Below are 57,171 nucleotides of genomic sequence, written 5' to 3'. Positions count from 1 at the left end.
GCCGTGAACGCGGCCCGCGAGCGGTGCGCGGCCAGCCACACCAGCCGGACCGGGCTCGCGGTCTCCGGTGCGTACGACAGGTACTCGTGGATGCCGAACCCGAGCCGTCCGTTGTTCGCGACGAAACACGGGTGCCCCTCGGTCATCCCGGTCTCGATCGCCTGGAAGCCCTGGCGGGCGAGCTCGGCGGAGGTCACCTTCGGTTTGGCGAGCTTGTAGCAGGTGCCGGAGAGGGTCGAGGAGATCTCCTCCAGGTAGACCGGCAGGATCTCGTCGCTCAGGTGCAGGGAGTCCTTCAGTTCCATGAAGAAGTCCAGCGCAGCCAAGGGGAGTTCGATGGCTCCCCGGTGGCGGGTGATGGAGTCGGCGTCGATCTGCCAGTGGTCGAGGGCACGGCGGACGGCGGAGAAGCGGTACGTGGTTCCCCCGTCGTCGCTGCGGACCGCGTACCGTCCGTCGTCGAGGGCCTCCGGCGTGATCAGGCGCTCGTGCGCGAACTCCGCGAGCGCCTTGCGGACGAGCAGGCGGTTGGCACGCGCCCAGCGCTCGGGGGAGAGGTGGGCCACGGCGTCGGCGAGGCTCATGCGGCCACCCCCGTCGCGGCGGCGAACCGCTCGCGCGTGCAGAAGCTCAGCAGGGCCTTCTTCTCCGGCTTGTGGATCTCCCGCTCGGGTACGAACCCGACGGCCTCGTTCAGGGCGTGCACGGCCTTGTTGGCCACGTCCGGTTCGACCACCACGCGTTCCACGGCGGCGTCCTCGAAGAGGTGCGCCATCACGGCGGTGATGACGGCCCGCGTGAACCCGTGCACGGGCGTGTCGGTCGGTGCGACCAGGAAGTGCATGCCTACGTCACCCGGCCGGGGCTCGTACAGGCCGACCAGTTCCCGGTGCGCGGGGTCGTACTTCTCCATCAGGAACACCGGCACCCCGTCCTGCAGCCCGAGCAGCGCGTGATGGTGTTCGTCCGCCGCGATCTCCATGTACGCCCGCTCGACGTCCTCCAGCCTCGCGTCCTGCATCATCCAGAAGGCCGCCTTGGGGTGGGTGACCCAGGAGTGCAGCAGCTCGGCGTCCTGCAGCGGGTCCACGGTGCGGAAAGTGAAAGTCATACTGCGAACTCCTGGAACGCGATGGTCTTCTCGACCGGGTAGTACTCGCTGCCGAGCAGCTCGCGGATGATGTACGAGTTGCGGTACGCGCCCATGCCCAGGTCGGGGCTGGTGATGCTGTGGGTGTGGACGCCGGCGTTCTGCAGGAAGACGCCTCGGCCGGTGACGTCGATGGCGTAGTTGCGGGCGACGTCGAAGCGGCCGTGTCCGTCGAAGCGGAGCCGGTCGCGGATCGGGGCGAGGAAGGCCGGGGGCTCGTAGTGGTAGCCGGTGGCCAGCAGCAGGCCCTCGGTGCGGATCTCGAAGTCCTTGCCCTGCTCGTCCTGGTGGAAGCCGAGGGTGTAGGTGCCGTCCTCGTAACCGGCGTGCGCGAGGGTTGAGTTGGTGAGGAGGCGGGTGGGGACCGGGCGGCCGCCGCTCTCGACGTCCTTCTGGTAGAGCAGGTCGAAGATCGAGTCGATCAGATCCGAGTTGATGCCCTTGAACAGGCCCTTCTGCTGCTTCTCCAGCCGGTAGCGGGTCTCCTCCGGCAGCGCGCGGAAGTAGTCGATGTAGTCGGGGCTGGTCATCTCCAGGGTCAGCTTGGTGTATTCGAGGGGGAAGAACCGGGGGGAGCGGGTGACCCAGTTGAGCTGGTAGCCGTGGGCGTCGATCTCGGCGAGCAGCTCGTGGTAGATCTCGGCCGCGCTCTGACCGCTGCCGACGATCGTGATGGACTTCTTCCGCTGCAGCTCCGCCTTGCGGTGCATGTACTGGGAGTTGTGCAGGAAGTCACCGGCCAGCCCCTGGCAGGCCTGGGGGACGTACGGGGTCGTCCCCGTGCCCAGGACCAGGTGCCGGGCACGGAACGTCTCACCGGCCTGCGTGTGCACGACGTACAGCCCGTCCTCGTACGTCACCTCGGTGACCGTCGTGCCGAAGCGGACGCTGCCGAGTTTGCCCGCCGCCCAGCGGCAGTAGTCGTCGTACTCGGTCCGCAGCGGATAGAAGTTCTCGCGGATGTAGAACCGGTACAGTCTCCCCTTCTCCTTCAGGTAGTTGAGGAAGGAGTACGGCGAGGTCGGGTCGGCGAGGGTGACCAGGTCCGACATGAACGGGGTCTGGAGGTGGGCGCCGTTCAGGAACATCCCGGCGTGCCACTCGAAGTGCGGCTTGGAGTCCAGGAAGACCCCGTTCAGGCCGGCGATGGGTTCGGTGAGGCAGGCGAGGCCGAGGTTGAAGGGGCCGAGCCCGATCCCCACGAAGTCGTAGGCGTTTTCCGGGGCTTCAGGACGCGCGGTCAAGGGACTCTCCCAGGTACTGCTCGGCGTGGCCGGCGATCAGGTCGAGGACGGCGGCGATGTCGGCCGGCGTCGTCTCGGGGTTGAGCAGGGTGAACTTCAGGTAGTGGCGGCCGCCGACCTTGGTCCCCGCGACCACGGCGTCACCGGAGGCGAACAGGGCCTTGCGGGCGTGGAGGTTGGCGCGGTCGATCTCGGCCGGGTCGGTGACGGCCGCCGGGACGTAGCGGAAGACCAGGGTGGACAGGGCGGGCTCGACGACGACGTCGTAGCGGGGGTCGGCCGCGAGCAGCCTCCAGCCCTCCGCGGCCAGGTCGCAGACCTCGTCGAAGAGTTCGCCGACGCCGTCCGCGCCCATCACGCGCAGGGTCAGCCACAGCTTGAGGGCGTCGAAGCGGCGGGTGGTCTGCAGGGACTTGTCGACCTGGTTGGGGATGCGTTCCTGCACCATGCGGCGCGGGTTGAGGTACTCCGCGTGGTAGGTGGCGTGGCGCAGGGTGGCCGCGTCGCGGACCAGCACGGCGGACGAGCTCACCGGCTGGAAGAAGGACTTGTGGTAGTCGACGGTGACGGAGTCGGCGCGGTCGATGCCGGCGAGGAGGTGACGGCGGGTGGGCGAGGCGAGCAGTCCGCAGCCGTAGGCCGCGTCGACGTGCATCCACACGCCGTACTGGGCGCACAGCTCGGCGATCTCCGGGAGCGGGTCGATCGAACCGAAGTCGGTGGTGCCGGCGGTGGCGACGACCGCCATCGGCACCAGCCCGTCGCGCCGGCAGCGCTCCAGCTCGCGGGCGAGGGCGACGGTCTGCAGCCGCTTGTCGTGGTCGACGGGGACGGGGACGACCGCCTCCTGGCCCAGCCCGAGGAGTCTGGCGGACTTCTGCACGCTGAAGTGGCCGACCTCGGAGGCGAAGATCCGCAGTTCGGCCGGGCTGTCGGTCTTCGCCTCCTCCCGCGCCAGCAGCAGCGCCTGGAGGTTGGACTGGGTGCCGCCCGAGGTGAACACGCCGTCGGCGGCGGGCCCGAGGCCGATCCGGTGGGCCGTCCAGTCGATGAGCCTGCGCTCGATGAGAGTCCCGCCGGCCGACTGGTCCCAGGTGTCGAGGGATGAGTTGACCGCCGAGAGCACGGCCTCGCCGAGCACCGCGGGGATGACGACCGGGCAGTTGAGGTGGGCGAGGTAGCGGGGGTGGTGGAAGTAGACCGCGTCGCGCAGGTAGACGTCCTCCAGCTCGTCCAGGGCTGCGGCGGTGTCGCCGAGCGGGCGGTCCAGGTCGATGGCGTCGATCCGGGGGGAGAGGGCGTCGGCGGTGACGCCGGTGAACGGACGGTCGGTGGTGGCGAGTTTGGCCGCCACCCGCTCGACTCCTTCGGTCACGGAGCTGCGGTAGTGCTCCGTGGTGAGGCCATTGAGCAGGTGCGAGCGCATGTGGGGGTCCTCCGAGGGGACAGTCCGTGCGGGATTGAACGGAACCGCTTTAACTTAGGTTAGCCTAACCTAACTTCTTTGGATCAAGACGTGCCTCACCCGTGACCGGCGTCACGCGCAAGGGAGTTACCCGGCCGCCCGCAGCTCTTCCTCGGCCATCCCCTGCCGCCAGTACCCGACGAAGGTCACCCGCCGCCGGTCGACCCCGCGCTCAGCGACGAAGTGCCGCCGCAGCGCCTTCACCCGCCCCGACTCGCCGGCGATCCACACGTACGGCCGCCCGGCAGGGGGAAGTCGTGCGGCCCGTGCGGCGTCGACGGCCATGGGGGACCCGTCGTGCCGTACGAGCCACGTGATCTCCGCGTCCGCCTGCGTGCGCACGTCCTGGATGTCACCGGCGTGCGGCACCTCCAGCCAGGCCCGGGCACACGTGCCGGCGGGCAGGGACTCCAGGATGGCGGTCGCTGCCGGTACGGCGGTCTCGTCGCCGCACAGGACGACGAGGCCGGTGTCCTCGGGTGGGCGGAAGCGGATGGCGCGGTTGTCGGCGATCGCCGGGCCGAGCAGCAGCACCCGGTCGCCGGGGGTGGCGCGGGCGGCCCAGCGGGAGGCGGGGCCGGCGGGGGCGGGGGCGCCGGGCTCGATGCCGTGCAGCGCGAAGTCGATGTCGATCTCGACCGTGCTGCCCTCGGCGTCCCGGCGCAGCGACCGGAGCGTGTACGAGCGCATCACCGCCCGTACGTCGTCGGGCAGTTCACGCCAGGCCTGCCACCATCCTCCCCCATTCTCGGCTTCGCTCGAACGGGGGGACCCCCATCCCAGGTCCAGGGGAACGACGGGCTCCGGCTGACCCGGATGCGGCAGGAACAGGGAGAGGGACTGGTCGCGCCCGTCGGAGTGGAACGCGTGCAGATCGGCTCCGCCGAAGGTGACGCGGACGAGAGACGGCCCCAGCCGCCTCGTCCGTACGACCTGCAGGGAGAAGAAACGGAAGGGGGTGGCCACGGCCGTCGTCATCAGGGGCTCCTCAGCTGACCTTCTTGGCCTTCTCCAGGGCCTCGGCCAGGTTGTTCAGAAGCGGCACGCACTTGTCGTACGAAAGGATCGGCTCGGGTGACCGGGCGATGACCTGACCCGCCTTCACCGCGGGAAGCTTCTGCCAGGTCGCCTTGGTGATGTCGGCCGGCTGGATGGCCGACGACCGGTCGTCCATCATGATGACGTCGGCCTTGTACTTGTCGACGTTCTCCCAGCTCAGCGACTCGTACCAGCCACCGCCCTGCTTCTTGGCGCTCTCCGGGGGCTCGACGAAGTTCACGCCGAGGGCCTTGAAGTACTCCAGGTCGACGGAGAGGTTGGTGCCGGAGACGTAGAACAACTGGTCGCCGGCGCTGCCCGCCATGACCTTGAGGTCCGGCTTGGCCTTGGCGGCGGCGCGCAGCCGGGCGGCCGCGGCCTCGAACCGCTTCTTGGCGTCGGTCACCTTCGCGGCCTTCATGTCCGCCCCCAGCGATTCGGCCAGGTCCCACATGCGCTGCAGCGGCTGGGTGAGCTGGCGGTCGTAGACCGAGATGCCGATGCCGGGGGCCAGCTGGGCGATCTTCTTCTTCGACTCCTCGGGGACGTACCAGAGGGTGCCGGCGCCGTCGAACATCGTGGTGATCAGCACGTCCGGCGCGAGCGAGGCGTACTTCTCGATGTTGAACTGGCCCCAGGCGTTGCCGAGAACCGTCACCTTGCTGACGTCCATGTCGCCGGCCTGGACATCGGCCTTGCCGTCCTTGGTCGTCGTCGGACCGAAGACGCCCTTGACCTGGACGCCGTAGTCGTGGAGCGCGGCGCCGACGCCGGTGAAGGCGACGATGTTCGCGGGAACCTTGTCGAGCTTCACGGTCGTGCCGCGGTCGTCCTTGAAGGACCAGGGCCCGGACCCGCCGGCCCTCGTGCCCTTGCCCGAGCCACTGTCTTTGCCCTTGCCGTCCCCGCAGGCGGCGAGCGCGGCACCGAGTCCGACGGCGCCGCCGACGGCGAGAAGGCCGCGGCGAGTAAGGTGGGTGGCACGGGCATGCGACATGGGTATGACTGCTTTCGAACGGGGCGGAGCGCCCGCCGGACAGGTTCGAAGGTAGGTTAGCCTAACCTTCCTTGATGTCCAGGAGGGGGCGGCTCGGACGCCCCCCGCGAGGCGAGCGAATCCGGTCAACTTCCGCCGTCCGCCTCGCGACTTACCCCCTCTTCCGTGGCCGTTTGGATCATGTCTCGCTACGTTGAGTCGCGCGTCGGCTCCTGCGAGGTGTTGATCGAGCGGAGGTGTGTGTGACGACGTCGAGCGGCGGGCGGGTGGAGGCGGTGGTCCGGGAGGACGCCGCACTTCTGGAGGCGGACCTGGACCGGTTCCTCGCCGCACTGGCCCCGGTGCCGCCCGGAGCGGCGGACTCCGTCTACGGCGCTGCCCTCGGGCGCGCCCTGTACGGGCCGGTCGCCGACGCCGTCGGATCCAAGTCCGGCCAGGAGGCCCTGCGGCCCGCTCCCGGCGCGCCCGGCGGCGGACGCCCGCTGCGGCCGTCGATGGTCTACTGGGCCCACCGCAACTACCGGGGATTCGACGGGCCGGAGGCGGAGGGTGAAGGACTCGCCGCGATCCGCCGGGCCGCCGTCGCCGTCCGCGTCCTGCTGAAGGCCGCGGTCGCGCTCGACGACGTACAGGACGGCAGCGCCGTCCGCTACGGCGAACCCGCGCTGCACAGCACCCACGGTGTGCCGCTCGCCGTCAACACCGGCTCCTGGCTGATCGCGGCCGCCCTGGCGCACGCGGCCGACCCCGCCGTCGTCGGCAGCCTGCTCGGATCAGTGGCCCACGGCTTCCAGGGGCAGGCCGTCGACATCGCCACCCGATCGCCCCGCACCCGCGCCGAACTGGCCGACGCGCCGCACGCGGAGCGGGTCGCGTTCTGGGAGTCGATGGCCGCGCTGAAGACCGGCACGCTGTTCCGCATGCCGCTCGACGCGGCGCTGGCCGCCCTGCGCGTCCAAGCGGACGAGCGCGACACCCTGAACGAGGCCATGCGCCAACTCGGCCTGGCCAGCCAGCTGTTCAACGACCTGACCGACTTCGTGCCAGAGTTCGCCGGCGCCCGCACCCACGAGGACTACGCCGGGCTGAGCAACCGCGTCTTCCTGGAACTCCTCGACTCCGCGCCCCCGTCCGGCCGCGCGGCACTGTCCGGCGAGCGGCTGCGGCAGTACGTCCTCGGCCACCCGGACCTCGACCGCACGCTCCTCGCCCTGTCCGGCGAGGCCGTCGAGCGCAAACAGGCCGCCAAGGACGCCGTCCGCCGCGTGTGCCGCTCCCCGCACAGCGCCACCTACTTCGACCTCACCGTCGAACGCAAGGGCCACCTCATCGACCGCCTCCACGACACCCTCCGGCACCGGAGCGCCGCATGACGACGACCGCATCGGCCCGGCTGCGCGCCGGCACCCGGGACCGGCACGACGCCCTGGAGCGCACCGGCTTCGCCACCGCGCTGCTCGACGGCACCCTCCCCCTCGCCCGCTACACGGCCCAACTGGCCGCGCTGCGCCTGGTGCTGGGTGAGCTGGAGTCGGAACTCTCCCGAGCCGCCGCCCCGTCCGTCGCCGGTCTGTGGGCGGCGGAGGACCTGCGGAAGGCTCCGCTGATCGAGCGCGATCTGCGCCATTTCGCGAGCCATGGCACCGCCCCCGGCCGGTGGCCCGCGGCGCACGCGGCGGCGTTCACGGCGGACATCCGTACGACGGCGGTCGCGGACCCGCTCTCGCTGCTCGGCTTCCTGTACGTCCTGGAGGGCTCCACCCTCGGCGCCCTGCACCTGTGCCGGTGCGTCAGCCGCGCCTACGGCCTGCACGGCACCGACGGCATGGCCTACTACGCGAGCGGCGACCGGGCCCGCTGGATCCGGTTCACCACCCGGCTGGACGAAGCCCTGGCCGACCCGCCCGTCCAGGACCGCGCCCTGGCCGCCGCCCTGCGGGCCTACCGGCACACGGCCCGCATCACCGGCGCCCTCTCGTCGGGGCTGACGCCGGCCGGCGGGCCCGCGCAGCAGGGCGGGGCCGTTCTCGTCGGCCGCTCCACGGGCAGCAGGCCGACCGAGTGGACCTGACGAATGGGTGCTGGCATCGGTTTTGTCCGGTGGGCTAGGTTGGGCGGCGATGACTACCGGGACGGCATCGCGCCACACACGGACGGGTGACCCGGTGCTCTGCTGAGCGCCGTACGGGCCGGGGCGGGCCCGCTGTTCGACCGAGGATCCGGCGCTGCCGCGCGCGCTCCGCCTCCGTCGTGGTGACCACAGGCTCGACACGTCAACCACGACAGGAGAACTCATGCCCACCAAGATGCTGCAGATCCCCACCCCGGACGGCCGGGCCGACGCCTTCGCCGCCTTCCCCGACGGTGGCGGGCGGCACCCAGGGGTCCTGATGTACCCGGACGCCTTCGGAATCCGGCCCGTGCTGCGGGAGATGGCCTGCGAACTGGCCGGGCACGGGTACTACGTGCTCGTCCCCAACTTCTTCTACCGGCACGGCCCGGCACCGCTGTTCGAGCTTCCCGAGTACATCGGGGGAGACGTCCGGCGTGCGCTCATCGCCCGGCTGATGCCCTTGATCGAGGCGCACACCGCCGAACGTGCCCTGCGCGACGCCGACGCCTACCTCGGGTTCCTCACCAGCCGGCCCGAGGTCGCCGCCGGACCGGTCGCGGTGACCGGCTACTGCTTCGGCGGCCTCCTGGCGATGCGCACCGCCGCGGCCCACCCCGGCCAGGTGGCCGCCGTCGCCGAATTCCACGGCCCCGTGGGCGCCGACGGGCCCGAGATGCACCGCCTCGTGTCCGAGCTCACCGCCGAGGTCCACCTCGGCCATGCCGAAACCGACATGACGCCCGAGGCCCTCGGCGAGCTCAACCAGGCCCTGGACGCCGCGGGTGTCAGCTACACCTCCGAGATCTACCCCGGCACCGTCCACGGCTTCACCATGTCCGACACCGACGCCTTCGACCCCGACGCACTGCAGCGCCACTGGGACCGCCTGCTGCCCCTCCTGGGCCGCACGCTGACCGTCGGCTGAGGCTCCGGCCCGGGTGAGGGCGGGCCTGGCTCGCCCTCACCCGGGCCGCTGTCTCAGCTCACCAGCCCCAGTTCCCGCGCGATGAGCATCCGCTGGACCTCGCTCGTGCCCTCGCCGATCTCCAGGATCTTGGAGTCGCGCCACATGCGGGCCACCGGGTACTCGTTCATGAAGCCGTAGCCGCCGTGGATCTGGGTGGCGTCCCGGGCGTTGTCGACGGCGACCGTGGAGGAGTAGAGCTTGGCGAGGGCGGCCTCCTTCTTGAAGGGTTCGCCGGCCACCAGGCGGCTCGCCGCGTCGCGCCAGGCCAGGCGCGCCGTGTGGGCCTTCATCTCCATGTCGGCGATCTTGAACTGGATGGCCTGGTTGGCGCCGATCGGCCGGCCGAAGGCCTGACGTTCCTTGGCGTACTTCACCGACTCGTCGACACAGCCCTGGGCCAGGCCCGTCGCGAGGGCCGCGATGGCGATCCGGCCCTCGTCCAGGATGCGCAGGAACTGGGCGTAACCGCGGCCCTCCTCGCCGAGCAGGTTGGCGGCCGGGACGCGGACATCGGCGAAGGACAGCTCGCGCGTGTCGGAGGCGTTCCAGCCGACCTTCGAGTAGGGGGCCGCCACCGTGAAGCCCGGCGTGCCGGACGGCACGATGATCGACGAGATCTGCGGCTTGCCGTCCGGCTTGCGGCCCGTCACGGCGGTCACCGTCACCAGGCCCGTGATGTCCGTGCCCGAGTTGGTGATGAAGCACTTCGTGCCGTTGATCACCCATTCGTTGGTGTCGGGGTCGAGACGGGCCGTCGTACGGGTCGCCCCGGCGTCGCTGCCGCCGTCCGGCTCGGTCAGGCCGAACGCGCCCAGGATCTCGCCCGAACACAGGCGGGGCAGCCACGCCTGCTTCTGCTCCTGCGTACCGAAGAGGTGGAGGGGCATGGCACCCAGGGAGACGCCCGCCTCCAGGGTGATCGCCACCGAGGAGTCCACCCGGGCCAGCTCCTCCAGGGCGATTCCGAGGGCCAGGTAGTCGCCGCCCATGCCGCCGTACTCCTCCGGGAACGGCAGCCCGAACAGGCCCATGCGGCCCATCTCGCGGACGATCTCGTACGGGAACTCGTGCCGCTCGTAGAAGTCGCCGATCTTCGGCGCCACGACGTCGTGCGCGAACTCCTCCACCGTACGGCGGAGTTCCTCCAGCTCGGGGCTGAGACGGTGGTCCATGCTGATCACTGGTCCTTGTGGGAGAGAGCGCGGACGGTACGGGACGGGCTGGGCCGGTCCAGATGGGCGGCCATCCACACGCTCGTGGCGGTCAGACGGCCGAGGTCGACCCCGGTCTCGATGCCGAGTCCGTGCAGCATCCAGACGAGGTCCTCGGTGGCGAGGTTGCCGGTGGCGGACTTCGCGTACGGGCAGCCGCCGAGCCCGCCGGCCGAGGCGTCCACGGTGGTGACGCCGTGCTGGAGGGCGGCCAGGGTGTTGGCGAGCGCCTGGCCGTAGGTGTCGTGGAAGTGCACGCCGATCACGTTCGTCGGCACGCCCTTCTCGTTGAGGACGGAGAGCAGTTCGAGGACGTGGCCCGGAGTGGCGACGCCGATCGTGTCGCCCAGGCTCAGCTCGTCGCAGCCCATGTCCCTCAGGGCCGTGCAGACGCGGGCCACCTGGTGCAGCGGGACGGCACCCTCCCACGGGTCGCCGAAGCACATGGACACATAGCCGCGCACATGCACGCCCCGGTCCTTGGCCTGCCGCACCACCGGCCCGAACACCGCCAGCGACTCGTCCAGCGTGCGGTTGAGGTTGGCCTTCGCGAAGGACTCGGTGGCGCTGGCGAAGACGGCGACCCGGTCGGCGCCGAGGGCCAGCGCCCGGTCCAGACCGCGCTGGTTGGGCACCAGCACCGGCAGCTCGACCCCATCGAGCCCGCCGAGCAGCGGGAACAGCTGCTCGGCGTCGGCCAGTTGGGGCACCCACTTGGGATGCACGAAGCTCGTCGCCTCGATCGTCGTCAGGCCCGCGTCGGCGAGCCGGCGGATGAACTCCGCCTTGATCTCGGTCGGTACGGTCCGCTTCTCGTTCTGCAGCCCGTCACGCGCGCCGACCTCGTGGATCCGCACCCGCGCGGGCAGGTCCGGGGCCGGTACGACCATGGGGAGACCCTCGGCGGTCACTGCGCCACCTCCTCGTGGGGTGCGATCACGGCGAGCACCTGGTCCATGGCGACCGTCGTGCCCGGCGTCACGTCCAGCTCGGCGACCGTGCCGGCGTGCGGGGCGGAGATGACGTGCTCCATCTTCATCGCCTCCACCACCAGCAGGCTCTGCCCGGCGGCCACTTCGTCCCCGACGGCGACCTTCACCACGGTCACCGTGCCCGGCATGGGCGCGGTCAGGGAGTCGGCGCCCGCGTGCGCGGACCGGCTGAGGGACGCGGCCACCGGGTCGTGGTCCCGCACCTGCCAGGCGTCGCCGTCGCGGCCGATCCAGTCACCGGCCCGGTGGAAGGTGTGCCGGACACCGTCGAGGGTGACGGAGACCGTGGTGTCGGTGACGGTGGAGCTGCCGCGCGGGGTGTACGTCACCGGGTCCTGCACCCGGAGGTGGAAGGCGGGCGGCCTCGGGGTGCCGCCGAGCCGCCAGCCGTTCGGCACCGAGAAGGGGTCGACCCAGCCGTCCGCACGGGGCTCCAGCGCCTTCGCGCGCACGGCCGCAGCCGCCTCGTACACCTCCTCCGGTACGTCCGTGGTGACCAGCTCGTCCACCACGCGCTCCACCAGCCCGGTGTCCAAGTCCCCCTGCACGACCGACGGATGGGCCAGCAGCCGCCGCAGGAACCCCGCGTTGGTCTGCACGCCCAGCGTGACCGTCTCCCCGAGCGCCGCCCGGAGCTTCCTGAGCGCGGTCTCCCGGTCGGGGCCGTGGACGATCACCTTGGACAGCATCGGGTCGTACAGGCTGCCCACCTCGGTGCCCTCGCCGAGCCCGGAGTCGGTGCGGACGCCGTCGCCCTGCGGCTCGTTCAGCAGCAGGACGGTGCCGCCGGAGGGCAGGAAGCCGCGCGCGGGGTCTTCCGCGCAGATCCGGGCCTCGACCGCGTGCCCGGTGAGCGTCACGTCCTCCTGGGCGAAGCCCAGCTTCTCCCCGGCCGCCACCCTGAGCTGCCACTCCACCAGGTCCAGGCCGGTGACGAGCTCGGTGACGGGGTGCTCCACCTGGAGACGGGTGTTCATCTCCATGAAGTAGTACTGCGACGGGTTTCCGCCCGGCACGATGAACTCCACCGTGCCCGCGCCCCGGTACCCGCAACTGCGGGCCGCCTGCACGGCCGCCTCGCCCATCGCCGCGCGCGTGGCCTCGTCGAGGAGCACGCTCGGCGCCTCCTCGATGATCTTCTGGTGCCGCCGCTGGAGCGAGCACTCGCGCTCGCCGAGGTGGACGACGTCGCCGTGGCCGTCGGCCAGCACCTGGATCTCGATGTGCCGGGGCCGGTCGATCCACCGCTCCACCAGCAGGGTGTCGTCGCCGAAGGAGGCGCGGGCCTCGCGGCGGGCGGCGGCGATCTCCTCCTCCAGCACGGTCAGGTCCCGCACCAGCCGCATGCCCTTGCCGCCACCGCCGGCGGAGGGCTTGAGCAGCACGGGCGCGCCGAGTGCGCGGGCCGCCTCGGCGAGCTCGGGGTCACGGCCACCCGGCACCACCGGCACCCCGGCCGCCTGCACCGTCTCCTTGGCGCGGATCTTGTCGCCCATGAGCGCGATGGCGTCCGCCGACGGGCCGATGAAGACGAGCCCCGCCTCCTCGCAGGCGCGCGCGAACCCGGCGTTCTCGGCGAGGAAGCCGTACCCGGGGTGGACGGCCTGGGCGCCGGTGCGGGCGGCGGCGTCCAGGAGGCGGTCGACGGACAGATAACTCTCGGCGGCCGGCGCAGGCCCGATCCGTACCGCCGTGTCGGCCTCCCGGACGTGCCGCGCGTCGGCGTCGGCGTCGGAGAAGACCGCCACCGAGCGCACGCCCAGCGAGCGGAGCGTACGGATGACGCGTACGGCGATCTCGCCCCGGTTGGCGACCAGCACTGTGTCGAACACGGTTCCCCTCCTCACATCCGGAAGACGCCGAACTGGGGGTCTCCCAGAGGCGCGTTGGCGCAGGCCGTCAGGGCGAGTCCGAGCACCTGACGGGTCTGAAGCGGGTCGATCACGCCGTCGTCCCAGAGGCGGGCCGTGGCGTAGTAGGCGTTGCCCTGGCGCTCGTACTGGGCGCGGATCGGCGCCTTGAAGGCGTCCTCGTCCTCGGCGGGCCAGGCCTCTCCCCGGGCCTCCAGCTGGTCGCGCTTGACCGTGGCGAGGACACTGGCGGCCTGCTCGCCGCCCATCACGGAGATCTTGGCGTTGGGCCACATCCACAGGAAGCGGGGGGAGTAGGCCCGGCCGCACATCGAGTAGTTGCCCGCGCCGTACGAACCGCCGACCACCACGGTCAGCTTCGGCACGCGCGTGCACGCCACGGCCGTCACCATCTTGGCGCCGTGCTTGGCGATGCCGCCCGCCTCGTAGTCCCTGCCGACCATGAACCCGGAGATGTTCTGCAGGAACACCAGCGGGATCCCGCGCTGGTCGCACAGCTCGATGAAGTGGGCGCCCTTCTGGGCGGACTCGGAGAACAGGATGCCGTTGTTGGCGACGATCCCGACCGGGTGGCCGTGGATCCGCGCGAAGCCGGTGACGAGGGTCTGCCCGAACTCGCTCTTGAACTCGGCGAAACGGGAGCCGTCGGCGACACGGGCGATGATCTCGCGTACGTCGTAGGGGGTACGGGAGTCGACCGGGACGGCGCCGTACAGCCCGTACGGGTCCACCTTGGGTTCTACGGCCGGCTGGACCTCCCACGGCAGGGACTGCCGGGCCGGGAGGGTGGCGACGATGTTCCGCACGATCCTGAGGGCGTGCGCGTCGTCCTCGGCGAGGTGGTCGGTGACCCCGGAGGTCCGGGAGTGGACCTCGCCGCCGCCCAGCTCCTCCGCCGTGACGACCTCGCCGGTGGCGGCCTTCACCAGGGGCGGACCGCCGAGGAAGATCGTCCCCTGGTTGCGGACGATCACGGCTTCGTCACTCATCGCGGGCACATACGCCCCACCGGCCGTGCAGGACCCGAGCACGGCGGCGATCTGCGGGATCCCGGCGCCGGACATCCGGGCCTGGTTGTAGAAGATCCGCCCGAAGTGGTCCCGGTCGGGGAAGACCTCGTCCTGCATGGGCAGGAAGGCACCGCCGGAGTCCACGAGGTAGACGCACGGCAGACGGTTGTCGAGGGCGATCTCCTGGGCGCGCAGGTGCTTCTTCACCGTCATCGGGTAGTACGTGCCGCCCTTGACGGTCGCGTCATTGGCGACGATCACGCACTCGCGCCCGCTGACCCGCCCGATCCCGGCGATCACCCCGGCGGCCGGGGCCTGCCCGTCGTACATCCCGTCGGCCGCGAGGGGGGCCAGCTCCAGGAACGGCGACCCCGGGTCGAGCAGCGTGTCCACCCTGTCCCTCGGCAGCAGCTTGCCCCGCGCGGTGTGCCGGGCCCGCGCCTTCTCGCCGCCGCCGAGGGCGGCCGCGGCCAGCTTGCCGCGCAGTTCCTCGACGAGTGCGAGATGAGCCTGTTCATTGGCCCGCCAGGCCTCCGACGCGGGATCTGCCGCGCTCCGAAGCTCCGGTGCCTCCTGCATCCTGCGGTCCCCTCACCCGGTGATCGAACCTGTGATCCGCTGTTAATGAGCGTTAACCATTTCCATCAGGTTAACGACCGCTAACCTCGCTGTCTAGAATTGCCTGCATGGTCACCAGAACCGACGCCCCGACCCGCCGCGAGCAGATCCTCAAGGAGGCCGCCCGGCTCTTCGCCGAGCGCGGCTTCCACGGCGTCGGTGTCGACGAGATAGGCGCCGCGGTCGGCATCAGCGGCCCCGGCCTGTACCGGCACTTCCCGGGCAAGGACGCGATGCTTGCCGAGCTGCTGGTCGGCATCAGCGGCCAGCTGCTGACGGGCGCCAAGCGCCGCCTGGCGGAGGCCGACGGCGACACCCGTCCCTCGGCGGTCCTGGACTCCCTCATCGAGGGCCACATCGACTTCGCCCTGGACGACCGTCCTCTCATCACCCTGCACGACCGCGAGCTGGACCGCCTGCGCGACAGCGACCGCAAGCTGGTGCGCCAGCTCCAGCGGCAGTACGTCGAGCTGTGGGTGGAGGTGGTCCGCGACGTGTACCCGGGGCTGTCGGAGCCGTCCGCCCGCTCGGCGGTCCACTCGGTCTTCGGCCTGCTGAACTCCACACCGCACCTGGGGCGCGCGGGCACCCTGCCGGGGCGGGGGGCCACCGCGGCCCTGCTGCACCGGATGGCGCGGGGGGCGTTCGAGGCGGCGGGGGAGGGGTGAGTCGGCAGCCTCCGGCCGGGATCACTCCGACCCGATCAAGGGCCCGGGGCCGTGGTCAAGCTCACCCTGGACGCGTCGCCGTACTCGCCGGTATCTTCGAGTCTGAGCAAGCGCTTAGACAGGTACCTGGAGGTGGGCGGCGTGCGCCGTACGGTGTTCAACGAGGATCACGAGGCGTTCCGGGAGACCCTGCGCGCCTTCATCGAGGCCGAGGTCGTACCGGTCTACGACGAGTGGTTCGCCGCGGGCCAGGCGCCGCGCGACTTCTACTACAAGCTCGGTGAGCTGGGCATCTTCGGCATCAACGTGCCCGAGGAGTTCGGTGGCGCGGGCCTGGACAGCCACAAGTTCGAGGCCGTCCTCTACGAGGAGACCGCCCGCGCGGGCGTCCAGTTCGGCGGCTCCGGCGTACACGTGCTGCTCGCCCTGCCGTACATCAAGATGCTCGCCACCGACGAGCAGAAGAAGCGCTACCTGCCGAAGTTCGTCACCGGCGAGGAGATGTGGGCCATCGCGATGACGGAGCCGGGCACCGGTTCCGACCTCGCGGGCATGAAGTCCACCGCCAAGCTGAGCGAGGACGGCACGCACTACGTCCTCAACGGCGCCAAGACCTTCATCACCGGCGGCGTCCACGCCGACAAGGTCATCGTGTGCGCCCGCACGGCCGCTCCCACCGCCGAGGACCGCCGCCACGGCATCTCCCTGTTCGCCGTGGACACCAAGTCCGAGGGCTACTCCGTCGGCCGCAAGCTCGACAAGCTGGGCCTGAAGACCTCCGACACCGCCGAGCTGGCGTTCGTCGACGTCAAGGTCCCGGTCGAGGACCTGCTCGGCGAGGAGAACAAGGGCTTCTACTACCTCGGGCACAACCTGGCCTCCGAGCGCTGGGGCATCGCCTTCGGCGCCTACGCGCAGGCCAAGGCCGCCGTCCGGTTCGCCAAGCAGTACGTGCAGGAGCGCACCGTCTTCGGCAAGCCGGTCGCCCACTTCCAGAACACCAAGTTCGAGCTGGCCGCCTGCCAGGCCGAGGTGGACGCCGCCGAGGCCGTCGCCGACCGCGCGACGGAGGCCCTGGACGCCGGCGAGCTGACCCCCGCCGAGGCCGCCTCCGCCAAGCTGTTCTGCACCGAGGTCGCCCACCGTGTGATCGACCGCTGCCTGCAGCTGCACGGCGGCTACGGCTACATGAACGAGTACCCGATCGCCCGCCTGTACGCGGACAACCGCGTCAACCGCATCTACGGCGGCACCAGCGAGATCATGAAGACGATCATTGCGAAGGACATGGGCCTGTAAGACGGACCTGTCACCGTCGCAATCACTGGCCTGTACAACTAGATGCCATGAGCCAGGCACTCCAGGATCTCCTCGATCTGCTCGACCTCGAGCAGATCGAGGAGAACATCTTCCGCGGCCAGTCCCGCTCCGCCGTCGTACCCCGCGTCTTCGGCGGGCAGGTCGCGGCGCAGGCGCTGGTCGCCGCCGGCCGCACGGTCCCCGCCGACCGTCCCGCCCACTCGCTCCACGCCTACTTCCTGCGCCCGGGCGATCCCGGCGCGCCGATCGTCTACACCGTCGACCGCATCCGCGACGGCCGGTCCTTCACCACTCGCCGCGTGGTCGCCGTCCAGCACGGCAAGCCGATCTTCCACCTCTCGGCGTCCTTCCAGACGTACGAGGAGGGCCTGGAGCACCAGGCGCCCATGCCCGCCTCGCCCGACCCGGCGACCCTGCCCACCTCGCACGAGCGGCTGCGCGGCTACGGCCACCTCGCCCCCGAGGTCGTCGAGAAGTTCCTCGAGGCCCGCGAGGCCATCGACCTCAGGTACGTGGAGGAGCCGCCGTACGGGCAGTTCGGCGCGCCGCGCGAGCCGCACTCGCAGGTGTGGTTCCGCACCAACGGCAAGCTGGACGACGACCCGTTGCTGCACGTCGTCCTCGCCACCTACGTCTCCGACATGACCCTCCTCGACTCCGTGCTGCTCGCGCACGGCCGCGGCGGCTGGGCGGTCGGGGACGTCGTCGGGGCCTCCCTGGACCACGCGATGTGGTTCCACCGCCCCTTCCGCGCCGACGAATGGCTGCTGTACGACCAGGAGTCGCCGTCCGCGCACGGCGGCCGCGGTCTCGGCCAGGCGCGCATCTACACACAGGACGGACGACTCGCCATCACCGTCATCCAGGAGGGTGTCGTCCGCGTTCCGCGTGACTGATGTTGCCTCGAGGTGCCGAGTGGCCGAAGTGGCACTAGTCTCGATGAGTGAGCGCCGCAGTACACGGTGTGACCGTCCGACGGTTTCCGGGTCCCTGGAACGGCAGACGTCGGCGGCGACGTCCGTGCAGTCAATCCTCTGCGGTGACACCTGAAGAGCGCGCCGTGACGTCCCCCTCAGTGAGCACGGCGCCGACCATCCGCCCCGTGTCTTCCTCGTGGAGCCGCGGGAAATGATGGAAACAGAAGGGTAGCTTCCCATGCGAGCACAGCGCATCAAGCGTTACGTCGTGATGTCCACAGCAGGCTTCCTGCTGGCGGGCGGAGCCGCGATCGGCACGGCGGGTACCGCCTCGGCGGCCCCCGCACAGCACAACCTCAGTGTCCACAGCCGGCTCGTTGACTGTGGTTGTGGCTGGGGTTGGGGTTGGCACCACCGTCGCCACCACCGCGGCGGCTGGGGCTGGGGCTGGGGCGGCCGCTGGGGTGGCTGGGGCTGGGGCTGGGGCAACGGCAACTGGGGCAACGGCAACTGGGGCAACGGCAACTGGGGCAACGGCAACGGTGGCTGGAGCAACAGCAGCAGCAACAGCGGCAAGAGCAGCACCAGCAGCAGCGGCAACACCAGCAGTAACAACACCAGCCGAAGCAGCAGCAGTAGCAGCGGCAACAGCAGTACCAGCGGCATGAGCAACAGCAGCGGCAGCAGCAGCTGATCCGGTGCTGATCGCGCCCACACTGTGCGGCTCCGCGTGCGGGGCCGCACAGTGCCGCGTCGGCGGACGGCGTTCAGGAGCAGGTCAGGAAAGGCCCGCCTCCGCCAGCAAATACGCCGTCATCGGGTCGTAGTGACGGGGGCTCACCACGTGGTCGTCGAGCGGTACGACGACCTGGAGGGTGCCCTCGGACTCGGCGAGGAACAGCGCCGGGTCGTTGCAGTCGGCGTATCCCATCGAGTCCAGGCCGTGCTGCCCCGCGTAGCCGGCCCACCCGTGGTCGGCGACGACCAGGTCCGGCAGGGGCCGTCCCTCGCGCTCAAGTCCCGTCAGAACGGCCCGCATCGGCTCCCCGGAGTGGGTGTGCCAGAGCGTCGCCCCGTGCTCCAGCACCGCGACGTCCGCGAACTGCATGACGTACCCCTCGTCCGTCTGCAGCCCGTCCGGGATGACCACGATCTCGCAGCCGGCCGTGCGCAGCGCGGCGGCCGTGGCCCGGTGCACGTCCAGCAGACCGCCCGGGTGGCCGGTCGCGAACAGCACCCGCTGCCGGTCCTCGGCCGCCTTGCGCAGCCGCGCCGCCATCCGCTCCAGCGCGTCCACGGTCAGCTCGGGGTCGATGGTGTCCTGTCCGTACCGGTACTCGGGATCGTCGTTGACGCCGACTCTTTCGGCCATCACCGCGAGCACGTCCTGCTCGTCCGTCCAGCGGTCGCCCAGCTCCAGGCCGAGCCAGAAGTTGCGGACACCGTTGGCGAGCTGACGGTAGTGGGAGAGGTTGTTCTCGCGGGGTGTGGCGACGTCCCCCGCGATACGGGTCCTCACCAGGTGGTCGACGAGCTGGGCGCGGCTGGGTGTCCCGGGTATCGGCATGCCCCCATTGTGAGGCAGCGCGCCGCGGGCGTCCTCGGCATATCGGCCGCTGGGACGGGGCTCACGTGCCGCCGGTCAGCTCTGCCGCAGCGCGAACCACAGCTCCATGCGCACGTCCGGATCGTCCAGGTCGGTGTCCAACAGGGCGGCACAGCGGGCGATGCGCTGCCGCACGGTGTTGCGGTGCACCTCCAGCGCCACCGCCGTACGGTCCCAACTGCCGTGCAGGGAAAGCCAGTTGCGCAGGGTCTCGGTGAGCTCGGGGCGGCCGGCGAGCGGGGCGAGCAGCGCGCCGGCGTGTGCCTCGGCGTCCGCCCGCGGCACCAGGTCCCCCAGCCCCGGCCGGGCACCGTGCCGGATCAGGGGGGTGCGGGTGGCGCGGGCCCGGGCGAGCGCACGGGCCGCCTGCCCATCGGCGGCCGGCCACTCGGGCGCCTCAACGGTGGCGCTCACCCCGAGCGTCCAGCCGGCCTGCGGCTCCGGCACCCGTCCGCCCGGCACCAGCACCCGTACGACGTCCTGCCCGAGGTCGACCAGCGGCGAGCCCAGCGCGGCCCCGAGCGCTGACGCGGTGACGGCATCGGGCGACTGAGCCTCCGGCCGCGCGTGTACGACCAGCCACTTTCCGGTGCCGAGCAGCGGGGCCACCTGCTCGGGCGGGGAGCCCAGCAACAGCCGTACGAGAGCGGAGGAGCGGGCGGCACCGGCACCGCTGTGGTGCTCACCGGTCAGCAGGGACAGCAGTACGGCGGCGACGGAGGCGATGGTGTGGTCCCCGGGGTCGCGCCGAGGGGTGGCCACGCCGAGCACGAACCCCTCGCCGGCGCCGAGGGCGTAGACGGCCAGGTGGGTGTCGCCGACGGTGTCGGTGGCCGAGGTGGCCCTGGGCGCCGTACGCCCCGCGGGCCGCACCACGCCCGACAGCTCCGCGAGCGCCCCCCGCACCCCCTGGGCCGGCTCCCGGCCCGCCGCCGCGACCTCGGTGCCGTCGGGGCCGTACAGCACCACGTGCCCGGTCAGGCGCTGGGCCAGCTGGCGCAGCACCGAAGGCACCGGATCGGGGCGGGAGGCCGCCGCGGCGAGGCTCTGCTGGGCCTCCGTGACGCGGCGCAGCTCGGCCAGGCGGGCCTGGGCCATCAGCTGCCACACCGCGCGCGCCACGCCGGAGAACGTGGTCTGGGGCGGGACCTCCAGGAGGGGGAGGCCGTGGTGGTCGCAGGCCGCGACCAGGGCGCGCGGGACCGTGTCGTGCACCGGGGCCAGGCCGAAGCCGAGGGCCGCGCCGCCCGCCGCGACGATCCGGGAGACGTAGCCGTCGAAGTAGTCCCCCGGTCTCGAATCCTCCCCCGCTCTCGACTTCGCTCGAGCGGGGGAACCCCCATGACCGGGGGCGCCCCCATCCGAACCCGCCGCCTCCGGGACGTGCACCCCGGCCGTGAGCAGCAGCTCGCCGCCCAGCAGATACGGGTACGGGTCGGCCATCTCCGAGGTGTGCGCCCAGTGGATCACGATCGAGGGGTCGGACGGGCCCGCGATCTGGCGCAGGGCGAGATCCTCGCGGGCCAGCAGGGCCGAGAGCGGTACGGGTGGGGTCGGTGGGACCGCTGGGGTGATCGTCTCCGGCATGGTGTGCGTTCCCTCCATCCACGCCCATTCATATGGATGAAACGTACACTTCGCAGTCGCTTTCCGGCCACCTAGTGTCAAGGCAGGCCGACAGCCGCGGGTACGGGCGGATGTCCCCGCGATCTGCTGTCGGCGCGTCCCCACCGCATCTGCACGACACGCCACCGAATGTGCGCGAAGGAGGGCCCCACATGGCCGTCGACTACACAGTGATCGTCGTCTATCTGGCCGGCATGCTGGCCATGGGCTGGTGGGGCATGCGCCGCGCCAGGTCCAAGAGCGAGTTCCTGGTGGCGGGCCGCCGCCTGGGGCCTGCCATGTACTCCGGCACCATGGCGGCGATCGTCCTCGGCGGCGCCTCCACCATCGGCGGCGTGGGCCTCGGCTACCAGTACGGCCTCTCCGGCGCCTGGATGGTCTTCACCATCGGCCTCGGCCTGCTCGCCCTGTCGGTGTTCTTCTCCGCCCGCATCGCCCGCCTGAAGGTCTACACCGTCTCCGAGATGCTGGACCTGCGCTACGGCGGCCGGGCCGGCGTCATCTCCGGCGTGGTCATGTGGGCGTACACCCTCATGCTGGCGGTCACCTCGACCATCGCCTACGCCACGATCTTCGACGTCCTGTTCGACATGAACCGGACCGTCGCGATCATCCTCGGCGGCTCGATCGTCGTCGCCTACTCCACCCTCGGCGGCATGTGGTCCATCACGCTGACCGACATGGTCCAGTTCGTGGTGAAGACCATCGGCGTGCTGCTCCTGCTCCTGCCCATCGCCGTGGTCAAGGCAGGCGGCTTCGGCGAGATGAAGGCCAAGCTGCCGACCTCGTACTTCGACCCGCTGGGCATCGGCGGCGAGACGATCTTCACCTACGTCCTGATCTACACGTTCGGCATGCTGATCGGCCAGGACATCTGGCAGCGCGTGTTCACCGCCCGCAGCGACAAGACCGCCAAGTGGGGCGGCACGGTGGCCGGAACCTACTGCCTGGCGTACGCCCTCGCCGGCGCGGTGATCGGCACGGCCGCCAAGGTGCTCTACCCCAAGCTCGCCAGCCCCGACGACGCCTTCGCCACCATCGTCAAGGACGAACTCCCCGTCGGCGTCCGCGGCCTGGTCCTGGCCGCCGCCCTCGCCGCCGTCATGTCCACCTCCTCCGGCGCCCTGATCGCCTGCGCCACGGTCGCCAACAACGACATCTGGTCCAGGCTGCGGGGGGCCGTACGGCGCGACGGCGAGGATCATGACGAGGTCGGCGGCAACCGCCTGTTCATCCTGATCATGGGCGTGGCCGTGATCGGCACCGCGATCGCCCTGAACAACGTGGTCGAGGCGCTGACGGTCGCCTACAACCTCCTCGTCGGCGGCCTGCTCGTGCCGATCCTCGGCGGCCTGCTGTGGAAGCGCGGAACGGTGCAGGGTGCGCTGTCCTCGGTGATCGTCGGCGGCCTCGCGGTCATCGGCCTGATGGCGGGCTACGGCATCCTCGCCAACGAGCCGGTCTACTACGGCCTGCTCGCCTCCTTCGTCGCCTACGTCGCCGTCTCCCTGGCGACCAGGCCCACCGACGAGACCGTCCTCGCCGCCTGGCGTGAACGCCTCGCGGGACGGAACCCCGAACTCGCGTCCGAACCGGTCCCGGCTCACCAGTAGAGTCGTATGGAAAGCAGTACATGCGCGACGAAGCGCAAGAAAGAAGGCATTTCATCATGAGCAGCAACGAGACGCCCCGCGGCCCCGTCGACTCCTCCCGCATCCCGCGGTACGCCGGTCCCGCGACCTTCGCCCGGCTGCCCCGCCTGGACGAGGTCGGCACCGCCGACGTCGCCGTGGTGGGCGTGCCGTTCGACTCCGGCGTCTCGTACCGGCCGGGCGCCCGCTTCGGCGGCAACGCCATCCGCGAGGCGTCCCGGCTGCTGCGCCCGTACAACCCCGCGCAGGACGCGTCGCCGTTCGCGTTGGCGCAGGTGGCCGACGGTGGCGACATCGCGGTGAACCCGTTCAACATCAACGAGGCCGTCGAGACCATCGAGGCCGCGGCGGACGAGCTGCTCGGCAGCGGCGCCCGCCTGATGACCCTGGGCGGCGACCACACGATCGCGCTGCCGCTGCTGAGGAGCGTGGCCAAGAAGCACGGTCCGGTGGCCCTGCTGCACTTCGACGCCCACCTGGACACCTGGGACACGTACTTCGGCGCCGAGTACACGCACGGCACCCCGTTCCGCCGCGCGGTGGAGGAGGGCATCCTCGACACCTCGGCCCTCTCCCACGTCGGCACCCGCGGCCCGCTGTACGGCAAGCAGGACCTCACCGACGACGAGAAGATGGGCTTCGGCATCGTCACCTCCGCGGACATCTACCGCCGGGGCGCCGACGAGGTGGCCGACCAGCTGCGCCAGCGCATCGGCGACCGCCCGCTGTACATCTCCATCGACATCGACTGCCTCGACCCGGCGCACGCCCCCGGCACGGGCACGCCGGAGGCGGGCGGCATGACGTCGCGGGAGCTGCTGGAGATCCTGCGCGGCCTGGCTTCGTGCAACCTGGTCTCGGCGGACGTCGTCGAGGTCGCCCCGGCGTACGACCACGCGGAGATCACCTCGGTCGCGGCCTCGCACACGGCCTACGAACTGACCACCATCATGAGCCGCCAGATCGCGGCGGCCCGCAACGCCTGACTCTCCCTAGGGGAACGAGAGCTGTGACTCACGACCACGACCTGGTACTCCGCCCGACGCCGGCGCAGATCACCGCTGCACTGAACCCCCCTTCGGGGCGCAACGGCGGAGACCTGGTCGTGGAGACCCTGGCCGGGCTGGGCGCGACGACCGTCTTCGGCCTGCCCGGCCAGCACGCCCTCGGCATGTTCGACGCCCTGCGCAGGTCCTCTCTGCGCTATGTGGGCCTGCGGGTGGAGAACAACGCGGGCTTCGCGGCGGACGCGTACGGCCGTGTGACGGGCGAGGCGGCGCCGCTGCTGCTGTCGACCGGCCCGGGCGCGCTGACGTCACTGGCGGCGCTGCAGGAGGCGGCGGCGGCATCCGCCCCTGTCCTGGCGATCAGCAGCCAGATCCCGACGCCCGGCCTGGGCGGCGGCCGCCACGGCTACCTGCACGAACTCCCGGACCAGGCGGCCTCGTTCCGCGGCGTGGTCAAGTCCGTCCACACCGTCCGCACCCAGTCCCAGATCCCCTCCGCGATCGCGGCGGCCTGGAAGTCGGCGCTGACGGCACCGCACGGCCCGGTGTGGGTGGAGATCCCGCAGGACGTGCTGCTGGCTCCGACCGCCCTGCCGGTGGTGACGGCGCCGGACGCGACTCCCGAGGACCTGGTCCCGCGTCCCGAACTGACGGCGGTGGCGGCCGACTTGCTGTCACGGGCCGAGCGTCCGGCGATCATCGCGGGCGGCGGGGTCGTACGGTCGGACGCCTCCGGGAAGCTGAGGGCGCTGGCCGAGAGGCTGGACGCGCCGGTGGTCACGACCTTCGGCGGCAAGGGCGCGTTCCCGTGGGAGCATCCGCTGTCGATGCAGTCCTGGCTGGAGGACCGGTTCACGACGGACTTCCTGGAGGACGCGGACGTCCTGCTGGTGGTCGGCTCGGGCCTGGGCGAACTCTCCTCCAACTACCACACGTTCAAGCCACGCGGCCGAGTGATCCAGGTCGAGGCCGACCTCGGCAAGCTGGAGTCCAACCACGCGGCGCTGGGCATCCACGCCGACGCCCGGCTTGCCCTGCAGGCGCTGCTGGAGACGGTCGAGGAGCGCACGGACGAGTCGGCGCCGGGGCGGGTGCGGGAGCTGCTGTCCCGAGTCGGTGAACGCATCGCCTCCCAGGAACTCACCCTGGAACAGGAGGCGTTGGGAGCCGTCCGGCGCGCCCTGCCCGTCGGCTCCCCGTCCTTCTGGGACATGACGATCCTGGCGTACTGGGCGTGGTCGGCCTTCGACCCCCGGGGCGCGAACACCATGCACTCCGCGCAGGGCGCCGGCGGCCTCGGCTACGGCTTCCCGGCGGCACTGGGCGCGGCGGCCGCGGATCCCACGCGCCCGGTCCTGGCGGTGTCGGGCGACGGCGGCGCGCTGTACTCGATCGCGGAACTGGCCACGGCCCGCCAGTACGACCTGCCGGTCACCTGGCTGATCGTCGACGACGGCGGCTACGGCATCCTCCGCGAGTACATGACGGACGCCTTCGGCCAGCCGACCGCGACGGAACTGACGCGCCCCGACTATGTGGCGCTGGCGGAGTCCTTCGGGGTGCCGGGCGTCCGTACGACCCCGCAGACCCTGGAGGAGGACCTGGCGAAGGCGCTGGCGGCGCCGGGCCCGTCGGTGGTCGTCCTCCCGGCGGTGCTGCGGATGTTCGCGCCGACGCATCTCGGTTAGGGAGTGCTGCACGGCGCCGCCCCGGCGCGGGTGCGGATCCTGCGCCGGGGCGGACCGGCCGGGGCCGAGACGGCCTCAGTGGCAGGTGCTGGAGCTGCTGATGTAGACCTGCGTCGGGTGCGCCCCGTTGAAGGCCCAGCCCTCACCGGGCTTCATGCAGATGGCCGGGTGGTTGGAGAACCTCACGTAGGCCACGTCGTCGTGCCGGGTGTTGACCGCGCCCTTCGCGTTGCGGCTCGCGCCGAGCGACTGCCAGTACCCGGTGTCCTTGAACTTTCCCGTCATCGTGTTGCCGTTGTAGAAGCAGACGTACGGATACGGACACGTCGGGCGGGCCGCGGACGACGCGGCGTGCGTGTCGGCCGAGGCGGCCTGTGCGGAGACGGCCAGGCCGCTGCCGGCCATGGCGCACGCGGTCAGGACGGCCGCGGTCGCGATGCGGAATCGCATGGATGCTCCTTGGTGTCGGTTGCCCTGAGGCCGCCCGCCCCACCCCCGTGGGGACGGGCAGCCGGGTGCCTGGGGCGGTGCGGGGTGGACCGCACCGCCCGTCGTGCACCACCGACTGTGCGGGGCGGGCCCAGAACGGGTACAGGCCTGCCTGGCAAGTGCCGTCGGTGCGGGACGTCCCACCCGCCGACCTGCGAGAACGCCCAGTGCGCTGAGTCGCCGGCGGGACGCGCGCACGCCGGTGGCGTGGCCGGAACCGTGTGCTCGAAAGGCCGTTGACGGGAACCACGGGCGCCCGGCGGGCATCATCGTCCGGGGGAGTTGCAACAGACATGGGGTGGAACATGTCTCGTTGGAAGCAGTTGCCGGACTCGCTCGACCCGCGAGTGCGACGACTTGCCGTACAGATGCGCCGTATGAAGGACCACAGCGGTCTCGGCCTGCAGGCGTTGGCCGCCCGGACGGGGTACAGCCGTGCCTCGTGGGACCGCTACCTCAACGGCCGTTCGTTACCGCCGCAGGAGGCGGTCGCGGCACTGGCCCGCGCCTGCGACATCGACCCGGCCCGGCTGCTGGCCCTGCACGAGGTGGCGGTGGCGGCGGGGCGGGGCGCAGAGCACGGTTCCAACCACGCGGCGGAGGCGGAACCGAACGAGGAGGGACAGGACGCGGGCGGAGACGGCCGGGGACGGCGGACACGTGCCGGCGTCCTGGCGTCGGCCGTACTGGCGTCGGCCCTGCTCGTGACGGTGGTGATCGCCCTGCTGGTGGCCGCGCCCTGGGACGGCGGCGGGAAACGGACCGCCGGCCGGCCGGTCTCGGCGAGTGCCACGGAGTCGGCCCGAGGGACCGGAGCGGCGGCGGAGGGAGCGTTCGTGTTCCGGGCGGGCAAGGACTACCCCTGCAAGGTGCACCGTGCCGAGGACGGGCTGCTGTACGCGGGGTACAGCAGGACCCGCGTCGACCTGATCGGCATGGGATCGTCGCAGTGGTCCGTCGTAGAGGCGCAGTGCCTGCTGCGCCACCACGGCTTCTCACCGGGGATGGCCGACGGGGCGTTCGGCTCCCGCACCGAGCGCGCGGTGGAGCGGATGCAGGACCGGGCACACCTGCGCGTGGACGGGGTCGTCGGCGAGGACACCTGGGGGGCGCTGCGGAAATGACCTCCGGTGACCCGTCCGTCGCCCGGCCGCTGGAGTGCGAACGGCTGGCGGAGACACTGCGCGGGCTGCGGGCCCGGACCGGGCTGAGCCTCGCCGCACTGGCCGCGAAGACGCCGTACAGCAAGTCGTCCTGGGACCGCTACCTGAACGGCAGGACCGTCCCGCCCCGGCAGGCCGTCGCAAAACTGTGCGAACTGGCGGGCGAGGACCCCGGGCGGGCGCTCGCGCTGTGGGAACTGGCCGACGCGGTGGCCAGCGGGCGCGCGGCGGGTGGGCGTGCGTCTGCCGGGCGTGCGGCGGGCGGGCGCCCTCCTACGGGAGTGCCCGCGCCTGCCCCTGCCGAGTCGCTCCTGCCTTCGGTTCCGCGTCCGGCCCGGCGCGGCCTGATCGCCGCAGTCATGGGCGGTGGGCTCACGGTAGCCGCGCTCGTCCTGGCGCTGGCGGCCACCGGCGCCTTCAGCGAGTCCGGCTCGAGTGCATCCCCGTCCCCGTCTCCCTCCGCACCGGTGCAGGGATGCCACGGCACGGGCTGCACGGGCAAGGACCCCGAGACGTACGGCTGCGGAGCCGATCCCGTGCCGGTGACCCTGGGGCGGCAGAGCTTCCCCGGGCCGACGGTGGTGAAGATCCGGCACAGTACGGTCTGCGGTGCGGTGTGGGCGCGGATCGACCTCGGGAAGGTGGGGGACCGCGCGGAGATCCTCGTACCGCATCACGCGCCCTGGCGGATCGAGGTCAAGGACCGGTACGACGCCAAGGACTCCCTGTCCACCCCGATGGTCGCCGCCACCCCGTCCGACCTGGACCAGGTGCGGGCCTGCCTGGTCCGGGACGGCAAGCGGCGCTGCTTCGGCCCGGAGCAGTAGGGGCTAGTCGGAGTTCTCCCAGACGAGCACGCCGGGCCCGTCGGGGGTGACGACCGGTACCCACGCCTCGTCGATGTCGGCGAGGCGGGACTCGTCGAGGGCGAGTGGGGTGGGAAACAGGTCGTCCCGGTTCGCGGAACCGTACACGTGGAGGGCGACGGCCGCGCGCAGCCGGTCGAGCAGCGCCGGCGGCCAGCCTCCGCGGCGGGCACCGTGCCCCTTCAGCTCACCGACGAAGATGTCCTTCAGCTCCTGGTCCAGGCCCCGCCCGAACACGGGGATGAGATAGCCCTCCTGCGCGTATTGGGCACAGCGGTGGCCACCACCCTGCACCTTGTAGACGACGCCGGTCCCGGCCGCGACGATGACGAACACCCAACCGGTGCCTGTGCCGTCCGGGTCGAGGCAGACGTACCTCACCGGTGAGTGAAGCCCGCCCGCGTGGAGTCAGCCACCTTCAGGGCTTCGAGGAACGGGGCGAAGGCGGCGGCCGGGAAGGTGAGGGTGGCCCGGGCGGGGGCCTTTGAGTCGCGGACGGCTATGTGGGTGTCCAGGTGGGCGACTTCGACGCACGTGTTGCCGTCCCCTCCGCCGGAGTAGGACGACTTCTGCCAGCGGACGGCCTGGGCCATACGGGCTGCCTCACAGTTCCTTCGTCATGCGGTGGATGAAGTCCCGTGACTCCACGGGCTGCAGTGCTGCTTTCTCCAGCTTATTGAGCAGTGCCCGGAAGCGCGCCAGCTGGGATTCGGCATCGATGAAGGCGGTGCCGTGCGGAGCGTCGCGCAGCACGGTGTCGAGGCGGGGGAGTGAACCACCCACGTACATCATCTCGATGCCGGCCCCGGCGAAGCCCTCCCTGGCGAAGGGGATGACCCGGACGGTGGCGTGCCCGAGCTCGATCGCCCGCAGAATCTCGGCGAGTTGGGCGCGAGCGGCCCTGCGGTCGGAGACCAGGATGCGCAGGGCCGCCTCGTGGACGATCGTCTCGTAGGGGACGGAGGCCTCACGCTCGAGTACGGATCTGCGCCTCATCCGGTGCTCGACCCGGGGCTTCAACTCGCTCCCCGGCAGTTCGGGGACCATGTAGCCGAAGACCGCACGGGCGTAGTCGGGGGTCTGGAGCAGGCCGGGGACGTGGCTGGTGACGACCTCGCGCAGGAACGTACCGTGGTGCTCGGTCTCGGCGACGTCCAGGAACACCGGTGGAAGCACTCCGCGGTACTCCTCCCACCAGCCCTGCGTGCGCTCCGTGGCCATGGCGACCAAGGCGTCGATCAAAGCCTCGTCGGCGCAGGCGTAGTGCGCGGCCAGCCGCCGTACCCGCTCTTCGCTGACACCCGCGAGGCCCGCCTCGACCTGGCTCATCTGCGCCGACGTCGAGCTGAGCAGCCCGGCCACCTCGCGGGCTTTCAAGCCGGCGGCTTCCCGCAGCCTGCGCAACTCGGTGCCCAGACGTACCTGCCGTGCTGTGGGTTGGCTTCTCGGTGCCATCACCCTCCGCCCTCAACCGCCGTTCCGTCCTGCCTCGTTCGGGTGCCAGATTACGGGAGCCGCTTGCAGGAGGAAAAATTTTTGCTCTACCGTCGGTGATGTAGCGAACACGCACCGGAAGTGCACCGCGCCGTCCTGCCGTGGCGGCTGCGGCAGGCCACCGCGCGCGAAATGCCCCTTCACCGACTGGAGTCGATGACGCATGTCCGAAAACGAGACCTGGGACTACACGCTCTACATCCCGAACGACCTCAGAGCCGTGACGGTCTGCCGCCGCACCCTGCGCCTGATCCTCACCCTGCACGGTCTGATCGGCCTGGTGGACACTGCGGAGTTGCTGGCGACGGAGCTGGTCTCGAACGCCGTACGCCACACGAAGGGGCCGGCCGCGCTCAGGGTCCGCCGTACCCCGGAGGGGATGGTGTGGATCGGGGCGTGGGACAGCGACCCGGCGCCCCCGGACCCGCCGCGTCCGCTGGAGCAGGTGGCGGAGTTGGAGGACGGACGCGGGTTGGGGCTGGTGAAGGCGTGCGCGGAGTACTGGGGGTGGCAGCCGACGGCTCGGTTCGGGGACCGGGGGAAGTTCGTGTGGTGCGAACTTGTGGCGGCCTAGCTCGTTGATCACGCCGATGGAAAGGAAGTTGATGACGTCGATCCAGTACTTCTGGCGACACCCGCTGGCCGAGCAGGTACGCGCGGAAGGCCGGGAACAGGGCCGAATCGAGGATCGCCGGGAGATGATCCTGCGCATCCTGGAATGGCGCGAGCTTCCCGTGCCCGACGACGTCCGCGAGCGAGTGGAAGCCTGCACGGACCTCGATCAACTGGAGGTCTGGGCCCAGCGAGCCGTACACGCCACCGACGCGGGGGAGTTGTTCACCGAGGAGTGAGCAAGCGGCCGTTTGGACCGCTCGCTTCTCGGGTCAGCCCGACAGCACAGCGCGCCAAGGGAAGCCGGGCCCTTGGCGCGCTGTGGGGTTGAGTCGGTTTCAGCTCACGTCCGACGGGTCCAGACGGTAGATCGTGGACTGGTTGGCGGAAGAGGAGGAAGAGGACGACGAGGAGGATGACTTCTGCTTCGACGTCGAGGAAGTCGCGCTCTTGCTGTACGCGCTCTCCTTCACCAGCGTCCCGTGCTTCATCACCCAGGCCGTCACCAGGGACGACACGCTGTTGTTGTTCCCTCCGGGGCCGCCGCCCATCATGCCGCCGCCGAGCTGGATGTAGTGCAGTTCGCCCTTCTTGACCAGCTCCTCGAGCTTGGCGACGGTCATCGCCTGGTCGGTGCCGGTGAACCCCCACATGGAGATGACCGGGACCCTGGCGCTCAGCTCGATCTGGGCCGCGCTCTGCGAGTTGGAGACCGCGAGCAGCCAGGTGGCGCCGTCCTGGTGCTTCTTCAGGTAGGCGATCAGCTCGCTGTTCGCCCCGCGCATCATGCCGCCGCCCATGCCGGTTCCCATACGGCCGCCTGGGCCTGCCGAGCCGCCGCTCGGGGCGCCGGTTCCGCCCGAGGCCGTACCACCCGGCGTGCCCTGGCCTCCGGGGAGTTCGCCGCCGGGGAAGCCACCGGACTGCTGTCCGCCGCTCGGCATCTGCCCGCCGGAGGCTCCGCCCGGCACTCCGCCCGAGGCGCCCCCGGGCGCGCCGCTCGCCGATCCGCCGGGTGCGGTCCCGCCGCTCTGCCCCGGCAGCTCACCGCCACCCGGGAAGCCGCCCCCGCCGAAGCCCCTGCCCCCACCGGGGCCGCCGAAGCCGCCGCCCGTCGAGGGGCCCGCCGTCGGGTTCGTTCCGCGCATGCCGCCGACCGAACCGGACGGCACCGACCAGGCGTACGCCGCCGGGCCCGCGAGTGCGGCGACGACCGCCGCAGCCACGGATGCCGCGAGCAGCCGCACCCGCTTGCCCGACCGGAAGACGAACAGACCGGCGATCGCCGCCGCCATCACCACGCCGACCGTCGGCCACAACCAGGTGTTCCAGCCGGCGGCCCGGCGGAGCAGGACGATCGACCAGACCGCCGTGACGGCGAGACCGGCCGGCAGGGCCCACGCCCAGCGCCTGTCGGTGCGGAAGGCGCGCAGGAGCATCACGCCACCGCCGCCGCACAGCGCCGCGATGCCGGGTGCGAGGGCGGTCGTGTAGTACGGGTGCATCGTGCCCTCGGCGGTCGCGAAGGTCACGTAGTGCAGCACCGTCCAGCCGCCCCAGAGGACGAGCGCGGCCCGGGTGCGGTCGGTGCGCGGGGCGCGGCCGCACAGGATCAGGCCGGCGACCAACGCCACGGCGGAGAAGGGGAGCAGCCAGGAGATCTGGCCGCCCAGGATGTCGTTGAACATCCGGCCGAGACCCGCGGAGCCGGAGAAGCCGCCTCCGCCGCCCCTGCCACCACCGCCGTTGCCCTCGCCGCCGAAGATCCGGCCGAGGCCGTTGTAGCCCGTGATCAGGTTCCAGGCGGTGCCGTCCGTCGAACCGCCGATGTACGGCCGTTCGGAGGCCGGGACGAGGGACACGGCGACCGCCCACCAGAAGCTGGAGACCGCCAGGACCACGCCGGCGAGCAGCAGGTTCACGATCCGCCGTACGAGCTTCGGGCGCGCCGCGAGCAGGTAGACCGCGAGGACGGCGGGCAGCGCGATGTAGCCCGCGAGCATCTTGGTGTTGAAGGCGAGGCCGAAGCAGGCCGCCGAGCCGAGCAGCGGCAGCAGCCGGCCGTTCGTCACCGCGCGCAGGGCGAGGGCCGCGCCCCCGACCATCAGCAGCACGAGGATCGTGTCGGGGTTGTTGTCCCGGTTGATGGCGACGGTGATCGGGGTCAGCGCGAGGACCAGCGCGGCCACGGCCGCCGCCGCGTGCCCGAACGTCCGCTTCACGCAGGAGTGCAGGATCCAGATCGTGGCGAGCCCGGCCGCGACCTCCGGCAGCATCATCTGCCAGGTGCCGAAGCCGAGGATCCGGCAGGACAGGCTCATCACCATGTCGGCGAACGGCGGTTTGTCGACGGTGAGGAAGTTCCCGGCGTCGAGCGAGCCGAAGAACCACGCCTTCCAGTTCTGTGTGCCGCTGTAGACGGCCGCGCTGTAGAAGCTGTTGAGGCCGGCGCCCGAGAGTTTCCACGTGTAGAGCGCGGCCGCCAGCAGCAGGATCGCCAGCAGCGCGGGGAGCGACCATCGGGGCGCGCGCTCCGGCGGTGCCGTGTCCGGTGCCGGGGGAGCGGGGGTCGCCGTAGTGGCGTGGGGGAGGGGATCGGTGGCAGATGTCACCAGTGCACCCTGCAGACCGGCGATGGGAGCGGGCTGTGGTGCACCTGGGGGGAAGCTGTGGGTCGGTGGGAGCCGGGTGAGGCGGCTCAGGGCAGCAGGCCGGGGAAGTCCTTCCTCAGCGTGTCCAGTTGGGCCTCGTATCCGGCCCGGTGGTCTGCCGACTCCTTGAGGCTGATCGTGTGGGGCGACAGCCGTCCCGGCTCCAGGAAGGAAGGTATCGACCGGAATATCCCGGATGCCGCCTTCCAGTGGGCGCCTCCTCGGCCGCGCGCCAGGGCCAGGTCGTCGTACAGACCCTGTTTGAGGCCCTGTAGGCGTTTCGGCAGTTCGTCCTTCGCCTTGAACGCGTCCGGGCGGGGCAGCTCGCGGTTCGGCGCGGCCAGGAAGTGCAGCGCGGCCAACGCCGCGAACAGCCGCCCCGAACGCCTGTGAACGCTCTCCGAGTCCTCTGGCACGACCGAATCATTGCCATCTCCCGGACTCCTCGAACGTCCCGCCACCGGAACCGGCGTGCAACTTTCGGCCAGTCTCACGCGTCAACTGGTGCATGAATCCCCGGACCTCAAGGCGTACCGGCGCGCTCGCCGCGGCCCTCGGCGCCGCGCTGCTCATACCCACCGTGGCCGCCGCCACCCCGGCCGCCGCGGCCACGCCCACCGTCAGCTGTACGTCCGCCAAGGCGGGCCTCGCCGCCAAGCTGCAGAAGGACATCACGGCCGCCCTGGCAGGCCGCAGGAGCACCGTGGCGCTCGGCCTGTACGACCGCAGCACCAGCACCACCTGCACCCTGCGCGCCACCAGCTCCTACGACTCGGCCAGCACCGTCAAGGTCACCGTGCTCGCCACGCTGCTGTGGGACGCAAAGAAGCACAACCGCTATCTGACCGACCGCGAGATCTCGCTCACCAAGGCCATGATCACCAGGTCGGACAACGACGCGACGACCGCGCTGTGGAAGCAGCTCGGCCTCACCAAGATCAAGGGCTTCCTCGCCGCCGCCGGGATGACGAAGACCGTGCCGGGTGCGAACGGCTACTGGGGCCTGACCCAGGAGAACGTCACCGACGAGCAGAAGCTGCTCAGGCTCGTCACCGCCAGGAACAGCGTGCTGAGCGACAACTCCCGCGCCTACATCCTGAAGCTGATGGGCGAGGTCGTCTCCGCGCAGCGCTGGGGCACCCCGGCGGGCGCGCCGTCCACCGTCTCCGTGCACGTCAAGAACGGCTGGCTGCAGCGCGCGACGCACGGCTGGCGGGTGCACAGTCTCGGCACCTTCAACGGTGCCGGCCACGACTACATGATCTCGGTGCTGACCCAGGACAACAGCACCATGGACTACGGCGTCACCACCATCCAGAACGTCGCCAAGGCCATCCACAAGGACATCGTGCCGACCACCTCCGGCACTGCGGTCTACACCCCGACCAGCCGGCCCAGCGAGGCGTTCGTCGCCGTGCCCCCGCAGGGCTGACGCAGGTCCGGCCCCGCACAAGCCGGTTCGTGAGCCGGTGCGCGAGCCGGTTCACGAACCGGTTCACGGGACGGTCTCCCGCGGGACATCCGCCCGTCCTACGGTGACCGGCATGCGCCTGAGAACCGTACTCGCCACCCTGACCGCCGGCCTGGCGGCGGCCACCGCCCTGACCGCCGCCGGGCCCGCGAACGCCACCGACTCCGCGAGCGGCAACGCCTGTTCGCCGTCCGTCTCCATCGACCGCTTCTCCGACGCGCTCGACAAGACGACGTACGACGGCACCTTCGTCGGCAACTTCTCCGCCCTCGCGGTGGACCGGGACGGCTCGCTGGCCGCGCTGGAGGACCGCTCCTCCCTGTTCACCCTGGACCCACGGACCCTCCAGCCGAGGTCCGCCGTCCGCCTCGCCGACGAAAAGGGCGCCGACCTCGACTCCGAGGGACTGGTCATCGACGGCGACGGCACCCGCCTCATCACCTCCGAGACCGAGCCGTCCGTTCGCCGCTACTCCGCCGACGGCAGGATCCTCGACCGGCTCCCGGTCCCCTCCTCCCTCCTCGTCGCCCCGGCCGGCCGCGCCACCGCCAACCAGACCTTCGAGGGCCTGACCCTGCTGCCCGGCGGCCACACCCTGCTGGCCTCCATGGAGGACGCGATCTCGGGCGACTCGACGGGGATCGTGCGCTTCCAGACCTGGCAGCGCACGAAGGGCGGCCACTTCCGCCTCTCCGCCCAGTACGCCTACCGCACCGACGCAGGCCTCGGCGTCCCGGAGGTCCAGGCCACGCCCGACGGCCGCCTCCTCGTCCTGGAGCGCGGCTTCACCTCCGGCGTCGGCAACACCGTCCGCCTCTACCTGGCCGACCTCCGCCACGCGACCGACACCAGCGGCATCGAGAACCTGACGGGACAGCCGTCCGTCCGCCTGATCAGGAAGACCCTGCTGACCGACATCGCCGCCTGCCCCTCCCTCGGTGCCACGGCCAAGCAGCCCCAGCCGAATCCCCTGCTGGACAACATCGAGGGCATGACGATCACCGGCCGTGATCACCAGGGCCGTCTGAAGGTCCTCCTGGTGAGCGACGACAACCAGAACCCGGCCCAGACGACGAGGTTCTATTACCTGCGGGTACGCGTCTGACACCTGGGAGTACGCCTCCGAACCCGCCCCCGGTTTGTTGCAGGGGGATGAAATCGGCCCCCATCCGCGTTGGTGCCTTCCGGTAGACCAGGACAACAGGAAGGCACCCGCGTGGCAGCGCAACGGGGATGGGCACGACGCCTGGCGGCATACGCCTGGCGGTATCCGAAGGACGTCGTCCTCGCCCTCGGCTCCTCCGTGGGCGGCATGGCCGTCATGGCCGTCGTCCCGCTGATCACCAAGGCGATCATCGACGACGTGATCGGGAACCACACCCGCTCCATGGCCCCCTGGGCCGGTGCCCTGATCGGCGCGGCCCTCCTCGTCTACGTCCTCACCTACATCCGCCGCTACTACGGCGGCCGCCTCGCCCTCGACGTCCAGCACGACCTGCGGACCGACATGTACGGCACGATCACCCGCCTCGACGGCCGCCGTCAGGACGAGCTGTCCACGGGGCAGGTCGTCGGCCGGGCCACCAGCGACCTCCAGCTGATTCAGGGCCTGCTCTTCATGCTCCCGATGACGATCGGGAACGTCCTGCTCTTCCTGATGTCCCTGGTGATCATGGCGTGGCTGTCGCCGCCCCTGACCCTGGTCGCCCTCGCCGTCGCGCCCGCGCTCGGCTGGATAGCCAAGCGCAGCCGCAGCAAGCTCCACCCCGCCACCTGGTACGCCCAGGCGCAGGCCGCCGCCGTCGCGGGCGTGGTCGACGGCGCCGTCAGCGGCGTCCGCGTGGTGAAGGGCTTCGGGCAGGAGGAGCAGGAGACCGGCAAGCTCAGGGAGGTCGGGCGCAAGCTGTTCGCGGGGCGGCTGCGCACGATCCGGCTGAACAGCAAGTACACCCCGGCCCTCCAGGCCGTGCCCGCCCTCGGCCAGGTCGCCATGCTGGCCCTCGGCGGCTGGCTGGCCGTCCGCGGCCACATCACGCTCGGCACCTTCGTCGCCTTCTCCACCTACCTGGCCCAGCTGGTCGGCCCGGTCCGCATGCTCGCCATGGTCCTCACCGTCGGCCAGCAGGCCCGCGCCGGCACCGAGCGCGTCCTGGAACTGATCGACACCGAGCCGACGCTCCAGGAGGGCACCAAGACCCTCCCGGCCGACGCGCCCGCGACCGTCGAGTTCGACGACGTGTCCTTCGGGTACGGCAGCGGGGCCAAGGTCCTCGACGGGCTGACCTTCGAGATCCGGCCCGGCGAGACCCTGGCCGTCGTCGGCTCCTCCGGCTCCGGCAAGTCCACCCTCTCCCTGCTGCTGCCGCGCTTCTACGACGTCACCCACGGCGCGGTCCTGATCGGCGGCCACGACGTCCGCGAGCTCACCCTGGACAGCCTGCGGGCCGCGATCGGGCTCGTCCCCGAGGACTCCTTCCTCTTCTCCGACACCGTCCGCAACAACATCGCCTACGGCCGCCCGGACGCGACCCAGGAGGAGATCGAGGCCGCCGCCCGCGCCGCCCAGGCGGACCGTTTCATCGCCGAGCTCCCCGAGGGCTACGACACCAAGGTCGGCGAGCAGGGCCTGACCCTCTCCGGCGGCCAGCGCCAGCGCGTCGCACTCGCCCGCGCCCTGCTCACCGACCCGCGGCTCCTGGTCCTCGACGACGCCACCTCCGCCGTCGACGCCCGCGTGGAACACGAGATCCACGAGGCCCTCAAGCACGTCATGGAGGGCCGTACGACCCTGCTCATCGCGCACCGCCGCTCCACGCTCAACCTCGCCGACCGCATCGCCGTCCTCGACGGCGGCCGGCTCGCGGACCTCGGCACGCACGAGGAACTCCAGCAGCGCTCGGCCCTCTACCGCCGGCTGCTCACCGACGCGGACGAGCTGGGCGGGGTCTCCCCGGGCCGGGTCGAGCCCGCCGTGCCGCACGAGGACACCTCCGTCCGGGAGGAACTGGACGCCGAGTTCGACGCCGAGCGGGGCGTGACCCCCAGGCTGTGGACCGGCGACCGCGAACCGAAGGACCAGGCGCTCTCCGGCACCCCCGCCACCCCGGAGCTCCTCGCCCTGGTGGAGGCGCTGCCCCCGGCCACCGACACCCCCGGCATCGACGAGGCCCGGGCGATCCTCCCGGAGGACTCCTACGGCCTGCGCCGCCTGCTGCGCGGCTTCGGCCCGCCCCTGCTGCTCAGCCTGCTGCTGGTCGCCGTGGACGCGGGCGCGGGCCTGCTGCTGCCGGTGCTGATCCGGCACGGCATCGACGCGGGTGTGACGAAGATGGCCCTCGGCGCGGTGTGGGCGGCGTCCCTGCTGGGCCTGGTCACCGTACTCGTCCAGTGGGTCGCGCAGATCGGCGAGACCCGGATGACGGGCCGTACCGGCGAGCGGGTGCTGTACACGCTGCGGCTGAAGATCTTCGCCCAGCTCCAGCGGCTCGGCCTCGACTACTACGAGCGCGAGCTGACCGGCCGGATCATGACCAGGATGACCACGGACGTCGACGCCCTGTCCACCTTCCTCCAGACGGGTCTGGTCACGGCGTTCGTCTCGGTCGTCACCTTCTTCGGCATCATGGGCGTCCTGCTGGTGATCGACCTCCAGCTCGCGCTCGTCGTCTTCGCCACCCTGCCCCCGCTGATCGTCGCGACCTTCTTCTTCCGCCGGGCCAGCGTGAAGGCGTACGAACTCGCCCGGGAACGCGTCTCGGTGGTCAACGCCGACCTGCAGGAGTCGGTCGCCGGGCTGCGGATCGTGCAGGCCTTCGGGCGCGAGCGGGACGGCGGTCGGCGGTTCGCCGAGCGCAGCGACAGCTACCGGCGCGCCCGCATCCGCGGCCAGTGGCTGATATCGATCTACTTCCCGTTCGTGCAGCTGCTGTCGTCCGTCGCGGCGGCCTCGGTGCTGATCGCGGGCGCGGGCCGGGTGGAGGCCGCCACCCTGACGACCGGCGCCCTGGTCGCCTACCTGCTCTACATCGACCTGTTCTTCGCGCCGGTCCAGCAGCTGTCCCAGGTCTTCGACGGCTACCAGCAGGCCACCGTCTCCCTGGGCCGCATCCAGGAGCTGCTGCGCGAGCCGACGTCCACGAAGCCGGCGGACGAGCCCCGCGAAGTGCCGTCCCTGCGGGGCGAGATCGCCTTCGAGGACGTGCACTTCGCCTACGGTGACGACGAAGAGGCGCTCACCGGCATCGAGTTGACGATCCCGGCCGGGCAGACCGTGGCCTTCGTCGGCGAGACGGGCGCCGGCAAGTCGACCCTGGTCAAGCTGGTGGCGCGGTTCTACGACCCCACCGCGGGCCGGGTCACGGTCGACGGCACGGATGTGCGCGCGTTGGACCTGACCTCGTACCGGCACCGCCTCGGGGTCGTCCCGCAGGAGGCGTACCTCTTCCCGGGCACCGTCCGGGACGCGATCGCCTACGGCCGCCCCGACGCCACCGACGCCGAGGTGGAGGCGGCGGCGCGGGCGGTCGGCGCGCACGAGATGATCGCCACGCTGGAGGGCGGCTATCTGCACGAGGTCGCCGAGCGCGGCCGCAACCTCTCGGCCGGCCAGCGCCAGCTGATCGCGCTCGCCCGCGCCGAACTCGTCGACCCCGACGTCCTGCTCCTCGACGAGGCCACGGCCGCCCTGGACCTGGCCACCGAGGCCCAGGTCAACCAGGCCACCGACCGCCTGGCGGGCCGCCGTACGACGCTGGTGGTCGCCCACCGCCTGACCACGGCGGCCCGCGCGGACCGGGTGGTGGTGATGGACCGCGGCCGGGTGGCGGAGGACGGCACCCACGACGAACTCCTCGCCCGCGACGGCCGGTACGCCGAACTGTGGCGCACCTTCGTCGGCCGCCCCGAACCGGAGGAGCCGGTCACCGCATCCCGTTGAGGCGACCCCGTCGACCCTCCCGCCGAACCCCCCTGTCGGCGTGTGTCGCTGACGGCCGTGCAACCATCCGGCATACGTCGTGCGTCCGTACATCAGTACGGCTACAGGGGGAGTACGACCGTGGTACGGGGAGGACGACAGTGGACAGTAGTGGGATAGGCAGGCGTCTGGCGCTCGGTACGGCCATGCTGGCCGCGAGCGGGGTGCTGGCGCTCGTGACGTCCGGCACCGCCCAGGCGAGCACGGCCGGCGGCTGCGCCGGGCGCGAGGTGCGGACCCTGCCGTTCAGCAGTGGGGTCACCCACGTCTACAAGCGCGACGGGTACGTCTGTGCCGTCACCGTCGCCCGGCACCCGGGCCCCGCGCAGACGATGTCCGTCAGCGTCCAGGCCCGCGGCACCCGCCCGGTCGTGGACACGGGCAGCTACCGGCACCACGCGGGGCCGGTGACGGTCTACGCCGGCCACCGCTGCGTGTGGGTCAAGGGCGCGGTGGGGTCACGGGGGTCGGTCAGCTCGGGGTGGATCTTCTGCTGACGGCCGGCCCGGTCAGCTCGCTTCCGGGAGCCGCGCGAACGCCTCGTGGAACCCCGGGAACGTCTTGCGGACGCAGCCGGGATCGTCGTACGTCAGGCCGGGGGTGCGCAGGCCGGTCACCGCGAAGGACATCACGATGCGGTGGTCCCCGAAGGTCCTGATCCCGGTGCCGGGCGCGGGCGTGCCCGGCCGGATCTCGATCCAGTCGGGGCCGGTCGCCACCGGCACGCCGAGGCCGCGCAGATTGTCCGCGCAGGCCTGAAGCCGGTCGCACTCCTTCACCCGGGTGTTGGCCACGTCCTCGACGCGCACCGGGCCGGAGGCGAACGGCGCGATCGCCGCCAGCGTCGGCATGGTGTCGGAGATGTCCCGCATGTTCACGGTGAGACCGCGCAGAACTCCCGTGCCGCGTACGGTCGTCCGGTCCGCCGCGAGCTCCACCTCGGCGCCCATCCGGCGCAGCACCTCCACGAAACGCAGGTCGCCCTGGAGCGCGCCGGTGCCGAGACCGGGCACGGTCACCTCGCGGCCGGGTGTGACGGCGGCCGCGGCGAAGAAGTAGCTCGCGGTGGAGGCGTCGGGTTCGACGGCGTAGGCGGTGGCCCGGTACCCGCCGGCCGGGACGTCGTACACCTCTCCGTCCCGGGCGACCTCCACGCCGAAGGCGCGCATCATCGCGAGTGTGATCTCCACGTACGGCGCCGAGACCAGGTCGGTCACCCGGATTCTGAGGCCGGTGCGGGTGAGCGGGCCCAGCAGGAGCAGCGCGGTCAGGTACTGGGAGGACTGGCCGGCGTCCAGCACGACCTCGCCGCCCTCGACACCGGCCGCCCGGACGGTGAGCGGATGGTGGCCCTCGGCCTCCTCGTGCCGCAGGTCGACGCCGAGGTCGCGCAGGGCGCGGGTGAGCGGTCCGAGGGGGCGGCGGCGCATCTGCGGGGAGGCGTCGAAGCGGTAGGTGCCGTGCCCGGCGGCGGCCAGGACGGGCAGGAAGCGGGCGGTCGTGGCGCCGTCACGGCAGTGGACGTCGGCCTCGGCGAGCCCCGGCCCCTGCGGGCGGCCGTCCACCTGCCAGGCGTCCGGAGTACGGCCCACCCGGTAGCCGAGCCGGGCCAGGCCCTCGGCGAAGCCCTCGGTGTCGTCGGAGCGCAGCGGCCGCAGGAGCGTGCTGACGCCGTCGGCGGCGGCCGCGAGGAACAGGGCGCGGGCGGTGATGGACTTGGAACCGGGGATGTCGACTGCGGGCATGGCCGCATGATGGCTCGTTCGTCCGCACTCCGGTCATGGCCGTCCAGGAGGTGGGCGCTCGGCCGGGCCGGGGGAACCCGGCGCGTGCCCGGCTCGTCCAACGCGCGGGTTGCCGGACGAGTCCTCCGTGCCGTGGTGTCGGCCCCTCGCGACTGGCCGCGGGCGCCGACCCACCCTCTTCGCCGCGGCACGGCCGGCCGCCCGCCGCCACCGGCGCGCCCCCCTCTCCTGCGCCGGTGGCGGCCCCGTCGGCGGGTACTGTGCAGTCCCTTGACGGAAAGAAACTTCCTGGATATTGGTGACTCCTCGGAAGTTTCCTTCAGCGGTTCTCCTCTGGAAGGAGCGCACGTGCCCGACACCAGCACGGGAAGCGACGACACCAGCACGAGAAGCACAGGACGCACCGGAAGCATCGCAAGACCCTCCAGACGCGCCGTCCTCGCCGCGACCGCGGGCCTCACCGCCGCGCTGACCGTACCGACGGCCGCCCGCGCCGCAACGCCCGGCGACGACCGCCGGCTGCGTGCCCTGGTCTCCCGGATGACGCTTCAGGAGAAGGTCGGCCAGCTCTTCGTGATGCGGGTCTACGGCCACTCCGCCACCGCCCCCGACCAGGCCGACATCGACGCCAACCTCAAGGAGATCGGCGTCCGCACGGCCGCCGAGCTGATCGCCAGGTACCGCGTCGGCGGGATCATCTACTTCACCTGGGCCCACAACACCCGCGACCCGCACCAGATCGCCGGCCTCTCCGACGGCATCCAGAAGGCCTCCCTGGACCAGCCGCGCGGCCTGCCCGTGCTCATCGCCACCGACCAGGAGCACGGCGCGGTGTGCCGGGTCGGCAAGCCCGCCACCCTCTTCCCCGGCGCCATGGCCCTCGGCGCGGCCGGCTCCCGCGCCGACGCGCACACCCTCGGCCGGATCTCCGGCGCCGAGCTGCGCGCGATGGGCATCAACCAGGACTACTCCCCGGACGCCGATGTCAACGTCAACCCGGCCAACCCGGTCATCGGCGTACGGTCCTTCGGCGCCGACCCGGACGCGGTCGCCGCGCTGGTGGCCGCCGAGGTGAAGGGCTATCAGGCCTCCCGGGTCGCGGCGACCGCCAAGCACTTCCCCGGGCACGGCGACACCGCCACCGACAGCCACACCGGCTTCCCGGTCATCACGCACAGCCGGGAGTTGTGGGAGAAGCTGGACGCCGTCCCCTTCCGGGCCGCGGTCGCCGCAGGCATCGACTGCATCATGACCGCGCACATCCAGTTCCCGGCGCTGGACGACTCCGGCGACCCGGCCACCCTCTCCCACCCGATCCTCTCCGGCATCCTGCGCGGCGAACTCGGCTACGACGGGGTCGTGATCACCGACTCCCTCGGCATGGAGGGCGTCCGCACCAAGTACGGCGACGACCGGGTGCCGGTGCTCGCGCTGAAGGCCGGCGTGGACCAGCTGCTCAACCCGCCGTCCCTCGATGTGGCCTGGAACGCCGTGCTGAAGGCCGTCCAGGACGGCGAGCTGACCGAGGCCCGCCTCGACGAATCGATCCTGCGCATCCTGCGCCTGAAGGCCCGGCTCGGCCTCTTCGACGACACGCGCGGCGGCCGTCCCGGCGGCGTCGACCGCACGGTGGGGACCGAGGCGCACCTGGCCGCCGCCGACCGGATCGCCGAACGCACCACGACCCTCCTGGTCAACGAGGACCACACCCTCCCCTTCTCCCCGCGCACCGAGCCCCGCCTCCTGGTCGTCGGCGCCGACCCGGCCTCCCCCTCGGGCACCGACGGCCCGCCCACCGGCGTACTGGCCGCCGCCCTCACCGGGCTGGGCTTCACCGCCACCGCCCTGTCCACCGGCACTGCACCGTCCGCCGCGGCCATCGCCCAGGCGGTCAAGGCCGCGCAGGACGCGGACGCGGTGGTCGTCGCGACCTACAACGTGACGGCGGGCAGCGCACAACGCACGCTGGTGCAACAACTCCTGTCCACGGGCAGGCCCCTGGCGGCCCTCGCCGTCCGCAACCCCTACGACGTGGCGCAGTTCCCGTCCGTCAGGGCCTGCCTGGCCTCCTACGGCTGGACGGACGTCGAAGTGCGCGCCGCCGCGAAGGTGATCGCCGGACACGTGGCCCCGCGGGGCAGGCTGCCGGTGCCGGTGCAGCGGGCCGACGACCCCACGCAGGTGCTGTACCCGATCGGGCACGGGCTGACGTACTAGCCGTACGCCACACAACGGGCGCAATACCCCCAACAGGGGGAAAACCTCCCACATGTCTGGCGTGGCCGCGCCCCAGGGGGCCACGCTGGACCGGGGTGTCAGGGGGGTTGCCATGCGTGGGAAAGGTGCCGTGACGGCCGTGTGCCTGGCCTGCCTGCTGCCGGCCGCCCTGCTGACCGGCTGCCGGGGTACGGCGGGCACCCCCGTCGGCGACGCCCGGCCCACCCCGGCCACGACCGGCGGCTACGGCGCCGAGTTCCTCGGGGTCGGCGAGTGCAGCTCCTTCGGCACGACCAGCTTCACCGAGGTGCCCTGCGCGAGCGAGCGGGCGGCGGCCAGGGTCGTCGCCCGCTACGACGGCGCGGCCACCGACGGCCCCCTGTGCCCGGCGACGACCGACTTCGTGCTGCACATCAGCGCCCGGTCCGCGGCCGCCGACGAGGACGGCGACGGCGCGATCCCCCAGGGCTACGCCTGCATGCGCAACCTGGAGGCCCCGCACCCCGGCGACCCCGGCGGCGGGGGCGGCCCCCGCACGATCCCCGGCGACTGCGTGTACGACTCCGGCAAGGGCCAGGTCCGCGAGACACCGTGCGACGGCTCCGGCGCACACCGGCCGCAGTACCGGATCAGTGAGGCGACGCCGACCCGCCGGGACTGCCCGGCATCGACGGCGCTGTACGTCCAGTTGGGCGGGGCCGAGCCGGTGGGCTGCGCGAGACGGCTCTGAGCAGCGGCTGGAACTCCGCGAAGTCGCGCACCAGCCGGAGGAGTCGAGCGGCTCAGGTGTGCGGCCCGGCCGGCGGCGCCCCGCTCATGGCACCTCCGGCACCCCGGCGGCCCCGTCGGCCGGCACCGGTGCCCCATCCCGCAGCTCCGGTGTCGTCGCGGCGACCGCGCCCACGGCCAGCAGACACAGCAGGCCGCCGGTGATCAGCGAGGTCGCGCCGCCGGTCCAGCCGGCGACCAGACCGCCGCGCACGTTGCCGAGGCTGGGTCCCGCCTGGCCGACGATCTGCTCGGCCGCCGTGACCCGGCCGAGCAGCGCGTCCGGGGTGCGGGTCTGCACGATCGTGGACCGGGAGACGACGGAGGTGGCGTCCCCGGCGCCCGCGACGGCGAGCAGGGCGAGGCCCACCCAGGGGTTGGTCGTCAGCCCGAAGAGCACCAGCGCGGCACCCCAGACGGCCGCCGCGCCCAGCATGACCGGACCCGGCCGGCCGAGCCGGGTCACCGCGCCCGACAGCGCGGTGGCCGTGACGCCGCCCACCGCCAGGGCCGACAGGAACAGGCCGAGCGTGCGCGGGTCGTCGCCGAACCGCTCGGCGTTGACCAGCGGGAACAGGCTCACCGGGAAGGACAGCACGGTCGCGGCGAGGTCGGTGATCAGCGCGCCCCGCACCACCGGGTGCCCGCCCAGGAACCGCAGCCCGTCCAGCACCCCGTGCACACCCGCCCGCGACGGCTCGCCCTGCGGCGGCAGCGCGGGCAGCCCGAAGGCGCCGTAGAAGGCGACGCCGAAGCTGAGGGCGTCCAGCAGGTAGCAGGTGCCGATGCCCAGCCAGCCCAGCAGCACACCGGCCAGGGCCGGTCCGAGCAGCATCATCGACTGGCCGGTGATCTGGTTCAGGGCCAGACCGGCGGCCACCTGGTCCTTCGGCAGCAGACGCGGCACGAAGACCCCGGCCGCCGGGGCGCCGAGCGCACCGAACGCCGACTGGGCGGCGACCAGCGTGAGCACGGCCGCGACCGGGACATGCCCGGTGAAGCCCTGCACGGCCAGCAGCACCGAACAGGCGGCCTGGCCCACGGTCGCCGTCAGGAAGATCCGCCGCCGGTCCGCCCGGTCCACCCGGGCGCCCGCGAACAGCCCGAACACCACCAGCGGCAGCGCCTGCGCGAGCCCGACGGCACCGGTCCACGCGGTGCTGCGGGTCACGTCCCACACCTGGTACATGACCGTCACCATGGTCATGAACCCACCGAGCGTGGACACGCTCCGCCCGACCAGCAGTCGCCGGAAGAGGGGCGAGGCACGAAGCGGCCGTACGTCGATGAGCGAGCCCTGAATCACCGGGGGAGGCTAACCGGGCCCCGCGGCACCGGCGAGCGAATTAACGGGGACGGCCGGTGCCCCGTGCTAGGCGGCCTCGCCCAGCAAGCGCAGCACATGCTCCCGCCCGGCACCGAGCAGCCCCGGAAGCGGGGCGGCAGCCTCGTACCACCGCTTCTCGTACTCCCAGCACAACCACCCGTCCCACCCGCGTCGGCACAGCACATCCACGCACTCGGTGAGCGGAAGCACGCCCGCGCCGAGCGGTACCGGCGTGGTGTCCTGCGCCGACACGATGTCCTTGACCTGCACGTACCCGAGATGCGGGGCGAGCGCCGCGTACGTGTCGGCGGGCTGCTCGCCGCCCAGCCAGGTGTGCATGACGTCCCACAGCGCACCCACCTGCCGGTGTCCGACCGGGCCCAGCACCCGGATCGCGTCGGCGCCGGTGCGATGCGAGTCGTGCGTCTCCAGCAGGATCCGCACCCCCAGCGCGGCGGCGTCCTCCGCGGCGGTGCCGAGCCGCCGGGCGGCCAGGGCGTCGGACTCCTCCAGGGGGCGGTCGGGGTCGGCGCCGGGGAAGACCCGGACGTAGGGCGCGCCGAGGTCGTGGGCGAGGTGGAGGAGGTCCCGGATCTCCGCCAGTACGGGTGCGTCGTCACCGGGCGCGGCGACCCGCGCGTACCCGCCGAGGCCCAGCACCTCGACCCCGGCCTCCTTGAACAGGTTCGCCGTTGTGGCGCGTTCGGCGGGGGAGAGGCCGGGATGGACCGGCTCCTCCGGGTGGGCGCGCAGTTCGACGCCGTGGTAGCCGTGCGCGGTCGCGAGCGCCAGGACCTCAGGGACGGGCAGGCCGGGGACACCGAGAGTGGAGAACGCCAGCTTCATGAGCCGGACACTACTCGTCATCCGCCCGGTGCGTGACCCGTCATTCGTCCGATTCGTACAGATCCAGTCGCCAGTCCTGGCCCACGAGATCCTTGCCGAAGGAGCGGTGCGGTTTCTCCGCGACGAGGACGAACCCGTGCCGCTGGTAGATCCGGCGGGCGCCGCCGAGTACGTCGTTGGTCCACAGCACCAGGTCGCGGTAGCCGACCCCGCGCGCGAAGTCGATCACGGCCCGCACCAGCCGGTCGCCGATGCCGTGCCCGCGCGCCTCCGGCTCGACGAGCAGCAGCCGCAGCCGGGCGGTACCGGGCGCTTCGTCCCGTACGCACATCACACAGCCCACCGGGCGCCCCGCCCGTTCGGCGATCCAGACCCGCTCCAGGTGCGGGTCGTGGTCCTCGGCGAAGTCGGCGACGATCCGGGCGACCAGGCCCTCGTAGTCGGCGTTCCAGCCGTACTCGGCCGCGTACAGGGCCGCGTTGCGCTGCACGATCCAGCCGAGGTCGCCGGGGCGGGGCTCGCGCAGCACGGCCTCGCCGGAGGGGCCCCCGTCCTCGCCGAGGATGTCCCGGATGGTCCGCATGGCCTCCGCCAGCCGTGGCCGGTCGGCCGGGGCCACGGTGTCGAGCATGGTCCCGACCGTCTCCCGGGCCCGCTCGTCGAGCAGGGCGGCGGCCTCGCGCCCCCGTGCGGTGAGCCGTACCCGCCGCCGGCGCGGATCGCTCTGCGAGGGCCCGCGCTCGATCAGCCCGGCGTCCTCGAACCTGTTCAGGATCCGGCTCAGATACCCGGCGTCGAGGGCGAGCAGGGTGCGCAGGTCGACCGCGTCCAGGTGCGGGACCTGGGCGAGTTCGTACAGCACACGGGATTCCGTGAGGGTGTACGGGGCGTAGAGATGGCGGCCGTAGTCGAGGGCGCCGATGACGCCCGTGTAGAAGCGGTTGAAGGCGCGGACGTCCTGGACGGTCATGATCGCCCCCGGATGTTTGACTCAGTCAGAGATATCGTCGTTCAGAGCCTAGGCCCGCCGCCCGTCCGCGTCCACGGTCCGGCTCGGCGGCGTACGAAATCACTTGCGGTGCACGGGTGTTGACTGTCCGGACCGGGGTCCGCTTCCTTTGCCTGTTCTTTAGCTCGGTACCGAGTCCTGCTTTTGACGGCGCCGCAATCTCGTCGTACGTTGAAGGGGAAACGTCGCTTATGCCCGTTTTATCCGGGAAGTGACGGCCCGCCGTCGAAGCGCCTGTCGCGGGCGACGGGCGGCGCACAGAGCGACGACGCGCAGGCTCTGGAGCGCACATGCGGACGGCCCCCGAGGCCGCCGGACAATCCATTACACCCTCCGGAGAGGGGCATGATCATGCGCGCACACACCACCCGTATGAAGAGAGTGGCCATAGCGGTCTGCTCGGCGCCGATCCTGGCCATCGGGGCCGGAGTCGGAGCGGCCCAGGCTGCCACCACCACCTCTGCTCCCGCGCACGTCGTCGCCTACCACAACGATGGCGGCGGCTGGGGCTGGGGCGGCGGCTGGGGCTGGGGCGACGGCGGCGGCTGGGGCTGGGGCGGCGGCGGCTGGGGCTGGGGCTGGGGCTGGGGCTGGGGCTGGGGCGGCGGCGGCTGGGGCTGGGGCGGCTGGGGCTGGGGCGGCTGGGGAGGCTGCTGAGCACCAGCACTGACCGACACCCCCTGACAAACCAAGGGTGGATCCGGGTGCCCGACCCCACGGGCACCCGGATCCATATGCCGGAAGCCGTGGCGGAAGTGATGTGCCGGTGTGATCGTGACTATGGAGGTACCGGATGAGGATCGTCTGCGTGGGTGGAGGCCCGGCCGGGCTGTACTTCTCGATCTCCGCGAAGCTGCGGGACGCCGGTCACGAGATCACCGTGATCGAGCGCGACCCGCCGGAGGCGACGTACGGCTGGGGTGTCGTGTACTGGAACGATCTGCTGGACATCCTGCACCGCAACGACCCCGAGAGCGCGCGGGCGGTGAGCGCCGGTTCCGTGCTCTGGCAGGACCAGGAGATCCGCGTCCACGGCAGCCGGCACGACGGCACGGCGTACTTCGGCGGCTACGGCTACAGCATGGGCCGGGCGGCCCTGCTGGACGTCCTGACCCGCCGCGCACGAGCGCTCGGCGTCGAGGTCCGGCACGAGAAGCTCGCCGACCCCACCGACCTGCCCGAGGCCGACCTGATCGTCGCCGCGGACGGCGCCGGCAGCCGCATCCGGCAGAGCCGCGCCGAGCGCTTCGGCACCAAGGTGGAGACCGGCCGCAACCCCTACATCTGGCTCGGCACGGACCAGCAGTTCGACAGCTTCGTCTTCGACTTCGAGGAGACCCCCGCGGGCTGGATCTGGTTCCACGCCTACCCCTCGATCAAGGGGAGGATCAGCACCTGCATCGTGGAGTGCTCTCCGCAGACCTGGCAGGGCCTCGGCCTCGACTCGCTCGAACCCGAGGACGCCGTCCCGCTGCTGGAGAAGATCTTCCACCGCGCGCTCGACGGTCACTCCCTGATCAGCAGGTCACGCGGCGAGCCGGCGAAGTGGCAGCGGTTCCAGCACCTGAGCAACCGGACGTGGGTCGACGGAAACGTCGTCCTGGCCGGCGACGCCGCGCACACCACCCACTTCACGCTGGGGTCCGGAACCCGGCTCGCGATGATCGACGCGATCGTGCTGGCCCACAGCCTCTCGCAGTTCCCGGATCCGCGGGTGGCGCTGCGCGAGTACGACCAGCACCGCCGCGCCGAGATGCACGGCGTACAGGCCGGAGCGCGCTCCAGCATGGCCTGGTTCGAGCAGCTCGACGACTACCTGGACCGCGACCCGGTCTCCTTCTCCTACGCCATGGCGGTACGCCAGGGCAACCAGACCCCCTGGCGCTACCAGGTCCACCTCGCCACGCAGATCTCCGCCGTACGCAGGGCCCGCCGGGCCTACGACACCGGAAAGCGCTGGTACCAGGACCGCAGGAGGGGCGAGGGACCACTGCCGGCTCTGGGCCGTTCACTTCCCGGCGGTCAGTGAACGGGTGAGCGGGCGGGAAACCCCCTGCGGCCGCTCAAACGCGGGGCACCCCCGAAGACCCCCGCACCATCAACTCCCCCCGGATCACAGCGATGGCGCCCGGCGGCGGCTCCTCCCGCCCCATGGCGATACGCCCGGCCCGCGCCCCGGCCTCCGCGAGCGGCAACCGCACGGTCGTCAGCGCGGGCACCGCGTCCACACTGAACGGCAGATCGTCGAACCCGGCGACCGACACGTCCTCGGGGATCCGCAAGCCCGACTCCCGCAGCGCCGCGCACGCTCCCAGCGCGACGGAGTCGTTCGCGGCGACCACGGCGGTCAGTGAGGGATCACGGCGCAGCAGCTCCAGCGTCGCCTCGTACCCGGACTGCCGGTCGTAAGGGCCGTGCACCGTCCAGCGAGGGTCCTCCTCGACCTGCGCCGCCGCCAGCGCCGCCCGGTGGCCCTCCAGCCGGTGCCGGGTCGTCGTACGCTCCTCGGGGCCTGCGATGTAGCCGAGGCGGCGGTGGCCCAGACCGAGCAGGTGCTCGGTGAGCCGGCGCGCGCCGCCCCGGTTGTCGAAGGTGAGCGCGACGGCACCGGTGTCGGGCGCCGGCGGCCGGCCGCACAGCACCACCCGGGTCCCGGCCTCGGCGAGCTTGCGCAGCTTCGCCGCGACCGCGGCCGCGTGCGGCGCGTCCTCCACGGCTCCGCCGGTCAGCACCACGGCTGCCGCCCGCTGCCGCTGGAGCAGGGTCAGGTACGTCAGCTCACGCTCCGGTGAGCCGCCCGTGTTGCAGACCACCGCGAGCCGCTCACCGCCCGCCCGGCCGCCGCCGACGCCCCCTATCTCGGCCTGGATCGCGCTCGCCATGATTCCGAAGAAGGGGTCGGCGATGTCGTTGACGAGGATGCCGACCAGGTCGGAGGTGGCCGCGGCGAGGGCGCTCGCCGGGCCGTTGAGGACGTAGTCCAGTTCGTCCACCGCCCGCAGCACCCGCTCGCGCGTGGAGGCGGCCACCGGGTAGTTGCCGTTCAGCACGCGCGACACCGTCGCGGGTGAGACCTGGGCGCGGGCCGCAACATCCGCCAGGGTCACCGTCATGTCGTCGTCCTCCGGTCGCGCATCGTGTCGTACGCCCTCGTAGACAGCCAGGTCTCGCTGCTGGTTCCGAGAATCCGTCGAGCAGACCATAAAGCCATGGCCCTCGGTTGTTCGCCCCCTCGAACAACTCGAAGGGGACACGGTCTTGTACGGACCACCGTGCAGAGGCTAGCTTCTCGGGATAGAAAGCGCTTGCTGCCGGTGTTGACAGAGGGGACAGACGTGACACGCAAGACGGTGCGTATCGCCATGAACGGCGTGACCGGGCGCATGGGCTACCGCCAGCACCTCGTCCGGTCGATCCTCGCCCTGCGCGACCAGGGCGGCCTCGGCCTCGACGACGGCACCGTGCTGTGGCCGGAGCCGATCCTGCTCGGCCGCCGCGAGCACGCCCTGCGGGAGATCGCCGACCGCCACGGCCTGGAGCACGTGTCGACGGACGTGGAGGCGGTCCTCGCGGACGACAGCGTCGCCATCTACTTCGACTCCCAGGTCACCTCGGCCCGCGAGGAGGCCGTCAGGAAGGCGATCGCCGCCGGAAAGCACATCTACACCGAGAAGCCGACGGCGACCGGCCTGGACGGCGCCCTCGCACTGGCCCGCCTCGCCCACGCCAAGGGCGTCAAGCACGGCGTGGTCCAGGACAAGATCTTCCTGCCGGGCCTGCTGAAGCTGAAGCGGCTCATCGACGGCGGCTTCTTCGGCCGGATCCTCTCCGTCCGGGGCGAGTTCGGCTACTGGGTGTTCGAGGGCGACTGGCAGCCCGCCCAGCGCCCCTCCTGGAACTACCGCGCCGAGGACGGCGGTGGCATCGTCGTCGACATGTTCCCGCACTGGGAATACGTCCTGCACGAGCTGTTCGGCCGCGTGAAGTCCGTCCAGGCCCTCGCCACCACCCACATCCCGCAGCGCTGGGACGAACAGGGCAAGCCCTACGACGCGACGGCGGACGACGCGGCCTACGGCATCTTCGAGCTGGAGGGCGGCGCGATCGCCCAGATCAACTCCTCGTGGGCCGTGCGCGTCAACCGCGACGAACTGGTCGAGTTCCAGGTCGACGGCACCGAGGGCTCGGCGGTGGCGGGACTCAGGAACTGCCGGGTGCAGCACCGGTCGGCGACCCCCAAGCCGGTCTGGAACCCGGACGTCCCGGCCACCGAGGTCTTCCGCGAGCAGTGGCAGGAAGTCCCGGACAACGGGGACTTCGACAACGGCTTCAAGGCCCAGTGGGAGCTGTTCCTCAGGCACGTCCACGCCGACACCCCGTACCACTGGGACCTGCTCGCCGGCGCCCGCGGCGTCCAACTCGCCGAACTGGGCCTGAAGTCCTCCGCCGAGGGCCGCCGCATCGACGTGCCGGAGATCGCGCTGTGACCATCCGACTTCCTTCGGCGGACCGTTCGTTGCGGACGTACGAACCCCGCACCGAGCCGTTGCGCGTCTCGCCGGGCACCCCCTTCACCTCCCGTACGGTCTTCTCGGCGGCGCACGTCGTGGCCGACCCGTACGCGGAGGTGTCCCCCGACTCGCCCGCCGCCGTCGACTGGGACGCCACCCTCGCCTTCCGCCGCCACCTGTGGTCCCACGGGCTCGGTGTCGCCGAGGCGATGGACACCGCCCAGCGCGGCATGGGCCTGGACTGGGCGGGCGCGGCCGAGCTGATCCGCCGGAGCGCGGCCGAGGCACGGTCGGCGGGCGGCCGGATCGTCTGTGGGGTGGGCACCGACCAGATCACGGGCGGTTCCCTGGCGGAGATCCGCGCGGCCTACGAGGAGCAGCTCGCGGTCGTCGAGGAGTCGGGCGCCCAGCCGATCCTGATGGCCTCGCGCGCGCTGGCCGCCACGGCTCACGGCCCCGAGGACTACCTGGACGTCTACGGCCATCTGCTGCACCAGTCCGCCGAGCCGGTGATCCTGCACTGGCTGGGCCCCATGTTCGACCCGGCGCTGGAGGGCTACTGGGGCTCGGCGGGCCCGGACGCGGCGACGGAGACGTTCCTGGAGGTCATCGCCGCGCACCCGGACAAGGTGGACGGCGTCAAGGTGTCGTTGCTGGACGCGCAGCGGGAGATCGACCTGCGCCGCCGGCTGCCTCGCGGCGTGCGCTGCTACACCGGCGACGACTTCCACTACCCCGAGCTGATCGCGGGCGACGATCAGGGCTTCAGCCACGCCCTGCTCGGCATCTTCGACCCGCTGGGCCCGCTGGCGGCCGAGGCGGTACGGGTCCTGGACACGGGCGACACGGCCGGCTTCCGGAGCCTGCTGGACCCCACGGTGGAACTGTCCCGCCACCTCTTCCGGACCCCGACCCGCTTCTACAAGACGGGCGTGGTCCTCCTGGCCTGGCTCGCGGGCCACCAGTCCCACTTCACGATGGTCGGCGGCCTGCAGTCGGCCCGCTCCCTGCCGCACCTGGCCCGCGCCTACGAACTCGCCGACGGCCTCGGCCTCTTCCCCGACCCCGAGCTCGCCGAGGAACGCATGAAGAACCTGCTGTCGCTGTACGGGGTGACCCCATGACAGATCTCTCGCGCTTCAGCATCAACCAGATGACGGTGAAGCAGCTGTCGTTGCCGGAACTCGCGGACGCGTGCGCCCAGTTGGGTGTCGGCCGGGTGGGCCTGTGGCGGGAGCCGGTCCGGCAGTACGGCGTCGCGGAGACGGCGAAGCTGATCCGGGAGGCGGGCCTGTCGGTGACGACCCTGTGCCGGGGCGGCTTCCTCACGGCGACCGACCCGGCGGAGCGTTCCCGCGCCCTGGACGACAACCGGCGGGCGATCGAGGAGGCGGCGACCCTCGGTACGGACACCCTGGTCCTGGTCTGCGGCGGCCTGCCGCCCGGCAGCAAGGACCTGCGGGCGGCCCGCGAACGCATCGCGGACGCCCTCGCCGAACTCGCGCCGCACGCCGAGGACCACGGTGTCCGCCTGGCCGTCGAGCCCCTGCACCCCATGTACGCCGCCGACCGCTGCGTGGTGTCGACGCTGGCCCAGGCACTGGACCTGGCCGAGCGCTTCCCCGCGCACCAGGTCGGGGTGACGGTGGACACGTACCACGTCTGGTGGGACGACCAGGCCCCGGCGCAGATCGCCCGCGCGGGCGCGGCGGGCCGCATCCACACCTTCCAGCTCGCCGACTGGATCACTCCGCTGCCCGAGGGCGTCCTCAACGGCCGGGGCCAGATCGGCGACGGCGCGATCGACATGCGCGCGTGGCGGGGCCACGTGGAGGCCGCCGGCTACACCGGCCCCATCGAGGTCGAACTCTTCAACGAGGAGCTGTGGGCCCGGGACGGCCGGGAGGTGCTGGCGCAGACGGCTGAGCGGTTCGTGGAACACGTGCTCAAAAAATCTTGAGAACGCGTGCAACCCTCCCCGGGTTCCGAGTGTCGTACCTGTCATCAGAACCCGGGGAGGGGACCCGGGGGGGATTCACGGGGTTCTGGTACGGAGGGGAAAGCCGAGGGGGCGGCCCCGGTCGACGGACCGGGGCCGCCCCCTCGAAGTCGTACGGGCCTCGGAAGACGGCTTCGGACTACGCATCACCTCGCCGCGACTCTCCTGCCCGGCCGGATGCTGCGTCCCCCGGGATGGCACGGCGCAGCGCCTCGGCCTCCTCCGCCGTCGGATACGACTGCTGCGCACCCCGCTTCGTCACGGCCGCGGCCCCGACCAGGGCCGCGTACGCCGCCGCCTCCGGCAGGTCCGCGCCCGTCCCGAGCCTCCAGGCGAGCGCCGCCGTGAACGCGTCCCCGGCACCGGTCGTGTCCACCGGCTCGACCTTCACCGGCGCCACCCGTGTCACGCCGGAGTCGTCACACACCAGCGCCCCCTGCGCGCCCAGTGTCACCACCACCGAGCGCGGACCCTTGGCCAGCAGCAGCCGCGCCCAGTCCGCCGGGTCCTCGCTCACACAGGCCTCGCCGAGGATCACCCGGGCCTCGTGCTCGTTGACGATCAGCGGATCGCAGACCGCGAGCACCTCGGTGGGCAGGGGCCGCGGCGGGGACGGGTTCAGCACGAAGCGGTTGTCCGGGGACAGGTTCCGTACGACCTCCACGACCGTCTCCAGCGGGATCTCCAGCTGCGCCGACACCACCCGCGAGGCGAGGAACAGGCTGACCGCCGCCCGGACGTCCGCCGGGGTGAGCCGGGCGTTGGCGCCGGGCGACACCACGATGCTGTTGTCCCCGGAGGGGTCCACGGTGATCAGCGCCACGCCCGTCGGCGCCCCGCCCACCAGCACGCCGACCGTGTCGACGCCGGCCGCGTGCAGGGAGTCCAGCAGCAGCCGGCCGTGGCCGTCGTCGCCGACCTGGGCCAGCAGGGCCGTACCCGCGCCGAGCCGGGCGGCGGCGACCGCCTGGTTGGCGCCCTTGCCGCCCGGGTGGACGGCCAGGTCGCCGCCGAGCACCGTCTCGCCGGCGGCCGGCCGCCGCTCGACGTCGATCACCAGGTCGGCGTTGGCCGAACCCACGACCAACAGGTCGTAGTCGTACATCAGTTGACCCCCTGATTCCGCTGAGTGCCCTGAGGGACGCCAGGCCGGCTCGTCCTTCCAACTGTGACGGCTGCTTGGCGACCGATGCGTACAGCGTGCCGTTCTCCACCGCCGTCAGCCCGTCCGGGGTACCGTCGAAACGGACCTTCGAGGACGCTGTCACACCCCACCGGTACCGTCGCATCATGGCTCAACAGGCGGGGACCCAGACCGGCGAGCGGCGGCTCGCCGTACTCGAAGGCGTGCTGGAGCGCATCACGTACGCCAATGAGGAGAACGGCTACACGGTCGCCCGGGTCGACACGGGAAGAGGCGCCGGCGACCTCCTCACGGTGGTCGGCGCGCTGCTCGGCGCCCAGGTCGGGGAGTCGCTGCGGATGGAGGGGCGCTGGGGGTCCCATCCCCAGTACGGCAAGCAGTTCCACGTCGAGAACTACACGACGGTCCTGCCCGCCACCGTCCAGGGCATCCGGCGTTACCTCGGGTCGGGGCTGGTCAAGGGGATCGGGCCGGTCTTCGCCGACCGGATCACCCAGCACTTCGGGCTCGACACCCTCCGGATCATCGAGGAGGAGCCCAAGCGGCTCATCGAGGTCCCCGGCCTCGGTCCCAAGCGGACCAAGAAGATCGCCGACGCCTGGGAGGAGCAGAAGGCGATCAAGGAGGTCATGCTCTTCCTCCAGACCGTCGAGGTGTCGACGTCCATCGCCGTGCGGATCTACAAGAAGTACGGGGACGCGTCGATCTCCGTCGTGAAGAACCACCCCTACCGCCTCGCCGCCGACGTCTGGGGCATCGGCTTTCTGACCGCCGACAAGATCGCCCAGTCCGTCGGCATCCCGCACGACAGCCCGGACAGGGTCAAGGCCGGTCTGCAGTACGCCCTGTCCCAGTCGGCCGACCAAGGGCACTGCTTCCTGCCGGAGGAGCGGCTGATCTCCGACGCGGTGAAGCTGCTCGCCGTCGACACCGGGCTTGTCATCGAGTGCCTCGCCGAGCTGGCCGGACCTCCGGAGGACGGCGACGACCCCGGTGTCGTACGGGAGAAGGTGCCCGGCCCGGACGGTGACGACGCCGAACCCGTCACCGCCGTCTACCTCGTCCCCTTCCACCGTGCCGAGATCTCCCTCTCCGCACAGTTGCTGCGTCTTCTGCGTACGGACCAGGACCGGATGCCGGCGTTCCACGACGTCGACTGGGACAAGGCCCTCGGCTGGCTGAAGGGCCGCACCGGCGCCGAGCTCGCCCCCGAGCAGGAAGCCGCCGTCAAGCTCGCGCTCACCGAGAAGGTCGCCGTCCTCACCGGCGGGCCAGGCTGCGGCAAGTCCTTCACCGTCCGCTCGATCGTGGAGCTGGCCCGGGCCAAGCGGGCCAAGGTGCTGCTCGCCGCCCCCACCGGGCGTGCGGCCAAGCGGCTCGCCGAGCTGACCGGCGCCGAGGCCTCCACCGTGCACCGGCTGCTGGAGCTGAAGCCCGGTGGGGATGCCGCCTACGACCGGGATCGGCCGCTCGATGCCGATCTCGTGGTCGTGGACGAGGCCTCCATGCTCGACCTCCTGCTCGCCAACAAGCTGGTCAAGGCCGTGCCCCCGGGCGCCCATCTCCTCTTCGTCGGTGACGTCGACCAGCTGCCCAGCGTCGGCGCGGGCGAGGTGCTGCGCGACCTGCTCGCCGCCGGCGGTCCCGTCCCGGCCGTCCGGCTCACCCGGGTCTTCCGGCAGGCCCAGCAGTCCGGCGTCGTGACCAACGCGCACCGGATCAACGCGGGGCAGCATCCCCTCACCGACGGGATGAAGGACTTCTTCCTGTTCGTCGAGGACGACACCGAGGAGGCCGGGCGGCTCACCGTCGACGTCGCCGCCCGGCGGATCCCGGCCAGGTTCGGGCTCGATCCGCGCCGGGACGTGCAGGTCCTCGCGCCGATGCACCGGGGACCTGCGGGGGCCGGGGTGCTCAACGGGCTGCTCCAGCAGGCCATCACCCCGGGCCGGCCCGATCTGCCCGAGAAGAGGTTCGGCGGCCGGGTCTTCCGTGTCGGCGACAAGGTCACCCAGATTCGCAACAATTACGAGAAAGGGAAGAACGGTGTCTTCAACGGCACCGTGGGTGTCGTCACCTCGCTCGATCCGGTCGACCAGCGGCTCACGGTGCTCACGGACGAGGACGAGGAGGTTCCGTACGAATTCGACGAACTGGACGAACTGGCCCATGCGTACGCGGTGACCATCCACCGTTCACAGGGAAGTGAATATCCCGCTGTGGTGATCCCCGTCACGACCGGGGCATGGATGATGCTCCAGCGGAACCTGCTGTACACGGCGGTGACCCGCGCCAAACAGCTGGTCGTCCTCGTCGGTTCACGCAAGGCGATCGGACAGGCGGTGCGCACGGTGTCGGCCGGACGGCGGTGCACGGCACTCGACTTCAGGCTTGATCAGGGCCATCACGAAAAATGATCGATCAAATGAGTCGTGAAGGTCACAGACACCTTCCAGATGGGGAGACAAGGGGGCAGGATGAACAGGTTGGCGGCACTGAGTGCCGCCAATAGGCCCAATGGTCGACCCCGAGTGCACTCTCCTGAGCCAAATGGGGGATGGTAGAGACAGTCAGGGCACCTCGAAGATGAGGCACTACGTCGGTGAGGGAAGACGTGAGCGACAACTCTGTAGTACTGCGGTACGGCGACGGCGAGTACACCTACCCGGTGGTCGACAGCACCGTCGGCGACAAGGGCTTCGACATCGGGAAGCTCCGCGCCCA

At 71.6% G+C, this 57,171-nt stretch carries 50 protein-coding genes and 1 pseudogene (2 of these 51 running past the window's edge); 27 read left to right on the top strand and 24 right to left on the bottom strand.

The window, feature by feature from the left end; genetic code table 11:
- The 6 genes from LMU33_RS19710 to LMU33_RS19685 form a co-directional block, all read right to left on the bottom strand.
- A protein-coding gene (locus LMU33_RS19710) for an IucA/IucC family protein (RefSeq protein ID WP_228621804.1) crosses the window boundary here: on the bottom strand, positions 1-584 show its start. It extends 1,189 nt beyond the left edge of the window; 584 of the gene's 1,773 nt are visible here — the first part of the coding sequence; its start codon is at positions 582-584; its stop codon lies off the left edge, out of view.
- Complete coding sequence (locus LMU33_RS19705) at positions 581-1,111, bottom strand: GNAT family N-acetyltransferase (RefSeq protein WP_228621803.1); 531 nt, start codon at positions 1,109-1,111, stop codon at positions 581-583. Before LMU33_RS19705 ends, LMU33_RS19710 begins: the two co-directional genes overlap by 4 nt.
- Positions 1,108-2,394, bottom strand: coding sequence for a lysine N(6)-hydroxylase/L-ornithine N(5)-oxygenase family protein (locus tag LMU33_RS19700; protein WP_228621802.1), 1,287 nt, complete (start codon positions 2,392-2,394; stop codon positions 1,108-1,110). The genes LMU33_RS19705 and LMU33_RS19700 overlap by 4 nt, the downstream gene beginning before the upstream one ends.
- Positions 2,378-3,820, bottom strand: coding sequence for a lysine decarboxylase DesA (gene desA, locus LMU33_RS19695; RefSeq protein ID WP_228621801.1), 1,443 nt, complete (start codon positions 3,818-3,820; stop codon positions 2,378-2,380). The genes LMU33_RS19700 and desA overlap by 17 nt, the downstream gene beginning before the upstream one ends.
- 126 nt (positions 3,821-3,946) lie before the next feature.
- Positions 3,947-4,837 (bottom strand): siderophore-interacting protein, encoded by an 891-nt coding sequence (locus LMU33_RS19690; protein WP_228621800.1) that lies wholly within the window; start codon positions 4,835-4,837, stop codon positions 3,947-3,949.
- A gap of 10 nt (positions 4,838-4,847) precedes the next feature.
- A complete protein-coding gene (locus LMU33_RS19685) occupies positions 4,848-5,894 on the bottom strand; it encodes an ABC transporter substrate-binding protein (protein WP_228621799.1) in 1,047 nt (348 codons plus the stop codon).
- Positions 5,895-6,136: 242 nt separating this feature from the next.
- Here LMU33_RS19685 and LMU33_RS19680 point away from each other — a divergent pair, with 242 nt between their 5' ends.
- The 3 genes from LMU33_RS19680 to LMU33_RS19670 all read left to right on the top strand — a co-directional run bounded on the left by LMU33_RS19680 (position 6,137) and on the right by LMU33_RS19670 (position 8,932).
- The gene (locus LMU33_RS19680) at positions 6,137-7,267 is read left to right on the top strand and encodes a polyprenyl synthetase family protein (RefSeq protein ID WP_228621798.1); all 1,131 of its coding nucleotides are present in this window, start codon (positions 6,137-6,139) and stop codon (positions 7,265-7,267) included.
- Entirely contained in the window at positions 7,264-7,965 is a 702-nt protein-coding gene (locus tag LMU33_RS19675; RefSeq protein ID WP_228621797.1) for a biliverdin-producing heme oxygenase, read from the top strand. Before LMU33_RS19680 ends, LMU33_RS19675 begins: the two co-directional genes overlap by 4 nt.
- Before the next feature lie 223 nt (positions 7,966-8,188).
- Positions 8,189-8,932, top strand: a complete 744-nt coding sequence (locus tag LMU33_RS19670; protein WP_228621796.1) for a dienelactone hydrolase family protein — start codon at positions 8,189-8,191, stop codon at positions 8,930-8,932.
- 53 nt (positions 8,933-8,985) lie between these two features.
- On the opposite strand, the gene LMU33_RS19665 is transcribed toward LMU33_RS19670, so the two are convergent.
- From LMU33_RS19665 to LMU33_RS19650, 4 genes are read right to left on the bottom strand one after another with little or no spacing between them, the layout of a single operon-like run.
- Positions 8,986-10,146: an acyl-CoA dehydrogenase family protein gene (locus LMU33_RS19665; protein ID WP_228621795.1), complete on the bottom strand. Its 1,161-nt coding sequence runs from the start codon at positions 10,144-10,146 to the stop codon at positions 8,986-8,988.
- A gap of 5 nt (positions 10,147-10,151) precedes the next feature.
- Positions 10,152-11,096 carry a hydroxymethylglutaryl-CoA lyase gene (locus LMU33_RS19660; protein ID WP_228621794.1) on the bottom strand — a complete coding sequence of 315 codons (945 nt, stop codon included), beginning with the start codon at positions 11,094-11,096 and terminating at the stop codon, positions 10,152-10,154.
- The gene (locus LMU33_RS19655; protein WP_228621793.1) at positions 11,093-13,009 is read right to left on the bottom strand and encodes an acetyl/propionyl/methylcrotonyl-CoA carboxylase subunit alpha; all 1,917 of its coding nucleotides are present in this window, start codon (positions 13,007-13,009) and stop codon (positions 11,093-11,095) included. Before LMU33_RS19655 ends, LMU33_RS19660 begins: the two co-directional genes overlap by 4 nt.
- A gap of 11 nt (positions 13,010-13,020) precedes the next feature.
- Positions 13,021-14,637: a carboxyl transferase domain-containing protein gene (locus tag LMU33_RS19650; RefSeq protein WP_228621792.1), complete on the bottom strand. Its 1,617-nt coding sequence runs from the start codon at positions 14,635-14,637 to the stop codon at positions 13,021-13,023.
- Between the two features lie 107 nt (positions 14,638-14,744).
- On the opposite strand from LMU33_RS19650, the gene LMU33_RS19645 reads away from it, so the two are divergent.
- From LMU33_RS19645 to LMU33_RS19630, 4 genes are all read left to right on the top strand, one after another.
- The gene (locus LMU33_RS19645; protein ID WP_228621791.1) at positions 14,745-15,344 is read left to right on the top strand and encodes an SACE_7040 family transcriptional regulator; all 600 of its coding nucleotides are present in this window, start codon (positions 14,745-14,747) and stop codon (positions 15,342-15,344) included.
- Between the two features lie 141 nt (positions 15,345-15,485).
- Positions 15,486-16,643, top strand: coding sequence for an acyl-CoA dehydrogenase family protein (locus LMU33_RS19640; protein ID WP_228622002.1), 1,158 nt, complete (start codon positions 15,486-15,488; stop codon positions 16,641-16,643).
- 47 nt (positions 16,644-16,690) lie between these two features.
- Positions 16,691-17,560, top strand: a complete 870-nt coding sequence (gene tesB / locus LMU33_RS19635; RefSeq protein WP_228621790.1) for an acyl-CoA thioesterase II — start codon at positions 16,691-16,693, stop codon at positions 17,558-17,560.
- Positions 17,561-17,819: 259 nt separating this feature from the next.
- Complete coding sequence (locus LMU33_RS19630; protein WP_228621789.1) at positions 17,820-18,275, top strand: hypothetical protein; 456 nt, start codon at positions 17,820-17,822, stop codon at positions 18,273-18,275.
- A gap of 84 nt (positions 18,276-18,359) precedes the next feature.
- Here LMU33_RS19630 and LMU33_RS19625 read toward each other — a convergent pair whose 3' ends face one another.
- Together LMU33_RS19625 and LMU33_RS19620 are read right to left on the bottom strand one after the other, a co-directional pair.
- A complete protein-coding gene (locus LMU33_RS19625; RefSeq protein WP_228621788.1) occupies positions 18,360-19,148 on the bottom strand; it encodes a phosphatase in 789 nt (262 codons plus the stop codon).
- Between the two features lie 75 nt (positions 19,149-19,223).
- Positions 19,224-20,774 (bottom strand): PucR family transcriptional regulator, encoded by a 1,551-nt coding sequence (locus LMU33_RS19620; RefSeq protein ID WP_228621787.1) that lies wholly within the window; start codon positions 20,772-20,774, stop codon positions 19,224-19,226.
- A gap of 191 nt (positions 20,775-20,965) precedes the next feature.
- Here LMU33_RS19620 and LMU33_RS19615 point away from each other — a divergent pair, with 191 nt between their 5' ends.
- From LMU33_RS19615 to LMU33_RS19605, 3 genes are read left to right on the top strand one after another with little or no spacing between them, the layout of a single operon-like run.
- A complete protein-coding gene (locus LMU33_RS19615) occupies positions 20,966-22,426 on the top strand; it encodes a sodium:solute symporter family protein (RefSeq protein ID WP_228621786.1) in 1,461 nt (486 codons plus the stop codon).
- 56 nt (positions 22,427-22,482) lie between these two features.
- Complete coding sequence (gene speB, locus LMU33_RS19610) at positions 22,483-23,451, top strand: agmatinase (protein WP_228621785.1); 969 nt, start codon at positions 22,483-22,485, stop codon at positions 23,449-23,451.
- A gap of 23 nt (positions 23,452-23,474) precedes the next feature.
- Positions 23,475-25,160, top strand: a complete 1,686-nt coding sequence (locus tag LMU33_RS19605) for a thiamine pyrophosphate-binding protein (RefSeq protein ID WP_228621784.1) — start codon at positions 23,475-23,477, stop codon at positions 25,158-25,160.
- Positions 25,161-25,235: 75 nt separating this feature from the next.
- On the opposite strand, the gene LMU33_RS19600 is transcribed toward LMU33_RS19605, so the two are convergent.
- Positions 25,236-25,610, bottom strand: coding sequence for a hypothetical protein (locus tag LMU33_RS19600; protein WP_228621783.1), 375 nt, complete (start codon positions 25,608-25,610; stop codon positions 25,236-25,238).
- 344 nt (positions 25,611-25,954) lie between these two features.
- Between LMU33_RS19600 and LMU33_RS19595 the strand changes: the two genes are divergently transcribed.
- Together LMU33_RS19595 and LMU33_RS19590 are read left to right on the top strand one after the other, a co-directional pair.
- A complete protein-coding gene (locus LMU33_RS19595) occupies positions 25,955-26,773 on the top strand; it encodes a peptidoglycan-binding protein (protein WP_228621782.1) in 819 nt (272 codons plus the stop codon).
- Positions 26,770-27,639, top strand: a complete 870-nt coding sequence (locus LMU33_RS19590; protein WP_228621781.1) for a helix-turn-helix domain-containing protein — start codon at positions 26,770-26,772, stop codon at positions 27,637-27,639. Before LMU33_RS19595 ends, LMU33_RS19590 begins: the two co-directional genes overlap by 4 nt.
- Positions 27,640-27,642: 3 nt before the next feature.
- Here LMU33_RS19590 and LMU33_RS19585 read toward each other — a convergent pair whose 3' ends face one another.
- From LMU33_RS19585 to LMU33_RS19575, 3 genes are read right to left on the bottom strand one after another with little or no spacing between them, the layout of a single operon-like run.
- Positions 27,643-28,059, bottom strand: coding sequence for a DUF6210 family protein (locus LMU33_RS19585; RefSeq protein WP_228621780.1), 417 nt, complete (start codon positions 28,057-28,059; stop codon positions 27,643-27,645).
- The gene (locus LMU33_RS19580; RefSeq protein ID WP_228621779.1) at positions 28,056-28,271 is read right to left on the bottom strand and encodes a DUF397 domain-containing protein; all 216 of its coding nucleotides are present in this window, start codon (positions 28,269-28,271) and stop codon (positions 28,056-28,058) included. Before LMU33_RS19580 ends, LMU33_RS19585 begins: the two co-directional genes overlap by 4 nt.
- Before the next feature lie 10 nt (positions 28,272-28,281).
- Positions 28,282-29,133: a helix-turn-helix domain-containing protein gene (locus LMU33_RS19575; protein ID WP_228621778.1), complete on the bottom strand. Its 852-nt coding sequence runs from the start codon at positions 29,131-29,133 to the stop codon at positions 28,282-28,284.
- A 202-nt stretch (positions 29,134-29,335) separates the two neighbouring features.
- Between LMU33_RS19575 and LMU33_RS19570 the strand changes: the two genes are divergently transcribed.
- Together LMU33_RS19570 and LMU33_RS19565 are read left to right on the top strand one after the other, a co-directional pair.
- Positions 29,336-29,746 carry an ATP-binding protein gene (locus LMU33_RS19570; RefSeq protein WP_228621777.1) on the top strand — a complete coding sequence of 137 codons (411 nt, stop codon included), beginning with the start codon at positions 29,336-29,338 and terminating at the stop codon, positions 29,744-29,746.
- A 16-nt stretch (positions 29,747-29,762) separates the two neighbouring features.
- Positions 29,763-30,023: pseudogene (locus LMU33_RS19565) on the top strand (hypothetical protein); the annotation flags it as partial.
- Between the two features lie 99 nt (positions 30,024-30,122).
- On the opposite strand, the gene LMU33_RS19560 reads toward LMU33_RS19565, so the two are convergent.
- Complete coding sequence (locus LMU33_RS19560; protein ID WP_228621776.1) at positions 30,123-32,396, bottom strand: glycosyltransferase family 39 protein; 2,274 nt, start codon at positions 32,394-32,396, stop codon at positions 30,123-30,125.
- 86 nt (positions 32,397-32,482) lie between these two features.
- A complete protein-coding gene (locus LMU33_RS19555) occupies positions 32,483-32,851 on the bottom strand; it encodes a hypothetical protein (protein WP_228621775.1) in 369 nt (122 codons plus the stop codon).
- A gap of 92 nt (positions 32,852-32,943) precedes the next feature.
- Here LMU33_RS19555 and LMU33_RS19550 point away from each other — a divergent pair, with 92 nt between their 5' ends.
- The 4 genes from LMU33_RS19550 to LMU33_RS19535 all read left to right on the top strand — a co-directional run bounded on the left by LMU33_RS19550 (position 32,944) and on the right by LMU33_RS19535 (position 39,378).
- Positions 32,944-33,867: a serine hydrolase gene (locus tag LMU33_RS19550; RefSeq protein ID WP_228621774.1), complete on the top strand. Its 924-nt coding sequence runs from the start codon at positions 32,944-32,946 to the stop codon at positions 33,865-33,867.
- A gap of 112 nt (positions 33,868-33,979) precedes the next feature.
- The gene (locus tag LMU33_RS19545) at positions 33,980-35,011 is read left to right on the top strand and encodes an esterase-like activity of phytase family protein (protein WP_228621773.1); all 1,032 of its coding nucleotides are present in this window, start codon (positions 33,980-33,982) and stop codon (positions 35,009-35,011) included.
- A 111-nt stretch (positions 35,012-35,122) separates the two neighbouring features.
- Positions 35,123-38,842 carry an ABC transporter ATP-binding protein gene (locus LMU33_RS19540; RefSeq protein WP_228621772.1) on the top strand — a complete coding sequence of 1,240 codons (3,720 nt, stop codon included), beginning with the start codon at positions 35,123-35,125 and terminating at the stop codon, positions 38,840-38,842.
- Between the two features lie 140 nt (positions 38,843-38,982).
- Positions 38,983-39,378 (top strand): hypothetical protein, encoded by a 396-nt coding sequence (locus LMU33_RS19535; protein WP_228621771.1) that lies wholly within the window; start codon positions 38,983-38,985, stop codon positions 39,376-39,378.
- Between the two features lie 12 nt (positions 39,379-39,390).
- Here LMU33_RS19535 and aroA read toward each other — a convergent pair whose 3' ends face one another.
- A complete protein-coding gene (gene aroA / locus LMU33_RS19530) occupies positions 39,391-40,626 on the bottom strand; it encodes a 3-phosphoshikimate 1-carboxyvinyltransferase (RefSeq protein ID WP_228621770.1) in 1,236 nt (411 codons plus the stop codon).
- 348 nt (positions 40,627-40,974) lie between these two features.
- Here aroA and LMU33_RS19525 point away from each other — a divergent pair, with 348 nt between their 5' ends.
- Both LMU33_RS19525 and LMU33_RS19520 read left to right on the top strand, forming a co-directional pair.
- Positions 40,975-42,843, top strand: coding sequence for a glycoside hydrolase family 3 protein (locus tag LMU33_RS19525; RefSeq protein WP_372478015.1), 1,869 nt, complete (start codon positions 40,975-40,977; stop codon positions 42,841-42,843).
- Positions 42,844-42,955: 112 nt separating this feature from the next.
- Positions 42,956-43,573, top strand: coding sequence for a hypothetical protein (locus LMU33_RS19520; protein ID WP_228621769.1), 618 nt, complete (start codon positions 42,956-42,958; stop codon positions 43,571-43,573).
- 84 nt (positions 43,574-43,657) lie between these two features.
- Here LMU33_RS19520 and LMU33_RS19515 read toward each other — a convergent pair whose 3' ends face one another.
- From LMU33_RS19515 to LMU33_RS19505, 3 genes are all read right to left on the bottom strand, one after another.
- Positions 43,658-44,917, bottom strand: a complete 1,260-nt coding sequence (locus tag LMU33_RS19515; protein ID WP_372478014.1) for an MFS transporter — start codon at positions 44,915-44,917, stop codon at positions 43,658-43,660.
- 66 nt (positions 44,918-44,983) lie between these two features.
- The gene (locus tag LMU33_RS19510; RefSeq protein WP_228621768.1) at positions 44,984-45,784 is read right to left on the bottom strand and encodes a sugar phosphate isomerase/epimerase family protein; all 801 of its coding nucleotides are present in this window, start codon (positions 45,782-45,784) and stop codon (positions 44,984-44,986) included.
- Positions 45,785-45,824: 40 nt separating this feature from the next.
- A complete protein-coding gene (locus LMU33_RS19505; RefSeq protein ID WP_228621767.1) occupies positions 45,825-46,754 on the bottom strand; it encodes a bifunctional helix-turn-helix transcriptional regulator/GNAT family N-acetyltransferase in 930 nt (309 codons plus the stop codon).
- A gap of 390 nt (positions 46,755-47,144) precedes the next feature.
- On the opposite strand from LMU33_RS19505, the gene LMU33_RS19500 reads away from it, so the two are divergent.
- Together LMU33_RS19500 and LMU33_RS19495 are read left to right on the top strand one after the other, a co-directional pair.
- Positions 47,145-47,450 carry a hypothetical protein gene (locus tag LMU33_RS19500; RefSeq protein ID WP_228621766.1) on the top strand — a complete coding sequence of 102 codons (306 nt, stop codon included), beginning with the start codon at positions 47,145-47,147 and terminating at the stop codon, positions 47,448-47,450.
- Between the two features lie 136 nt (positions 47,451-47,586).
- Positions 47,587-48,822 (top strand): FAD-dependent monooxygenase, encoded by a 1,236-nt coding sequence (locus LMU33_RS19495; protein ID WP_228621765.1) that lies wholly within the window; start codon positions 47,587-47,589, stop codon positions 48,820-48,822.
- A 34-nt stretch (positions 48,823-48,856) separates the two neighbouring features.
- Here the strand turns inward: LMU33_RS19495 and LMU33_RS19490 are convergent, their stop codons facing one another.
- The gene (locus tag LMU33_RS19490; RefSeq protein WP_228621764.1) at positions 48,857-49,906 is read right to left on the bottom strand and encodes a LacI family DNA-binding transcriptional regulator; all 1,050 of its coding nucleotides are present in this window, start codon (positions 49,904-49,906) and stop codon (positions 48,857-48,859) included.
- A 222-nt stretch (positions 49,907-50,128) separates the two neighbouring features.
- Between LMU33_RS19490 and LMU33_RS19485 the strand changes: the two genes are divergently transcribed.
- From LMU33_RS19485 to LMU33_RS19475, 3 genes are read left to right on the top strand one after another with little or no spacing between them, the layout of a single operon-like run.
- Entirely contained in the window at positions 50,129-51,280 is a 1,152-nt protein-coding gene (locus LMU33_RS19485; RefSeq protein ID WP_228621763.1) for a Gfo/Idh/MocA family protein, read from the top strand.
- A complete protein-coding gene (locus tag LMU33_RS19480; protein ID WP_228621762.1) occupies positions 51,277-52,428 on the top strand; it encodes a dihydrodipicolinate synthase family protein in 1,152 nt (383 codons plus the stop codon). Before LMU33_RS19485 ends, LMU33_RS19480 begins: the two co-directional genes overlap by 4 nt.
- Entirely contained in the window at positions 52,425-53,264 is an 840-nt protein-coding gene (locus LMU33_RS19475) for a sugar phosphate isomerase/epimerase family protein (RefSeq protein ID WP_228621761.1), read from the top strand. The genes LMU33_RS19480 and LMU33_RS19475 overlap by 4 nt, the downstream gene beginning before the upstream one ends.
- A 178-nt stretch (positions 53,265-53,442) precedes the next feature.
- Here the strand turns inward: LMU33_RS19475 and LMU33_RS19470 are convergent, their stop codons facing one another.
- Positions 53,443-54,408 (bottom strand): ribokinase, encoded by a 966-nt coding sequence (locus LMU33_RS19470; protein WP_228621760.1) that lies wholly within the window; start codon positions 54,406-54,408, stop codon positions 53,443-53,445.
- A gap of 185 nt (positions 54,409-54,593) precedes the next feature.
- Between LMU33_RS19470 and recD2 the strand changes: the two genes are divergently transcribed.
- Positions 54,594-56,864 (top strand): SF1B family DNA helicase RecD2, encoded by a 2,271-nt coding sequence (gene recD2 / locus LMU33_RS19465; protein ID WP_228621759.1) that lies wholly within the window; start codon positions 54,594-54,596, stop codon positions 56,862-56,864.
- Positions 56,865-57,061: 197 nt separating this feature from the next.
- Positions 57,062-57,171: the start of a citrate synthase gene (locus tag LMU33_RS19460; RefSeq protein WP_208900767.1), read on the top strand. 1,180 nt of this gene lie beyond the right edge of the window; 110 of the gene's 1,290 nt are visible here — the first part of the coding sequence; its start codon is at positions 57,062-57,064; its stop codon lies beyond the right edge, outside the window.

It is taken from the genome of Streptomyces barringtoniae (genome assembly GCF_020819595.1).
In the GTDB taxonomy this organism is placed as follows: Bacteria; Actinomycetota; Actinomycetes; order Streptomycetales; family Streptomycetaceae; genus Streptomyces; species Streptomyces barringtoniae.
Note: the sequence above shows the minus strand (reverse complement) of the source record. Positions and strands in the feature narration are given on the sequence as shown.

Coding starts and splice junctions, on each gene's coding strand:
- LMU33_RS19705 (WP_228621803.1), bottom strand. CDS start 1,111: ATGACTTTCACTTTCCGCACCGTGGACCCGCTGCAGGACGCCGAGCTG.
- desA (WP_228621801.1), bottom strand. CDS start 3,820: ATGCGCTCGCACCTGCTCAATGGCCTCACCACGGAGCACTACCGCAGC.
- LMU33_RS19690 (WP_228621800.1), bottom strand. CDS start 4,837: ATGACGACGGCCGTGGCCACCCCCTTCCGTTTCTTCTCCCTGCAGGTC.
- LMU33_RS19685 (WP_228621799.1), bottom strand. CDS start 5,894: ATGTCGCATGCCCGTGCCACCCACCTTACTCGCCGCGGCCTTCTCGCC.
- LMU33_RS19675 (WP_228621797.1), top strand. CDS start 7,264: ATGACGACGACCGCATCGGCCCGGCTGCGCGCCGGCACCCGGGACCGG.
- LMU33_RS19670 (WP_228621796.1), top strand. CDS start 8,189: ATGCCCACCAAGATGCTGCAGATCCCCACCCCGGACGGCCGGGCCGAC.
- LMU33_RS19665 (WP_228621795.1), bottom strand. CDS start 10,146: ATGGACCACCGTCTCAGCCCCGAGCTGGAGGAACTCCGCCGTACGGTG.
- LMU33_RS19650 (WP_228621792.1), bottom strand. CDS start 14,637: ATGCAGGAGGCACCGGAGCTTCGGAGCGCGGCAGATCCCGCGTCGGAG.
- LMU33_RS19645 (WP_228621791.1), top strand. CDS start 14,745: ATGGTCACCAGAACCGACGCCCCGACCCGCCGCGAGCAGATCCTCAAG.
- tesB (WP_228621790.1), top strand. CDS start 16,691: ATGAGCCAGGCACTCCAGGATCTCCTCGATCTGCTCGACCTCGAGCAG.
- LMU33_RS19630 (WP_228621789.1), top strand. CDS start 17,820: ATGCGAGCACAGCGCATCAAGCGTTACGTCGTGATGTCCACAGCAGGC.
- LMU33_RS19625 (WP_228621788.1), bottom strand. CDS start 19,148: ATGCCGATACCCGGGACACCCAGCCGCGCCCAGCTCGTCGACCACCTG.
- LMU33_RS19620 (WP_228621787.1), bottom strand. CDS start 20,774: ATGCCGGAGACGATCACCCCAGCGGTCCCACCGACCCCACCCGTACCG.
- LMU33_RS19615 (WP_228621786.1), top strand. CDS start 20,966: ATGGCCGTCGACTACACAGTGATCGTCGTCTATCTGGCCGGCATGCTG.
- speB (WP_228621785.1), top strand. CDS start 22,483: ATGAGCAGCAACGAGACGCCCCGCGGCCCCGTCGACTCCTCCCGCATC.
- LMU33_RS19600 (WP_228621783.1), bottom strand. CDS start 25,610: ATGCGATTCCGCATCGCGACCGCGGCCGTCCTGACCGCGTGCGCCATG.
- LMU33_RS19595 (WP_228621782.1), top strand. CDS start 25,955: ATGTCTCGTTGGAAGCAGTTGCCGGACTCGCTCGACCCGCGAGTGCGA.
- LMU33_RS19590 (WP_228621781.1), top strand. CDS start 26,770: ATGACCTCCGGTGACCCGTCCGTCGCCCGGCCGCTGGAGTGCGAACGG.
- LMU33_RS19580 (WP_228621779.1), bottom strand. CDS start 28,271: ATGGCCCAGGCCGTCCGCTGGCAGAAGTCGTCCTACTCCGGCGGAGGG.
- LMU33_RS19575 (WP_228621778.1), bottom strand. CDS start 29,133: ATGGCACCGAGAAGCCAACCCACAGCACGGCAGGTACGTCTGGGCACC.
- LMU33_RS19570 (WP_228621777.1), top strand. CDS start 29,336: ATGTCCGAAAACGAGACCTGGGACTACACGCTCTACATCCCGAACGAC.
- LMU33_RS19550 (WP_228621774.1), top strand. CDS start 32,944: ATGAATCCCCGGACCTCAAGGCGTACCGGCGCGCTCGCCGCGGCCCTC.
- LMU33_RS19545 (WP_228621773.1), top strand. CDS start 33,980: ATGCGCCTGAGAACCGTACTCGCCACCCTGACCGCCGGCCTGGCGGCG.
- aroA (WP_228621770.1), bottom strand. CDS start 40,626: ATGCCCGCAGTCGACATCCCCGGTTCCAAGTCCATCACCGCCCGCGCC.
- LMU33_RS19520 (WP_228621769.1), top strand. CDS start 42,956: ATGCGTGGGAAAGGTGCCGTGACGGCCGTGTGCCTGGCCTGCCTGCTG.
- LMU33_RS19510 (WP_228621768.1), bottom strand. CDS start 45,784: ATGAAGCTGGCGTTCTCCACTCTCGGTGTCCCCGGCCTGCCCGTCCCT.
- LMU33_RS19505 (WP_228621767.1), bottom strand. CDS start 46,754: ATGACCGTCCAGGACGTCCGCGCCTTCAACCGCTTCTACACGGGCGTC.
- LMU33_RS19500 (WP_228621766.1), top strand. CDS start 47,145: ATGCGCGCACACACCACCCGTATGAAGAGAGTGGCCATAGCGGTCTGC.
- LMU33_RS19495 (WP_228621765.1), top strand. CDS start 47,587: ATGAGGATCGTCTGCGTGGGTGGAGGCCCGGCCGGGCTGTACTTCTCG.
- LMU33_RS19490 (WP_228621764.1), bottom strand. CDS start 49,906: ATGACGGTGACCCTGGCGGATGTTGCGGCCCGCGCCCAGGTCTCACCC.
- LMU33_RS19475 (WP_228621761.1), top strand. CDS start 52,425: ATGACAGATCTCTCGCGCTTCAGCATCAACCAGATGACGGTGAAGCAG.
- LMU33_RS19470 (WP_228621760.1), bottom strand. CDS start 54,408: ATGTACGACTACGACCTGTTGGTCGTGGGTTCGGCCAACGCCGACCTG.
- recD2 (WP_228621759.1), top strand. CDS start 54,594: ATGGCTCAACAGGCGGGGACCCAGACCGGCGAGCGGCGGCTCGCCGTA.